Source organism: Streptomyces sp. NPDC056600, from assembly GCF_042792855.1.
In the GTDB taxonomy this organism is placed as follows: Bacteria; Actinomycetota; Actinomycetes; order Streptomycetales; family Streptomycetaceae; genus Streptomyces.
The window spans coordinates 56,383-104,997 of sequence record NZ_JBHTVQ010000017.1 but is presented as its reverse complement, the minus strand read 5'-3'; the positions used below and the strand labels follow the sequence as shown (position 1 = coordinate 104,997).

At 70.7% G+C, this 48,615-nt stretch carries 38 protein-coding genes and 4 tRNA genes (1 of these 42 only partly in view); 10 read left to right on the top strand and 32 right to left on the bottom strand.

Annotated elements, in window-relative coordinates; genetic code table 11:
- Nucleotides 1–97: 97 nt before the first annotated feature.
- Nucleotides 98–508, top strand: a complete 411-nt coding sequence (locus ACFRAV_RS11840) for a four-helix bundle copper-binding protein (RefSeq protein WP_382554037.1) — start codon at nt 98–100, stop codon at nt 506–508.
- A 151-nt stretch (nt 509–659) separates the two neighbouring features.
- Here the strand turns inward: ACFRAV_RS11840 and ACFRAV_RS11835 are convergent, their stop codons facing one another.
- From ACFRAV_RS11835 to rpsL, 8 genes are all read right to left on the bottom strand, one after another.
- The gene (locus tag ACFRAV_RS11835; RefSeq protein ID WP_382554034.1) at nt 660–2,042 is read right to left on the bottom strand and encodes a carbohydrate-binding protein; all 1,383 of its coding nucleotides are present in this window, start codon (nt 2,040–2,042) and stop codon (nt 660–662) included.
- Between the two features lie 192 nt (nt 2,043–2,234).
- The gene (locus ACFRAV_RS11830; RefSeq protein WP_382554031.1) at nt 2,235–3,158 is read right to left on the bottom strand and encodes a LysR substrate-binding domain-containing protein; all 924 of its coding nucleotides are present in this window, start codon (nt 3,156–3,158) and stop codon (nt 2,235–2,237) included.
- Nucleotides 3,159–3,356: 198 nt separating this feature from the next.
- Nucleotides 3,357–4,445, bottom strand: coding sequence for an endo-1,4-beta-xylanase (locus ACFRAV_RS11825; RefSeq protein WP_382554029.1), 1,089 nt, complete (start codon nt 4,443–4,445; stop codon nt 3,357–3,359).
- A gap of 222 nt (nt 4,446–4,667) precedes the next feature.
- A complete protein-coding gene (locus tag ACFRAV_RS11820; RefSeq protein WP_382554027.1) occupies nt 4,668–7,814 on the bottom strand; it encodes a glycosyl hydrolase 115 family protein in 3,147 nt (1,048 codons plus the stop codon).
- 688 nt (nt 7,815–8,502) lie between these two features.
- On the bottom strand, nt 8,503–9,696 hold the full coding sequence (gene tuf / locus ACFRAV_RS11815) for an elongation factor Tu (RefSeq protein WP_351110722.1): 1,194 nt from the start codon (nt 9,694–9,696) through the stop codon (nt 8,503–8,505).
- 164 nt (nt 9,697–9,860) lie between these two features.
- Nucleotides 9,861–11,987: an elongation factor G gene (gene fusA / locus ACFRAV_RS11810; RefSeq protein WP_382554023.1), complete on the bottom strand. Its 2,127-nt coding sequence runs from the start codon at nt 11,985–11,987 to the stop codon at nt 9,861–9,863.
- Nucleotides 11,988–12,026: 39 nt separating this feature from the next.
- Nucleotides 12,027–12,497 carry a 30S ribosomal protein S7 gene (gene rpsG, locus ACFRAV_RS11805; protein ID WP_003974303.1) on the bottom strand — a complete coding sequence of 157 codons (471 nt, stop codon included), beginning with the start codon at nt 12,495–12,497 and terminating at the stop codon, nt 12,027–12,029.
- Between the two features lie 2 nt (nt 12,498–12,499).
- On the bottom strand, nt 12,500–12,871 hold the full coding sequence (gene rpsL, locus ACFRAV_RS11800; RefSeq protein ID WP_003948652.1) for a 30S ribosomal protein S12: 372 nt from the start codon (nt 12,869–12,871) through the stop codon (nt 12,500–12,502).
- Between the two features lie 464 nt (nt 12,872–13,335).
- Here rpsL and ACFRAV_RS11795 point away from each other — a divergent pair, with 464 nt between their 5' ends.
- Entirely contained in the window at nt 13,336–14,238 is a 903-nt protein-coding gene (locus tag ACFRAV_RS11795) for an N-acetylmuramoyl-L-alanine amidase (RefSeq protein ID WP_382554019.1), read from the top strand.
- A gap of 174 nt (nt 14,239–14,412) precedes the next feature.
- Here ACFRAV_RS11795 and ACFRAV_RS11790 read toward each other — a convergent pair whose 3' ends face one another.
- The 11 genes from ACFRAV_RS11790 to ACFRAV_RS11740 all read right to left on the bottom strand — a co-directional run bounded on the left by ACFRAV_RS11790 (nt 14,413) and on the right by ACFRAV_RS11740 (nt 28,976).
- Nucleotides 14,413–14,964, bottom strand: coding sequence for a DUF1707 and DUF4190 domain-containing protein (locus ACFRAV_RS11790; protein WP_382554016.1), 552 nt, complete (start codon nt 14,962–14,964; stop codon nt 14,413–14,415).
- Nucleotides 14,965–15,135: 171 nt separating this feature from the next.
- Nucleotides 15,136–19,035: a DNA-directed RNA polymerase subunit beta' gene (locus ACFRAV_RS11785; protein WP_351110730.1), complete on the bottom strand. Its 3,900-nt coding sequence runs from the start codon at nt 19,033–19,035 to the stop codon at nt 15,136–15,138.
- 102 nt (nt 19,036–19,137) lie between these two features.
- Entirely contained in the window at nt 19,138–22,623 is a 3,486-nt protein-coding gene (gene rpoB / locus ACFRAV_RS11780; RefSeq protein WP_382554014.1) for a DNA-directed RNA polymerase subunit beta, read from the bottom strand.
- 665 nt (nt 22,624–23,288) lie between these two features.
- A complete protein-coding gene (rplL, locus tag ACFRAV_RS11775; RefSeq protein ID WP_351110734.1) occupies nt 23,289–23,669 on the bottom strand; it encodes a 50S ribosomal protein L7/L12 in 381 nt (126 codons plus the stop codon).
- A gap of 149 nt (nt 23,670–23,818) precedes the next feature.
- A complete protein-coding gene (rplJ, locus tag ACFRAV_RS11770; RefSeq protein ID WP_351110736.1) occupies nt 23,819–24,349 on the bottom strand; it encodes a 50S ribosomal protein L10 in 531 nt (176 codons plus the stop codon).
- A gap of 469 nt (nt 24,350–24,818) precedes the next feature.
- Complete coding sequence (locus ACFRAV_RS11765) at nt 24,819–25,739, bottom strand: hypothetical protein (RefSeq protein WP_382554009.1); 921 nt, start codon at nt 25,737–25,739, stop codon at nt 24,819–24,821.
- Between the two features lie 287 nt (nt 25,740–26,026).
- Nucleotides 26,027–26,752, bottom strand: a complete 726-nt coding sequence (rplA, locus tag ACFRAV_RS11760) for a 50S ribosomal protein L1 (RefSeq protein ID WP_351110740.1) — start codon at nt 26,750–26,752, stop codon at nt 26,027–26,029.
- A 72-nt stretch (nt 26,753–26,824) separates the two neighbouring features.
- Nucleotides 26,825–27,259 carry a 50S ribosomal protein L11 gene (rplK, locus tag ACFRAV_RS11755; protein ID WP_108954835.1) on the bottom strand — a complete coding sequence of 145 codons (435 nt, stop codon included), beginning with the start codon at nt 27,257–27,259 and terminating at the stop codon, nt 26,825–26,827.
- A 163-nt stretch (nt 27,260–27,422) separates the two neighbouring features.
- Complete coding sequence (nusG, locus tag ACFRAV_RS11750; RefSeq protein WP_351110742.1) at nt 27,423–28,277, bottom strand: transcription termination/antitermination protein NusG; 855 nt, start codon at nt 28,275–28,277, stop codon at nt 27,423–27,425.
- A 242-nt stretch (nt 28,278–28,519) separates the two neighbouring features.
- Entirely contained in the window at nt 28,520–28,795 is a 276-nt protein-coding gene (secE, locus tag ACFRAV_RS11745; RefSeq protein ID WP_351110744.1) for a preprotein translocase subunit SecE, read from the bottom strand.
- Nucleotides 28,796–28,903: 108 nt separating this feature from the next.
- Nucleotides 28,904–28,976, bottom strand: a tRNA-Trp gene (locus ACFRAV_RS11740).
- 284 nt (nt 28,977–29,260) lie between these two features.
- On the opposite strand from ACFRAV_RS11740, the gene ACFRAV_RS11735 reads away from it, so the two are divergent.
- Together ACFRAV_RS11735 and ACFRAV_RS11730 are read left to right on the top strand one after the other, a co-directional pair.
- Nucleotides 29,261–30,487, top strand: a complete 1,227-nt coding sequence (locus ACFRAV_RS11735; RefSeq protein ID WP_382554003.1) for a pyridoxal phosphate-dependent aminotransferase — start codon at nt 29,261–29,263, stop codon at nt 30,485–30,487.
- Between the two features lie 192 nt (nt 30,488–30,679).
- Complete coding sequence (locus ACFRAV_RS11730) at nt 30,680–31,705, top strand: adenosine deaminase (RefSeq protein ID WP_382554000.1); 1,026 nt, start codon at nt 30,680–30,682, stop codon at nt 31,703–31,705.
- A 100-nt stretch (nt 31,706–31,805) separates the two neighbouring features.
- On the opposite strand, the gene ACFRAV_RS11725 is transcribed toward ACFRAV_RS11730, so the two are convergent.
- The 6 genes from ACFRAV_RS11725 to ACFRAV_RS11700 all read right to left on the bottom strand — a co-directional run bounded on the left by ACFRAV_RS11725 (nt 31,806) and on the right by ACFRAV_RS11700 (nt 34,592).
- Nucleotides 31,806–32,861 (bottom strand): UDP-N-acetylmuramate dehydrogenase, encoded by a 1,056-nt coding sequence (locus ACFRAV_RS11725; RefSeq protein ID WP_382553997.1) that lies wholly within the window; start codon nt 32,859–32,861, stop codon nt 31,806–31,808.
- Nucleotides 32,862–33,116: 255 nt separating this feature from the next.
- Nucleotides 33,117–33,545: a MaoC family dehydratase gene (locus ACFRAV_RS11720; protein ID WP_382554053.1), complete on the bottom strand. Its 429-nt coding sequence runs from the start codon at nt 33,543–33,545 to the stop codon at nt 33,117–33,119.
- A gap of 5 nt (nt 33,546–33,550) precedes the next feature.
- Nucleotides 33,551–34,003, bottom strand: a complete 453-nt coding sequence (locus ACFRAV_RS11715) for a MaoC family dehydratase N-terminal domain-containing protein (RefSeq protein ID WP_351110752.1) — start codon at nt 34,001–34,003, stop codon at nt 33,551–33,553.
- 141 nt (nt 34,004–34,144) lie between these two features.
- Nucleotides 34,145–34,309 (bottom strand): 50S ribosomal protein L33, encoded by a 165-nt coding sequence (rpmG, locus tag ACFRAV_RS11710; protein WP_046706212.1) that lies wholly within the window; start codon nt 34,307–34,309, stop codon nt 34,145–34,147.
- A gap of 91 nt (nt 34,310–34,400) precedes the next feature.
- Nucleotides 34,401–34,473 (bottom strand) — tRNA-Met (locus tag ACFRAV_RS11705).
- Nucleotides 34,474–34,519: 46 nt separating this feature from the next.
- Nucleotides 34,520–34,592, bottom strand: a tRNA-Thr gene (locus ACFRAV_RS11700).
- A gap of 284 nt (nt 34,593–34,876) precedes the next feature.
- Here ACFRAV_RS11700 and ACFRAV_RS11695 point away from each other — a divergent pair.
- On the top strand, nt 34,877–36,253 hold the full coding sequence (locus ACFRAV_RS11695) for an amidohydrolase family protein (protein ID WP_382553992.1): 1,377 nt from the start codon (nt 34,877–34,879) through the stop codon (nt 36,251–36,253).
- Nucleotides 36,254–36,725: 472 nt separating this feature from the next.
- The gene (locus tag ACFRAV_RS11690; RefSeq protein ID WP_382553990.1) at nt 36,726–37,385 is read left to right on the top strand and encodes an NAD(P)H-binding protein; all 660 of its coding nucleotides are present in this window, start codon (nt 36,726–36,728) and stop codon (nt 37,383–37,385) included.
- A gap of 9 nt (nt 37,386–37,394) precedes the next feature.
- On the opposite strand, the gene ACFRAV_RS11685 is transcribed toward ACFRAV_RS11690, so the two are convergent.
- On the bottom strand, nt 37,395–38,177 hold the full coding sequence (locus ACFRAV_RS11685; RefSeq protein WP_382553988.1) for a Clp protease N-terminal domain-containing protein: 783 nt from the start codon (nt 38,175–38,177) through the stop codon (nt 37,395–37,397).
- Nucleotides 38,178–38,280: 103 nt separating this feature from the next.
- A complete protein-coding gene (locus ACFRAV_RS11680) occupies nt 38,281–38,754 on the bottom strand; it encodes an NUDIX hydrolase (protein WP_382553986.1) in 474 nt (157 codons plus the stop codon).
- 231 nt (nt 38,755–38,985) lie between these two features.
- Between ACFRAV_RS11680 and ACFRAV_RS11675 the strand changes: the two genes are divergently transcribed.
- A complete protein-coding gene (locus ACFRAV_RS11675) occupies nt 38,986–39,672 on the top strand; it encodes a hypothetical protein (protein WP_382553984.1) in 687 nt (228 codons plus the stop codon).
- A 161-nt stretch (nt 39,673–39,833) separates the two neighbouring features.
- Here the strand turns inward: ACFRAV_RS11675 and ACFRAV_RS11670 are convergent.
- Nucleotides 39,834–39,918 (bottom strand) — tRNA-Tyr (locus tag ACFRAV_RS11670).
- Between the two features lie 216 nt (nt 39,919–40,134).
- Here ACFRAV_RS11670 and ACFRAV_RS11665 point away from each other — a divergent pair.
- From ACFRAV_RS11665 to ACFRAV_RS11655, 3 genes are all read left to right on the top strand, one after another.
- The gene (locus tag ACFRAV_RS11665; protein WP_351110766.1) at nt 40,135–40,623 is read left to right on the top strand and encodes a YajQ family cyclic di-GMP-binding protein; all 489 of its coding nucleotides are present in this window, start codon (nt 40,135–40,137) and stop codon (nt 40,621–40,623) included.
- Nucleotides 40,624–40,818: 195 nt separating this feature from the next.
- Nucleotides 40,819–42,060 (top strand): APC family permease, encoded by a 1,242-nt coding sequence (locus ACFRAV_RS11660; RefSeq protein WP_382553981.1) that lies wholly within the window; start codon nt 40,819–40,821, stop codon nt 42,058–42,060.
- A 63-nt stretch (nt 42,061–42,123) separates the two neighbouring features.
- Nucleotides 42,124–42,543 (top strand): YccF domain-containing protein, encoded by a 420-nt coding sequence (locus tag ACFRAV_RS11655; RefSeq protein ID WP_351110770.1) that lies wholly within the window; start codon nt 42,124–42,126, stop codon nt 42,541–42,543.
- Between the two features lie 161 nt (nt 42,544–42,704).
- Here ACFRAV_RS11655 and htpX read toward each other — a convergent pair whose 3' ends face one another.
- The 4 genes from htpX to ACFRAV_RS11635 all read right to left on the bottom strand — a co-directional run.
- Nucleotides 42,705–43,568 (bottom strand): zinc metalloprotease HtpX, encoded by an 864-nt coding sequence (gene htpX / locus ACFRAV_RS11650; protein ID WP_351110772.1) that lies wholly within the window; start codon nt 43,566–43,568, stop codon nt 42,705–42,707.
- Between the two features lie 421 nt (nt 43,569–43,989).
- A complete protein-coding gene (locus ACFRAV_RS11645) occupies nt 43,990–45,738 on the bottom strand; it encodes an NADH-quinone oxidoreductase subunit N (protein ID WP_382553978.1) in 1,749 nt (582 codons plus the stop codon).
- Nucleotides 45,735–47,330, bottom strand: coding sequence for a NuoM family protein (locus tag ACFRAV_RS11640; RefSeq protein WP_382553975.1), 1,596 nt, complete (start codon nt 47,328–47,330; stop codon nt 45,735–45,737). Before ACFRAV_RS11640 ends, ACFRAV_RS11645 begins: the two co-directional genes overlap by 4 nt.
- 6 nt (nt 47,331–47,336) lie before the next feature.
- Nucleotides 47,337–48,615, bottom strand: partial view of an NADH-quinone oxidoreductase subunit L gene (locus tag ACFRAV_RS11635; protein WP_382553972.1) — the 3' portion only. It continues 743 nt past the right edge of the window; 1,279 of the gene's 2,022 nt are visible here — the last part of the coding sequence; its start codon lies off the right edge, out of view; the stop codon is at nt 47,337–47,339.

The following is a 48,615-nucleotide window of genomic DNA, read 5'->3' as shown; positions in this document are numbered from 1 at the left end:
GCGGCGGGCGGAATGCCCGCCGCCCTCCCGCGTTCAGGTTTGCCCCGCCTCTATCCGCCCACCCGGCCAGGGTGACCAGCGGAAGGAGAGTGACCGCATGACCACGCTCAAGGTCAAGGAGATGCTCGACGCCTACCCCTCCGCCCTCGGCGGCGTCGACCGGGAGAAACTCACCGCCTGCATCGAGGAGTGCGTGTCCTGCGGCCAGGTGTGCACGGCGTGCGCGGACGCGTGCCTCTCCGAGGAGATGGTCGACGAGCTCGCCACCTGTATCCGCTCCGACCTGGACTGCGCCGACGTCTGCGGCGCCACGGCCCGCGTCCTGTCCCGGCACACCGGCTCGGACGTCGGCGTCACCCGGGCCATGCTCACCGCGTGCGCCGCGGCATGCCGGGCCTGCGGCGAGGAGTGCGCCCATCACACCCAGCACGACCACTGCCGGGTCTGCGCCGCGGCCTGCCGCTCCTGCGAGGACGCCTGCGAGGCGCTGCTCGCGGCCCTCGGCTGACCGGCCCGTCCGAGCCGGACCCGGAACGCGGAGACCCCCGCCGGAGGTGGAGGGCTCCGGCGGGGGTCGACGAGGGCAGGGCGGGGGCCGACAGGGGCAGGCGGGGAGGCGCCGGCGACGTCCGCGCCGCGGTGGGAAGGCCTCGGACGGCTCAGCCGGCCCGCTGCCACAGGGCGGGCACGTTCGGCGGCTCCCAGCCGCCCTGCGCCTGGTGCTGCTGCAGGCACCGGTAGGTCACGCCGTTGTAGGTGACGCTCGCGCCCGGCTGGTAGACGACGCCGGGCGCCCAGGTGGTGGAACCCGGGTCGGGCGGCGTGGTCGGCGGGGTGGTGGGCGGCGTGGTCGAGCCCGCGGTCTTCAGCGTGAGCCCGTACGAGGAGAGGATCGGGTTGACCGGGTAGTAGTAGGTGGTCCCGCCGGAGGAGCAGTTGCCGCTTCCGCCGGAGGTGACGCCCTGGGCCTGGCTGCCGGAGATGAACGAGCCGCCCGAGTCGCCCGGTTCGGCGCACACCGAGGTGCGCGTCACGCCGGAGACGGTGCCCTCCTGGTAGGTGACGCTGGTGTTGTGCTGCTGCACGGTGCCGCAGCGCCAGCCCGTGGTGGAGCCGGAGCGGCAGATCGACGCACCCACGGCCGCCTGCGTGGAGCCCGCCACCTGGGAGCTGGAACCCACCACGGTCGCGGTCGCCGTCCAGTTCGCGTTGACCGCCACCCACGCCATGTCCCGGCCGGGGAAGGTGGAGCCCTGGAACGTCCCCTGGACGACCTGGTTGTAGCCCGAGGTGGACTGGCCGGCCGTGCCGCAGTGCCCGGCGGTGACGAAGCCCTGGGTTCCGCCCCGGGTCACCGGGAAGCCGATCGAACAGCGGCCCCCGCCGCCCATGTAGTACGCGTCGCCGCCGCGCAGGTCGTAGTAGGTGCGGGGACGTTCCGCGGTACGGACCACCTCGACGGCCGCCGGTTCCACGCCGGCCGCCTCGACCAGCTCGGTGGCCGCGGCCGGGTCGACGGCCTCGACGACGACCTTGTTGCGCTTCGGGTCGACGTAGCGGACCGGGGCGTCCAGGGCCGCCGCGGACGTCCGGGCGGTGCGGTCGAGACGCGCCGCGGCCGCCTCCAGCTCTGCCAGCGAGCGATCCACGACGACGGCCCTGGCGCCCGCCCGCTCGATGACCCGGACGTCGGAGCGGTCGGTGGTGGCCACCGTGAGCGTGCCGGAGTCCGCGCCGCCCACCCAGGAGCCGGCGTGGTCCGCGCCGAGCGCGAGGCGCAGCCGGCCGAGTGTCGCACCGGCCTCGGCCTCGTTGACCAGGCGCTGCTCGGCCTGCTCGGCGGTCAGGCCGAGGTCGCGTCGGAGCGCCTGGAGGAGTCCGGCCGGGGCCCGGTCGGCCCGGAGGGTCTCGGCGGCCGAGGACACGTGCGGTACGGACGGCACGGTCGGCCGGGCGGTCGCGGTGCCGACCAGGCCGGACAGCACCAGCGTGCCGGCGGCGAGCAGCGCCGCCGCGCCGGCGGCCGGGGACATCTTGGGCATGGGGGTCTCCTACAGGTGGGAGGTGGGGCAGGAGCCGTGCGGGGAGTGCGGGAACTGCCGAGACCGTACGGCCGCGTTACATGTCCGCGTCAGCCTCCGGCCGACCCCCTCCCGCGAGGCTATGGATCCGCTCCCCCCTCCCCCACGCGGCACCGAACCCCAGGCTCCGCGCCCGCGCTGCGGGCGCTACAGCTAGGCCGCGCCCCCCGCGGCGCGGGCCTTCGCGTCGGCGTGGGCGTCGCGCGCCTGTGTGACGACCAGGTCGACGGCCGCGGCCGGCTGCGCGGCGCCCTGCCACGCCAGCAGGTGCCGCCAGGTCAGCGGGGTCCCCGCGAGCGGCCGGGTCACGATCCCCGGGGTCGGCGGGAAGGTCGCCCGCGCCAGCCCCAGCGCCCGTCCGACCTGCACCAGGTGCACGACCGACGAGGTGTCCGTCTCGAAGAGGCTCCGCGGGGTGAACCCGGCGCGGGTACAGGCCGCGGAGAAGCAGTCCGCGAAGCAGCCGTCCCCCGGCACCGCTCCCCAGTCCTCTCCGGCGAGCTCGGCCAGGTCGATCTCCGGACGGGCCACCAGCGCATGGCCGGCCGGCAGCATCACGTGCACGGCGTCCACGGCGATCTCCCGCCAGGACACCTGCGGCGCCGCGGGCGGATGCGCGGACCCGCAGACCCCGACGAGCGCGAAGTCGATCCTCCCTTCGGCGACCAGCGTTGCCAGCTCCCGCTCCGACCAGGTGGTGGTGGTCGTCACCGGTACGCCGGGCGCCGCGTCGGACAGCCGGGCGAGCAGACCGCCCAGCAGCGGGCCGTGCGTCCCGCCCAGCCGGAACCGCCGAGCCCCGGATCCCGTACGGGCGAACAACGCGGCCTCCTGCTGGAGTTCGGTCACCGCCGGCAGAACCACCCGGGTCCTCGCCAGCACCAGCTCGCCCAGCGGCGTGGCCCGCACCCCGAACCGCCCGCGTTCGAACAAGGTCCCGCCCAGCGTGCGCTCGATCCGCTTCAGCTGCGCGCTCAGCGTCGGCTGGGACAGTCCCAGCGCCGTCGCCGCACGGGTCAGACTGCCCGCGTCGGCGATCTCCCTGATCACTCTCAGATGCCGCAACTCCAGCTCCATGCACGGAGCTTGGTTCCTGTACGGGACGGACGCAAGGACCTCGGACGGCGCAGCAAGGCGCCCCCGCCGGAGGGATGGAGGAACTCCGGCGGGGGCGTGTCACCGGCGGGCGGCGCGGGGTGAAGAGTTGCCCGCCGGAGCCGGTTCCCCTGTCACGGGGACAGGAGGGACGTGGGCCGGTGAAGGCCCGTGGGTGGGTCAGTCGTTGCGGCCGCCGGCGAGCTCCTCGCGCACCGCCCAGTAGGACGGCTTCGGGGCGTAGTTCTCGTCGTAGATGTTGGCCGAGCCCTCACCGTCGAACACGCCGGGCACCCAGGAGTACTGGTCGGCGAAGCCCCAGATGGTGAACGAGGTGCACTTCTTCTGGTCGAGGCAGGCGTCCAGCATGCGAGCGAAGTACTCGGCCTGCCGGTTGAGCTTGGTCTCGTCCATCGGCATCACGCCGCGCACGTCGACCTCGGTGAAGGAGGACTCCACACCGATGTCGGCGAAGCGCTTCAGGTTGGCCGGGATGTCGCCCGGGAACCCGTAGAAGGTGCTCAGGTGACCCTGGATGCCGAAGCCGTCCACCTTGACGCCCTGGGCGCGCAGGTCCTTCACCAGGTTGTAGTAGGCGGTCGACTTCGCGTTGACGCCCTCGACGTTGTAGTCGTTGACGTACAGCTTCGCGTGCGGGTCGGCCTGATGGGCCCAGCGGAAGGCGTCGGCGATGTAGGACGGGCCGAGCTGCTGGTACCAGAGCGACTGGCGGTAGCTGCCGTCCTCCTCGAAGACCTCGTTGACGACGTCCCACTGGTAGAGCTTGCCCTTGTAGTGCTTGGCCACCGTGGTGATGTGCTCACGCAGGATCTGGCGCAGCTCGTCCTTGGAGATCGAGCCGTCGGCCACGCCCGAGGTCAGCCAGCCCGGGAGCTGGTTGTGCCACAGGAGGGTGTGACCGCGGACCGCCTGGCCGTTGGAGCGGGCGAAGTCCACCAGGGCGTCGCCCTGGGTGAAGTCGTAGACCCCGCGCTGCGGCTGGAGGGTCTCCCACTTCATCACGTTCTCGGCGGTGACCGAGCTGAACTCGCGGGCCGTGATCTTGCGGTAGGTCGTGTCCTCGGCGAGGGCGTCCATGTTGACCGCGGTGCCGAAGAGCAGGTGGTCGCGGTTGGCCAGGGCCTTCAGCGGAGCACCCTTGGGGTGGTGGTACGCGCCCGCAGGAGCGGCCTGCGCGGAGGTGACGGCGCCGGTGAACAGCAGCGCCCCGCTCGCCATGACGGCTGCGGCAGCACGGAGGTGCTTCATTGCGGTCCTCTCGATGGTGCTTGATGTCGGTGGAACGTGCGGCACCCGCGCCGGACGGCGGTGGTGCCGAGGACGGCGGCCCCCGGCGGGGGCGGTGCTGCCCGCCGGCAGCACTGCCCCCGCCGACGGTGACGCCGGGATCGCCGGGCCGCTGGACGCGGCCGGGCTGTGGTGGTGTGGGGGGAAGAGGCGCCGGACCTCCCCAGGTCGGCGCCTCTGGTCTCAGCGGACCCGGCGGCTCTCCACCGGTCCGAGGTAGGTCGTCGGCAGCGAACCGGTGTCGACGATCAGGCGCTGCAGGACGACGGTCGGGTCGACCATCCAGAACCGCAGCTTGTGGGTGCCCGCCGAAAGCGTGTGCTTCGTGGGCGTCCGGTTCACGTTGTCGGAGGTGTTGCGCTCCCACCGCTTGTTCATGCCGCCGTCGTCCGCACCGGTCGCGGCGGTGATGTCGACGGTCTTCGGGGCGTCGCCGTCGAACGAGACCGCGTACCGCAGGCCCGTGCCGGGGAGGGTCGGGTTGCGCGGCGACAGGTAGGCCCAGACGGTGACCTCGCCCGGCGTCAGGACCGTCACGTCGTACTCGAGGTACGGACCGCTGCCCGGGGTCTGGGTGGGAGCCGTCACCGGGGCCGGGGTCATGCCCGCGGAGCTGCGGCCGATGCGGTCGATCCGCAGCCACCCGGCGTCCTTGGTGCTCACGGCACGGCTGTGGTGCTCGGCGTCGATCGCGATGTAACCGCCCGCCTCCACGAAGCCCTTGAGACCCCGCGCCGAGGTGTGGTCGGCGACCGCCTTCACGGTGACGGTGCCGCCGGCGCCCTCCACGGTGAGCTCGGCCTCGCTGCGCCCGGCCGGCGCGCGGTTCCAGTCCACCGACACCGTCAGCCGGACCTGCGTGCCGACCGTGCCACGGGTGCGCTCCACGCGCAGCCACGGCGCGGAGGAGGTGACGGTGTAGGCGAAGGACCGGGTGCCCCGGTTGAAGATCTCGACGAAGGCGTCGTCACCGGTGCGGTACGGGCTGAACTCGGGGAGGACGGCCTCCGTCTCCGCCGCCGGCCACCACTTCTCCGAGCCGGAGACGGCGACACCCATCTCGGCGGTGTCGGGGACCTCGATGCGCTTGACCGCGGGGAAGAGCACGTCCTTGATCGCGACGTTGTTCACCTCGGGCTGCTGCCACGGCGCGTTGCTGCCGTACCGCTCGATGTCGCCGTAGTCGATGTGCGGCTGGAGCTGGAAGCCCTTCCACTTGCCGTCCGCGATCTGCGTGTTGAAGACGTCCTGCAGGCGGAAGTCCTCCTGCAGGCCCGCCTCGGCACGGTCGGCGAGGGCGTTGGTGGCCGCGCGGCCCTGGCCGGCGTAGTGGATGTTGGTGAACTCCGCCTCGCGCAGGTCGTAGACGTTGGCGGTGGCGAGGACGTTGTAGCCGACCAGCTCGAACCAGGCGTCCTGGGCGGAGGCGGGCAGCTTGCGCCCGATCCGCGCCGTCTCCTTGGCGAGCTCCCGCCAGTCCTGCGTGACGCGCTCCAGCTCGCCCCAGTAGAACGGGGTCTGCTTGTCGTCGTAGACGACCGCGGAGTTGTCGGTGGCCAGGTCCTTGGTGGGGTCGAGCGTGATGCGCCGGTTGAGCAGTTCCGGCTTGCGGAGCTGCTGCAGGTGGGCGTAGCGCGACAGCACCGCGGCGATGGCCTCGGCGTGCTCCTTGCCGAAGTGCAGCTCGGCGTAGTCCCGCTCCCACTCCCCGATCTCGTCGAGCTCCCAGCGGCTGGGGCTCCAGGCGTAGTCGAGGAAGAACTGCGTGGGCAGCTCGTTGCCCTTCAGGTCGCCGACGTTGACGACCCACAGACCGTGGTTGCCGTAGGAGACGGCCTGGTGGAGCTGGTCCCACATGTTCGGCAGGGACGTGGTGTCGACCCACTTGTAGTTGCGGCCGCCGCCCACGTAGTCGAAGTGGTAGTACACGCCGTAGTTGCCCGAGCGGTACGGCTCGGCCGGGTCCGGGTGCTTGCGGATGTTGCCCCAGTTGTCGTCGCAGAACACCACCGTGACGTCGTCGGGGGCGCGCAGGCCCTTGGCCCAGTACCGCTGGACCTCCTTGTAGAGCGTCCACACCTGCGGCACCGCGGTCTCGGAGCCCAGGATCTCCTTGATGATCCCGCGCTGGGTGCTGATGATCTCGTGCATCAGCTCGATGCCGTCGCCGTCGGGCAGGCTGACGTCGCCGTTGCCGCGCATGCCGAGGGTGACCACACCCTCGTAGCCCTGCTCCTTCATGCGCTTGATGCCGTCGCGCCAGTACGCCTCGATGGCGGCGCGGTTGCGGCGGAAGGACCACTCGCCGGTGCCGCCGTACGGGTCGGAGCCGGGGGTGGTGATGTTGCCCGCGGAGTCGCGGACGGCCGCCTTGGCGTGGCGGTTCCACTCCTCGATGCCGCGCATCATCGGGGCCTCGTGCGAGGTGCCCATGACCACGCCGTAGGCGGTGGCGCGGGCGTGGTTCTCCGGGTCGTCCTCGGCGAACGCCCGGCCCCACACGGCCGGCCACAGGTAGTTGCCCTTCAGGCGGAGCAGGACCTCGAAGACCTTCTCCCAGAACGCGGCGTTGAAGCCGCCGTCGAAGCCCGGGGCCTTGCCCGGACCGAAGAACTGGGGCGCCCAGGTGCCGAGGTTCGGGTTCTCGTCGTTGATGAAGACACCACGGAACTTGACCTTCGGGGTGCCCTGCGTCCAGGAACCGGCCTTGACGTAGATCTCGCGGCGCTGCACCGGCACGACGTCGTCCCACCAGTACCAGGGGGAGACGCCGATGCCGCGGCTGACGTCGTAGGCGCCGAAGATGGCACCGCGCTGGTCGCTGCCCACGATCACCAGGGCGCGGTCGACGCCGGGCATCGGGCGCTCGACCACCGTCTGCTGGGAGGTCTCCCACTTCCCCCGGATGCGGGAGACGTCCAGCTTCCCGGACGCGACGAGCTTGTCCACCAGCTCGCTGCGGCCGAGCGTGCCGACGATGACGACCTCACGGGCCGACCCCGCGTGGGAAGCCGGCTTCACACCGCTGACCCGCTCGACGTCGGCGCGCAGGTCCGCGGCGACACGGACCACGCCCGCGAAGTCGTCGGCGTCCACGATCACCGGGGCGGCGTGTCCCTTGCGCACCAGCGGGAAGGCGCCGGCCTCCGGCTGGAACGTGATGTACGCGCCCGAGTCGGTGCGGCGCGGCCCCCCTCCGGCCGCGCCGCGGTCCGCCTCACCCTGGGCCGCGTACCCGGTACCGGCCCCACCGCCGACAAGGGGGAGGGCCACCAGGCCCGCGGCCGCTCCTGTTCCCAGAACCGACCTACGGCTGACGTTCCCGCGCATGGCTCACCCACTTCTCGGCTGAATTTGGTAACCGGCCTGACAAATGTTGGGGCAGGGACGGGAGCACGACAACGGGTCGGGAGCAACGAAAACTTTCGATACGCGAACACGACCGGGAAGATCCGGAAATCGCAGGCGGAAACGACCGCACGGGCGCCTTCCCGTCAGGGCACGGCGAGCTCGGGTTTTCGAAATCGGCCACGAGGCGGCGCGAAAGTCGCGGGATTTCTTCCGCAACGTGACGCAACGCCTGCGGGCGTGCCGCAAACCGGCCGTGACCTGGGACGATCGCGGTATCCGGAGCCACTGCGGCACCCCTGGTCCTCAGCGGAAGCGCGTGAAACGGGGAGCCGGGAACTTGGCGAAAACGATGCACCCGCGCGCGCCGGCCGCGGGAGGGAGGACGGCAGCGAGGGCGGCGGGGAGCGGGCTGAAAGGCTCCTCGGCAGCGACGCGCAACGCTCCCCGGGCGCGGCTGAGAACCGCCGACGGCCGGGACGGGGCCCTCGGGGACCCCAGGAGGGCCGGAGAGCCTGTGAGGGCCCACGAGAGGGGCCGGGGCAACGGAGCGGGAACAGGTACGGGAACGGGAACGGGAACGCCGAAGGGCCCGCACGACGTGATGTCGTGCGGGCCCTCCTTGAGCCACAAGAGCTCAGGTCATCGAGTGACCGTCAGGCAAGGGAACTTACTTGACGATCTTGGTGACCTGGCCGGCGCCCACGGTACGACCACCCTCACGGATGGCGAACTTCAGGCCCTCCTCCATGGCGATGGGCTGGATGAGGTCCACCTTCATCTCGGTGTTGTCACCCGGCATGACCATCTCGGTGCCCTCGGGGAGGGTCACGACGCCGGTCACGTCCGTCGTACGGAAGTAGAACTGCGGGCGGTAGTTGTTGAAGAACGGGGTGTGGCGACCACCCTCGTCCTTGCCGAGGATGTAGGCCTGGGCCTCGAACTCGGTGTGCGGGGTGACCGAACCCGGCTTGATGATGACCTGGCCGCGCTCGACGTCCTCGCGCTTGATGCCACGGAGGAGCAGACCGACGTTCTCACCGGCCTGGCCCTCGTCGAGCAGCTTGCGGAACATCTCGATACCGGTGACCGTGGTGGTGGTCTTCTCGGTCTTGATGCCGATGATGTCGACGGTCTCGTTGACCTTCAGGACACCACGCTCGATACGGCCGGTGACGACCGTACCGCGACCGGTGATCGTGAAGACGTCCTCGATCGGCATGAGGAACGGCTTGTCGACGTCGCGCTCCGGCTGCGGGATCGCGGTGTCGACGGCCTTCATGAGCTCGAGAACCGAGTCGGCCCACTTCTGGTCGCCCTCGAGCGCCTTCAGAGCGGAGACCTTGACGACCGGAACGTCGTCGCCCGGGAACTCGTACTCGGTGAGGAGCTCACGGACCTCGAGCTCGACGAGCTCCAGGATCTCCTCGTCGTCCACCATGTCGGCCTTGTTCAGGGCGACGACGATGTACGGAACGCCGACCTGGCGGGCCAGGAGCACGTGCTCCTTGGTCTGCGGCATCGGGCCGTCGGTCGCGGCGACCACCAGGATCGCGCCGTCCATCTGGGCGGCACCGGTGATCATGTTCTTGATGTAGTCCGCGTGACCGGGGCAGTCGACGTGGGCGTAGTGACGGTCTTCCGTCTGGTACTCGACGTGCGCGATGGAGATGGTGATACCGCGCTGGCGCTCCTCAGGAGCCTTGTCGATGTTGTCGAACGCGGTGGCCTCGTTCAGGTCCGGGTACGCGTCGTGCAGCACCTTGGTAATGGCGGCCGTGAGGGTCGTCTTACCGTGGTCGATGTGACCGATGGTGCCGATGTTGACGTGCGGCTTAGTCCGCTCGAACTTCGCCTTCGCCACTGGGGTCCTCCTGGGAGTGGTTCTGAACGCCTTGCTTCATCGGCGCCAGGTGATCTTTGCTGGAATGCCCGGCCCCTCGGGGCACCCCGGCACGTTCCTCTCGGTTCGCGCCGGAATGCCCCTGGAGGCACGGAGTCAAGCCTAAAGCGTGGAACTCGGTGGAGTTACTCGCCCTTGGCCTTCGCGATGATCTCCTCGGCGACGTTCCGCGGAACCTCGGCGTAGGAGTCGAACTGCATCGAGTAGCTCGCGCGACCCGACGTCTTGCTGCGGAGGTCGCCGACGTAGCCGAACATCTCCGACAGCGGGACCAGGCCCTTCACGACGCGGGCGCCGGCGCGCTCCTCCATGGCCTGAATCTGACCACGGCGGGAGTTGATGTCGCCGATGACCTCGCCCATGTAGTCCTCGGGCGTGGTGACCTCGACGGCCATCATCGGCTCGAGCAGCACGGGGCTGGCCTTGCGTGCGGCCTCCTTGAAGGCCTGCGAACCCGCGATCTTGAACGCGAGCTCGGAGGAGTCGACCTCGTGGTAGCCACCGTCGAGGAGGATGACACGCACGCCGGTCATCTCGTAACCGGCGAGGATGCCGAACTGCATGGCCTCCTGCGCACCGGCGTCCACCGAAGGGATGTACTCCTTCGGGATGCGGCCACCGGTGACCTTGTTCACGAACTCGTACGACGCCTCGCCGCCCTCGATGGGCTCGATCGCGATCTGCACCTTGGCGAACTGACCGGTACCACCGGTCTGCTTCTTGTGGGTGTAGTCCACGCGCTCGACGGCCTTGCGGATCGTCTCACGGTACGCGACCTGCGGCTTGCCGACGTTGGCCTCGACCTTGAACTCACGGCGCATACGGTCGACCAGCACCTCGAGGTGCAGCTCGCCCATACCACCGATGATGGTCTGGCCGGTCTCCTCGTCCGAGTGAACCTGGAAGGAGGGGTCCTCCTCCGCGAGACGCTGGATGGCGACACCCAGCTTCTCCTGGTCACCCTTGGACTTGGGCTCGATGGCGACCTGGATCACCGGCGCCGGGAAGTCCATGGACTCCAGGATGACCGGGGCCTTGTCGTCCGACAGCGTCTCACCGGTCGTGGTCTGCTTGAGACCCATGACGGCGATGATGTCGCCGGCGCCCACCGAGTCGATCTCCTCACGCTTGTTCGCGTGCATGCGGTAGATCTTGCCGATGCGCTCCTTCTTGCCCTTCACGGAGTTCAGCACCGAAGAGCCGGACTCCAGGCGGCCCGAGTACACCCGGACGAAGGTGAGCTTGCCGAGGTGCGGGTCGCTCATGATCTTGAAGGCGAGGGCCGCCAGCGGCTCGTCGTCGGACGGCTTCCGCTTGACGACGGTCTCGGCGTCCTTCGGGTCCGTGCCCTCGATCGCCTCGATGTCGACCGGCGACGGCAGGTAGCGCACGACGGCGTCGAGCAGGGGCTGAACACCCTTGTTCTTGAACGCGGTGCCGCAGAACACGGGGGTGACGGTGGTGCCGCCGCCCTTGCCGGACGCGATGGTGATACGACGGATCGCCGCGTAGAGCTGCTCCTCGGTGGGCTCGGTGCCCTCGAGGTACATCTCCATCAGCTCTTCGTCGTTCTCCGCGACGTCCTCGACCAGCTTGGCGCGGTACTCCTCGGCCTGCTCCTGCAGGTCGGCCGGGATGTCGACGACGTCGTACATCTCGCCCTTGGTGGCCTCGGGCGAGTAGACGAGGGCCTTCATGCGGACCAGGTCGACGACGCCGACGAAGTCGGCCTCGGCGCCGATCGGCAGCTGCATCACGATCGGCTGGGCGCCCAGGCGGTTGACGATCATGTCAACGCAGCGGAAGAAGTCCGCGCCGGTACGGTCCAGCTTGTTCACGAAGCAGATACGCGGAACGCCGTAACGGTCGGCCTGACGCCACACCGTCTCGGACTGGGGCTCCACGCCGGCGACGCCGTCGAACACCGTCACGGCACCGTCGAGCACGCGCAGGGAGCGCTCCACCTCGACGGTGAAGTCGACGTGACCCGGGGTGTCGATGATGTTGATGGTGTGGTCGACGTCTTCCAGCGGCCAGTGACAGGTGGTGGCAGCAGAGGTGATCGTGATGCCACGCTCCTGCTCCTGCTCCATCCAGTCCATGGTCGCGGCGCCGTCGTGGACCTCACCGATCTTGTAGCTGACGCCGGTGTAGAACAGGATCCGCTCGGTGGTGGTCGTCTTGCCCGCGTCGATGTGGGCCATGATCCCGATGTTGCGGACCTTGGCCAGGTCAAGCGAAGTGGTAGCCATAAGGCTTCAGTCTTCTCTCGGTCTCGATGGGGTCTGCGACTACCAGCGGTAGTGCGCGAAGGCCTTGTTGGACTCGGCCATCTTGTGCGTGTCCTCGCGCTTCTTGACGGCCGCACCGAGGCCGTTCGAGGCGTCGAGAAGCTCGTTGAGCAGACGCTCGGTCATCGTCTTCTCGCGACGGGCGCGGGAGTAACCGACCAGCCAGCGCAGGGCCAGCGTGTTGGCGCGACCGGGCTTGACCTCGATCGGCACCTGGTAGGTCGCGCCACCGACACGGCGGGACTTGACCTCGAGGGTCGGCTTGATGTTCTCGAGAGCGCGCTTCAGCGTGATGACCGGGTCGTTGCCGGTCTTCTCGCGAAGGCCCTCCATGGCGCCGTAGACGATGCGCTCGGCGGTGGAGCGCTTGCCGTTCAGCAGCACCTTGTTGATCAGGGAGGTCACCAGAGGAGAACCGTAGACCGGGTCGATGATGACCGGGCGCTTCGGGGCGGGGCCCTTACGAGGCATTCTTACTTCTCCTTCTTGGCGCCGTAGCGGCTGCGGGCCTGCTTGCGGTTCTTGACACCCTGGGTGTCGAGGGAACCGCGGATGATCTTGTAACGAACACCGGGCAGGTCCTTCACACGGCCGCCGCGCACGAGCACGATCGAGTGCTCCTGCAGGTTGTGTCCCTCACCCGGAATGTAAGCAGTGACCTCGATACCGCTGGTCAGACGCACACGCGCGACCTTACGCAGGGCCGAGTTCGGCTTCTTCGGGGTGGTCGTGAACACACGCGTGCAGACGCCACGGCGCTGAGGGGAACCCTCGAGTGCGGGCGTCTTGTTCTTCTCGACCTTGTCCTGCCGGCCCTTCCGGACCAGCTGCTGGATCGTAGGCACTACTTCTCCGGTTTCTGTGTGCCGAATGGTGAAGCTAACCTGGAACATCGCCGACCCACGCGGTCGGGTGTGTCGAATCCCGCGGACCTACGCCGTCAGGCGGAGAACTGCACGGATCACGGTGGCCGATGCGGACTCCCCTTGCGGTGGAAAGGCACGCAAGGAGGCCAGGGCACACCCCAGGCACAAGGTCTGAGCGTACCTACCGCATACGCCGTGGTCAAAACAAATGCCCTGGGGCTGGCCAGGGCCCCGCCGCGGTGTCGCCCCCCGCCGGTCCGGCGCGGTCCGGCGGCGCCCTCGCCGCCGCCCCGCGCGCGCCCGGCGGACGGAGCGGAGGCCACCCCTGCGGGCGACGGCGAGAACGCACGATCGAACACCGGCGCATCTGTTGATACGCACGGCAGAGGGAATGAGAGGCGCAGGGACACCCCCGCAAGGACACGAGCGAAGGGAACTGCACCATGGCCTCACCTCTGACCGCCGACGCCCTCGTCAGAGCACTACGGAACGAAGGCGTGAAGGTGGTCGAGCACTCCGGCTGGCGTACCAACAACCGGAACGCGAAGGGAGCATGGGGCCCGGTCAACGGCGTGATGATCCACCACACGGTGACCTCCGGCACCGACGCGACCGTCCGGCTGTGCTTCGAGGGCCGCTCGGACCTCCCCGGCCCCCTCTGCCACGGCGTGATCGCCAAGGACGGCACCGTCCACCTGGTCGGCAACGGGCGCGCCAACCACGCCGGACTGGGCGACGACGACGTGCTGCGCGCCGTGGTCGCCGAATCGGCGGCGCTGCCGGCGCCCAACGAGAACAACACCGACGGCAACGCCCGCTTCTACGGGTTCGAATGCGTCAATCTCGGCGACGGCAAGGATCCCTGGCCCGCCGCCCAGTTGGAGGCGATAGAGGCGGCCGCGGCGGCGATCTGCCGCGCCCACCGGTGGAGCGCGCGTTCGGTGATCGGCCACAAGGAGTGGACCAACACCAAGATCGATCCCCGCGGCTTCTCCATGGCCGGCATGCGGGAGCGCATCGCCTCCCGGCTCGGCCAGGCGGCCCCGACCCCGCCCGCGCAGCCCGTGGTGGACCTCTCGCGGCTCGTGACGGCCGCACGGACCGACCCGGACGCCTCGGGCACGCCCGTCACCTACGAGGGCGTGAAGACCGTGGAGCGGGCCCTGGTGGCCGAGGGGCTGCTCACCGCGGCGTACGCCGACGGCCACTACGGCACGCAGACCGTGACCGCCTACGCCGCCTGGCAGCGGCGCTGCGGCTACTCGGGCGCCGACGCGGACGGCATCCCGGGCATGTCCACGCTGAGCCGGCTGGGCGCGGAGCACGGGTTCACCGTCCAGGCGTGACGCGCGGCCCCGCCGCACCGGAGTAGCGCACGGGTCCGCCCGTGACGCGGCCACCCCCCACCGCCGCCCCGCACCACTCCCCCGCCGCGGCACCGCACGCGCCGCCACCCCGCGACGCCCGGCTCACCGCGCCGACCAGGCCACGGCGACGCCCGGCTCACCATGCCGGTCGGTTCACCGCGCCGACCAGGCCACCGCGCCGATCAGCGCCACCAGCCAGTACACGCTCCACCCGGCGATCCATATCCACCCCAGCACCAGCCCAGCCACCGCGCAGCCGTCGCCCTGCTGGCCCGAGGCGCGGATCTCCGCCCGCGCCTGGTGCCCCAGCACCACCGCCGGGATGCTGGTCAGCCCCGCCGACATCACCGCCAGGATGCCGAGGACCATCGCGGCTGTCGCCCTGCCGTTGGTCGTGCCCGGGTAGGGGGCCGCTCCGAGGACCGGCGGAGGCGCGCCGAAGGAGCCCCGCACGGGCGGCGGCCCGTAGGAGGGCGCCGCGGGCGGGGCGGAGACGGGCCCCTGCGGCAGATCGGCGACCAGGCCGGACAGCTCCGCCTGGGTGCGGGCCGCGTAGGCCCGCGCCACCCGCTGCTCGAACTCGGTCTTGCCGAGCCGCCCCTCGGCGTACCCGGCGCGGAGCACGTCGACCGCGCGCTCGCGGTCGGCCGTCGACGCCAGCATCGGACTGCCACCCGCGTACGGGGACCAGGGCTGCATGGACATATCGGCACCACCCCTCTCCTTGCACGGTAAAACGCCCGCCACCGGGCCCGCGGTTCCCTCCCCGCCCGGATTCCCCCGTCCGGCCCACCCCCGGGACATGCCGAAGGGCGGCCACCCCCACGCAGGTGACCGCCCTCAGGTCACGCGGACCTACCGCTCAGCGCGGCTCGCTCACTGGTTGTACGGACCGTAGTCGTAGTCCTCCAGCGGCACCGCCTGGCCGGAGCCGGCGCCGAACGGCGAGTAGTCCATGTCGTCGTAGCCCACCGCCGAGTACATGGCGGCCTTGGCCTCCTCGGTCGGCTCGACCCGGATGTTGCGGTAGCGGGACAGACCCGTACCGGCCGGGATGAGCTTACCGATGATGACGTTCTCCTTGAGGCCGATCAGGGAGTCGGACTTGGCGTTGATCGCCGCGTCCGTCAGGACCCTGGTCGTCTCCTGGAAGGACGCCGCCGACAGCCACGACTCGGTCGCCAGCGAGGCCTTGGTGATACCCATCAGCTGCGGACGGCCGGAGGCCGGGTGGCCGCCTTCCTGGACCACACGACGGTTCTCGGTCTCGAACTTCGAGCGCTCCACCAGCTCGCCCGGCAGCAGCTCCGCGTCGCCGGACTCGATGATCGTCACGCGGCGCAGCATCTGCCGGATGATGATCTCGATGTGCTTGTCGTGGATCGACACGCCCTGCGAGTTGTAGACCTTCTGGACCTCGCCGACCAGGTGCACCTGGACCGCACGCTGGCCGAGGATGCGCAGCACGTCGTGCGGGTTGGTGGCACCCATGGTCAGCTGCTGGCCGACCTGGACCGGGTCGCCCTCGGACACCAGGACCTTGGCGCGCTTGGAGATGGGGTAGGGCATCTCGTCGCTGCCGTCGTCCGGGGTGACGACGATCTTCTTGGTCTTCTCGGTCTCCTCGATCCGCACGCGGCCGGCGGCCTCGGAGATCGGGGCGACGCCCTTCGGGGTACGGGCCTCGAAGAGCTCGACGACACGCGGCAGACCCTGGGTGATGTCGTCACCGGCCACACCACCGGTGTGGAAGGTACGCATCGTCAGCTGGGTGCCGGGCTCACCGATGGACTGGGCGGCGATGATGCCGACCGCCTCACCGATGTCGACCAGCTTGCCGGTGGCCAGCGAGCGGCCGTAGCACATGGCGCAGGTGCCGACGGCGGACTCACAGGTCAGGACCGAGCGGGTCTTGACCTCCTCCACGCCGGCGCGGACCAGCTGCTCGATGAGGACGTCACCGAGGTCGACGCCCGCCGGGGCGAGCACCTTGCCGTCGACGACGATGTCCTCGGCGAGGCAGCGTGCGTAGACCGAGGTCTCCACGTTGCCGACCTTGGCGAAGACGCCCGCCTCGTCGCGCTCGGCGATCTTCAGCTTGAGGCCGCGCTCGGTGCCGCAGTCCTCCTCGCGGATGATCACGTCCTGCGAGACGTCCACCAGACGACGGGTGAGGTAACCCGAGTCGGCGGTACGCAGAGCGGTGTCCGCCAGACCCTTACGGGCGCCGTGGGTGGAGATGAAGTACTCCAGCACGGACAGGCCCTCACGGAACGAGGCCTTGATGGGACGCGGGATCGTCTCGTTCTTGGCGTTGGACACCAGGCCACGCATACCGGCGATCTGACGCATCTGCATCATGTTGCCTCGTGCGCCCGAGTTCACCATCATCGAGACCGGGTTGACCTTCGGGAAGTTCTCGTTCATGGCCTCGGCGACCTTGTTGGTCGCCTCGGTCCAGATCCCGATGAGCTCGTTGGTGCGCTCTTCCTTGGTGATCAGACCGCGCTCGTACTGCTTCTGGACCTTCTCGTCCTTGGCCTCGTACGAAGCGACGATCTCCTTCTTCGCGTCCGGGACGACGATGTCGGAGATGGCCACGGTGACACCGGAACGGGTCGCCCAGTAGAAACCGGCCGACTTCAGGTTGTCGAGCGTCGCCGCCACGATCACCTTGGGGTAGCGCTCGGCGAGGTCGTTGACGATCTCGGAGAGCTGCTTCTTGCCCACCTCTTCGTCGACGAAGGGGTAGTCCTCGGGCAGCAGCTCGTTGAAGAGCGCGCGGCCCAGCGTGGTGTGCAGACGGAACGAGTCCCCCTGCTGCCACTCCGGCTCGCCCTCCTCGCGGGCCGGCGGGGTCCAGCCGCGGGGCGGCATGGTGCCCACCGGGAAGCGGATGTCCACCTCGGCCTGGAGCGAGAGCTCACCGGCGTCGAAGGCCATGATCGCCTCGGCGACGGACGCGAACGAGCGGCCCTCGCCCTTGGGCCCGCGGCCCTCGGCGTCCGTGGTGAGGAAGAACAGACCGAGGACCATGTCCTGGGTCGGCATCGTCACCGGACGGCCGTCGGCGGGCTTGAGGATGTTGTTCGAGGAGAGCATCAGGATGCGCGCCTCGGCCTGCGCCTCCGCGGAGAGCGGCAGGTGGACGGCCATCTGGTCACCGTCGAAGTCCGCGTTGAACGCGGTGCAGACGAGCGGGTGGATCTGGATGGCCTTGCCCTCGACCAACTGCGGCTCGAAGGCCTGGATGCCGAGGCGGTGCAGCGTGGGCGCACGGTTCAGCAGGACCGGGTGCTCCGCGATGACCTCTTCGAGCACGTCGTACACGACCGTGCGGCCGCGCTCGACCATGCGCTTGGCGCTCTTGATGTTCTGCGCGTGGTTCAGGTCGACCAGGCGCTTCATCACGAACGGCTTGAAGAGCTCCAGCGCCATCGCCTTCGGCAGACCGCACTGGTGCAGCTTCAGCTGCGGACCGACGACGATCACGGAACGCGCGGAGTAGTCCACACGCTTGCCGAGCAGGTTCTGACGGAAACGGCCCTGCTTGCCCTTGAGCATGTCGCTCAGGGACTTCAGCGGACGGTTGCCCGGACCGGTGACCGGCCGGCCACGACGGCCGTTGTCGAACAGCGCGTCCACGGCCTCCTGGAGCATGCGCTTCTCGTTGTTCACGATGATCTCGGGCGCGCCGAGGTCGAGAAGCCGCTTCAGGCGGTTGTTGCGGTTGATGACGCGGCGGTACAGGTCGTTCAGGTCGGAGGTCGCGAAGCGGCCACCGTCCAGCTGCACCATCGGACGCAGGTCCGGCGGGATGACCGGCACGCAGTCGAGCACCATGCCCTTGGGGCTGTTGCTGGTCTGCAGGAACGCGGAGACGACCTTGAGGCGCTTGAGCGCACGGGTCTTCTTCTGGCCCTTGCCGGTGCGGATGATCTCGCGGAGCTTCTCGGCCTCCTCCTCGAGGTCGAAGGACTCCAGCCGCTTCTGCAGCGCGGCGGCGCCCATCGAGCCGTCGAAGTACGTGCCGAAGCGGTCACGCAGCTCGCGGTAGAGCATCTCGTCGCCCTCGAGGTCCTGGACCTTGAGGTTCTTGAAGCGGCTCCACACCTCGTCGAGGCGGTCGATCTCGCGCTGGGCGCGGTCACGGAGCTGCTTCATCTCGCGCTCGGCGCCGTCGCGCACCTTGCGGCGCACGTCGGCCTTGGCGCCCTCGGCCTCGAGCTCGCCGAGGTCGTTCTCGAGCTTCTTGGCACGGGCCTCGAGGTCCGCGTCACGGCGGTTCTCGATCTGCTGGCGCTCGACGGAGACGTGGGCCTCCAGCGAGGGCAGGTCGCGCTGACGACGCTCCTCGTCCACGTACGTGATCATGTACGCGGCGAAGTAGATGACCTTCTCGAGGTCCTTCGGGGCGAGGTCGAGCAGGTAGCCCAGCCGCGACGGAACGCCCTTGAAGTACCAGATGTGGGTGACGGGGGCGGCGAGCTCGATGTGGCCCATCCGCTCACGGCGCACCTTGGCGCGGGTCACCTCGACGCCGCAGCGCTCACAGATGATGCCCTTGAAGCGGACGCGCTTGTACTTGCCGCAGTAGCACTCCCAGTCCCGGGTGGGACCGAAGATCTTCTCGCAGAAGAGCCCGTCCTTTTCCGGCTTGAGCGTGCGGTAGTTGATCGTCTCGGGCTTCTTGACCTCGCCGTGGCTCCACTGACGGATGTCGTCAGCGGTCGCCAGGCCGATCCGGAGCTCGTCGAAGAAGTTGACGTCGAGCACTATGCGTCAATCCCTCTCAGGGTTGTAAGTCTGTGGTCTGAAACGGGGGTCGCGGGATCGGCGGGGGCCGGCCTCAAGGGCAGGCCCCACGCCGGACTCCCGTCAGACCTCTTCGACGCTGCTCGGCTCGCGCCGCGACAGGTCGATGCCGAGCTCCTCCGCAGCGCGGAAGACGTCCTCGTCGGTGTCACGCATCTCGATGGACATACCGTCGCTGGACAGCACCTCCACGTTGAGGCAAAGGGACTGCATCTCCTTGATGAGCACCTTGAAGGACTCGGGGATGCCGGGCTCAGGGATGTTCTCGCCCTTGACGATGGCCTCGTAGACCTTCACGCGGCCGGTCACGTCGTCGGACTTGATGGTCAGCAGCTCCTGGAGCGCGTAGGCGGCGCCGTAGGCCTCGAGGGCCCACACCTCCATCTCGCCGAAGCGCTGGCCACCGAACTGGGCCTTACCACCCAGCGGCTGCTGGGTGATCATCGAGTACGGGCCGGTCGAGCGGGCGTGCAGCTTGTCGTCGACCAGGTGGTGCAGCTTGAGGATGTACATGTACCCGACCGAGATCGGGTCCGGGAACGGCTCGCCGGAGCGGCCGTCGAACAGCCTCGCCTTACCGGTGGGCAGGACCATGCGGTTGCCGTCGCGGTTCGGGATGGTGTGCTGCAGCAGGCCGGCCAGCTCGTCCTCGCGGGCGCCGTCGAACACCGGGGTGGCGACGTTGGTGCCGGGCTCGACGGCGTCGGCGCCGATCGCCTGGAGGCGACGGGCCCACTCGTCGGCCAGGCCGGAGACGTCCCAGCCGCGGCTGGCGAGCCAGCCGAGGTGGATCTCCAGCACCTGTCCCGGGTTCATTCGGGACGGCACACCCAGCGGGTTGAGGATGATGTCGACCGGGGTGCCGTCCTCCAGGAACGGCATGTCCTCGATCGGCAGGATCTTCGAGATGACGCCCTTGTTGCCGTGACGGCCGGCGAGCTTGTCACCGTCGGTGATCTTGCGCTTCTGCGCGACGTAGACGCGGACCAGCTGGTTCACGCCCGGGGGCAGCTCGTCGCCCTCCTCGCGGTCGAAGACGCGCACACCGATGACCTTGCCGGTCTCGCCGTGCGGCACCTTCAGCGAGGTGTCACGGACCTCACGGGCCTTCTCACCGAAGATGGCGCGCAGCAGGCGCTCCTCCGGCGTCAGCTCGGTCTCGCCCTTGGGCGTGACCTTGCCGACCAGGATGTCGCCGGCGATGACCTCGGCGCCGATGCGGATGATGCCGCGCTCGTCGAGGTCGGCCAGGACCTCCTCGGAGACGTTCGGGATGTCCCGGGTGATCTCCTCGGGGCCGAGCTTGGTGTCACGGGCGTCGACCTCGTGCTCCTCGATGTGGATCGAGGAGAGGACGTCGTCCTGCACGAGGCGCTGCGACAGGATGATCGCGTCCTCGTAGTTGTGACCCTCCCACGGCATGAACGCCACGAGCAGGTTCTTGCCGAGGGCCATCTCGCCGTTCTCGGTGGCCGGGCCGTCGGCGAGGACCTGACCGGTGATGATCCGGTCGCCCTCGTTGACGATGACCTTCTGGTTCACCGAGGTGCCCTGGTTGGAGCGCGAGAACTTGGCCAGGCGGTACGTGATGTACGTGCCGTCGTCGTTGGCCGTGGTGATGTAGTCCGCGGAGACCTCCTGGACCACACCGTCCTTCTCGGCCTTGACCACGTCGCCGGCGTCCACCGCGGAGCGGTACTCCATGCCGGTGCCGACGAGCGGGGCCTCGCTCTTGATGAGCGGCACGGCCTGACGCATCATGTTCGCGCCCATGAGGGCACGGTTGGCGTCGTCGTGCTCGAGGAACGGGATCATGGCGGTCGCGACCGACACCATCTGGCGCGGCGAGACGTCCATGTAGTCCACGTCCTCGCCACCGACGTAGTCGACCTCGCCGCCCTTACGGCGGACCAGGACGCGCGCCTCGGCGAACCGCATCTCGTCGGTCAGCGGGGCGTTGGCCTGCGCGATGACGAAGCGGTCCTCCTCGTCGGCGGTCAGGTAGTCGACGTCGTCGGTGACCTGGCCGTCGACCACCTTGCGGTAGGGGGTCTCGACGAAGCCGAACGCGTTGACGCGGCCGTAGGAGGCGAGCGAGCCGATCAGACCGATGTTCGGGCCTTCAGGGGTCTCGATCGGGCACATGCGGCCGTAGTGCGACGGGTGGACGTCACGGACCTCGAAGCCCGCCCGCTCACGGGACAGACCGCCGGGGCCCAGCGCCGACAGGCGGCGCTTGTGGGTCAGACCCGACAGCGGGTTGTTCTGGTCCATGAACTGGGACAGCTGGCTGGTGCCGAAGAACTCCTTGATGGAGGCGACGACCGGCCGGATGTTGATCAGGGTCTGCGGCGTGATCGCCTCGACGTCCTGGGTGGTCATGCGCTCACGCACGACGCGCTCCATGCGGGCGAGACCCGTACGGACCTGGTTCTGGATCAGCTCGCCGACGTTGCGCAGGCGGCGGTTGCCGAAGTGGTCGATGTCGTCGGTCTCGACGACCACGGTCGAACCGTTGTCACCGACCGTCTCGGTCTCGCCGGCGTGCAGCTTCACCAGGTACTTGATCGTCGAGAGGATGTCCTCGACGGTCAGGATGCCGGCGTCGAGCGGGGCGTCGGCGCCCAGCTTCTTGTTGACCTTGTAGCGGCCGACCTTGGCGAGGTCGTAGCGCTTGGGGTTGAAGTAGAGGTTCTCGAGCAGCGTCTGCGCGGCCTCACGGGTCGGCGGCTCGCCCGGACGCAGCTTGCGGTAGATGTCCAGCAGCGCGTCGTCCTGGCCCTGGGTGTGGTCCTTCTCCAGGGTGGCGCGGATCGACTCGTACTCGCCGAACTCCTCGAGGATCTGCTCGGTGGTGTAACCGAGAGCCTTGAGCAGCACGGTGACCGACTGCTTGCGCTTGCGGTCGATGCGGACACCGACCATGTCGCGCTTGTCGATCTCCATCTCCAGCCAGGCGCCCCGGGAGGGGATGATCTTGGCGGAGAAGATGTCCTTGTCGGACGTCTTGTCGATCGACGAGTCGAAGTAGACACCGGGGGAACGGACCAGCTGCGAGACCACGACACGCTCGGTGCCGTTGATCACGAAGGTGCCCTTGTTGGTCATGAGCGGGAAGTCGCCCATGAAGACCGTCTGGGACTTGATCTCGCCGGTCTCGTTGTTGGTGAACTCGGCGGTGACGAAGAGCGGGGCCGCGAACGTGAAGTCGCGCTCCTTGCACTCGTCGATGGAGTTCTTCGGAGGCTCGAAACGGTGGTCGCGGAAGGTCAGCGACATCGACCCGGAGAAGTCCTCGATCGGGGAGATCTCCTCGAAGATCTCCTCCAGACCGGACTTGGTGGGGACGTCCTGACCTGACTCCAGAGCCGCCTCGACGCGAGCCTTCCACGCGTCGTTGCCGAGCAGCCAGTCGAAGCTCTCGGTTTGCAGCGCCAGAAGGTTCGGAACCTCGAGGGGCTCCTTGATCTTTGCAAAGGAGATGCGCAGCGGGGCGGTGCTGGCACCGTTGTTCGTATTCGCGGTCGAGGCAGTGCGCGAGGCGGCCAAGAGGGGGTCCTTCCGAGGGCTCGGACTCACTACGCGCGTACCGGCCCCCCGCAGAGGGGAGGAAGAGTGGACAACGTCCCAGGTCGGGACGGTCCGGCCTTCCTGGCTCGAGCGAGGGCAGACCCCTGGTGACGGGCAGGGGGCAGCTAACAGGCAGCGCAAAGGGTCAGTGTAGCCACATGGCTCACTGATGTCCAGTGCGGGTATGCGCGAACCCCACGAATGCCGCTGACCCTCGCTGTTCTCACCTTGTCTCGACACCGTCTTCGACGACGCTTCGGGCGGGAGCGATATCCCCCTGCCGTCAGCGCACGGTGATACTGCCCTCTTCGCCGCCGATCCATGCCTCGGATTACGGATCGTGTCGCGGCGCGAACTGAGAATCGCGCGCCGCGTGCGGTTCGTCAAGGGCTCCCCGCCGTCCGGCTGTTCTCCGGCGGCGCGCTGCCACGGCCACCGGAAAGCACTGCGTGCGGGACTCCCCCGGGCAGGGCGAAGATCACCTTACCCCGAGCCACGGACACCGCAAGGAGCCCGCCGGGCGGCCCGTGGAACGCCGAAGAGCGACCACCCACTTGGGTGATCGCTCTTCAGTGCTTCAGCGTTACAGCCCGCTCACGCGGAGGCTGTCACGACCGAGCCGGGATCCCTGCGGATCCGTGAGGTCACTTGACCTCGACGGAGGCGCCGGCGCCCTTGAGGGACTCGGCGGCCTTCTCCGCGGCCTCCTTGTTGACCTTCTCGAGGACGGGCTTCGGGGTGCCGTCGACGAGGTCCTTGGCCTCCTTCAGGCCGAGGGAGGTCAGCTCACGCACGACCTTGATGACCTGGATCTTCTTGTCGCCGGCGCCGGTGAGGATGACGTCGAACTCGTCCTTCTCCTCCGGGGCCTCGGCGGCGGCGGCCGGGCCGGCCGGGGCGGCGGCGACGGCCGCGGCGGCGGTGACGTCGAACTTCTCCTCGAAGGCCTTCACGAACTCGGAGAGCTCGATGAGGGTCATCTCCTCGAACTGGGCGAGCAGGTCTTCCTGGCTGAGCTTCGCCATGATGGCGGTCCTTCCACTCAATCGGCAGGTGGTGCCGGATGTACTGGGTGAGGCGGGCGTACGTTTGGCCCGCATTTGATCCCTGCCGCGCCGTCCTTGCGACCGGTTGGTCTCAGGAGTGGGCGGCGAGGATCAGAAAGCGAGCCGAATTACTCGGCACCGCCCTGCTCGTCCTGCTTGGCACGAAGCGCGTCCACGGTGCGGACGAGCTTCGACGGGAGCGCCTGGAAGAGCGAGGCAGTCTGGGACTGCTTGCCCTTGAACGCACCGGCCAGCTTGGACAGCAGAACCTCGCGGGACTCGAGGTCCGCAAGCTTCTTGATCTCGTCGGCGGACAGCGCCTTGCCGTCAAGGACACCGCCCTTGATGACGAGATTCGGGTTCTCCTTGGCGAAGTCACGGAGACCCTTCGCCGACTCCACCGGGTCACCGGTGACGAAGGCGACCGCCGTCGGACCGTTGAACAGGTCGTCGAGCGAGGAGATCCCGGCCTCGTTGGCCGCAATCTTGGTCAGCGTGTTCTTCACCACGGCGTACTGGGCGTTCTCACCGAGCGAACGGCGCAGCTGCTTGAGCTGTGCCACGGTGAGACCGCGGTACTCGGTCAGCACGGCGGCGTTGGAGCTGCGGAACGCGTCCACAAGCTCGGCAACCGCGGCAGCCTTGTCGGGCCTCGCCATAGAGCCTCGGCCTCCTTCCGGGTGATTCGGACCGCGCGGACCCGAAGGAGGACTGGGAAAAACGAAACGCCCCATGCGCAGGCGCACGGGGCTCAGCTCAACCGTCTCGGCTCACGCCGCTCCGGGAACTACTCCACGGTCACCTACGCGGGTCGTCCGCACTTCAGCGGATCCTTCGGCCACCACACCCTCATGCGAGGGCACGGCAACGACCAGCGGTCTTTGGCTTCCTCGGAAGAGTACGCGAGTGCACCACCGCGGAGCAAATCCGCCCCTGCCGGCCCGGCCGAGGGGTCTCCGGGCCCACGCCACGGGGCCCGCGTTCCGGTGGAAGCGGGCGGGCGTCCCGCGTCGATGGACGCGGGCGGGGGTCTCCGCCCCACGGGGCGAGCGCGCCGGCCGTGGCGGCCGGCGCGCGGCCCGTGCGCGGCGCCGTCGGCACTCCCCCGTGGAGCGGTCGTCCGACCGGTCAGGCGCCGGCGCCGGACATCATCTCGGCGAGGTCGAAGGTCTCGGAGGCCGGCGGGGCGGTCACCTTCGCCTTGGTCCCGAAGTCCGACAGGTCCATCTTGATCTTCATCTTGCCGACGGCGGAGTCCATGACGACGTTCATCCGGGTCGGCAGGTCGTCCTCCGTCACCCAGACCTCGATCTCGTAGGACTTCACACCGGCCTGCTCGACGGTGGCCGCGAGCCGGTCGCGCTGCTCCTTGTCGAGCTCGGCGAAGGCCTTGCTGGAGTCGATCATCTCCTTGACCGGCACCGTGCCCTTGTAGTGCTCGGCCTGGAGGCCGTTGACCTTCTCCGAGCCGAGGCTCTGGATGTTCGGCGACTCCAGCAGGATGCCCAGCGACTCGGTCGGGTCCTGGTTCATGTTCTCGTTCATGGCGCCGGACAGCCCGCCCGCCTCGGCCCCGCCCGCCTCCTCGGCGGCCTTGCCGATCTCGGTGTAGTCGAGCTTCATCCAGCGCTTGCCGTCCATCTCCGCGGCGGCGGCCTTACCCATGTCCATGTACATGACGTTGTCGACCATCACCGCGCGGATCTCCTCGGGAGCCCCCGCCTGTCCGCCGCCGAGCGCACCGCCCGACATCGTCACGTCGAGCAGCGCCGGGTCCCACCCCTGTACACCGCTCATGGTGATCTCGCCGCCCTGCGCGCCGGGGACGGTCATCGTCATCTCGAGGTGGGCGGTCCTGACCTCGGAGGTCTTCTTGAACGCCGCGGTCAGCGCGGAGAGCGCGTTGCCGCCGCCCTTCTCCTCGGCGGCGGCGGGCTTGCTGCCCTTGGTTCCCTTGGCCGCGTCCTGCTCCTCGCAGGCGGTGGCGCCGGCGACCAGGGCGGTGACCACGGCGAGGGCGGCCAGCGAGCGGCGGGTGCGAAGGTTCATCGTGATCCCCCCGGGATCTTGGTGCGGATGTGCGAGCGTGCGGCTGTGCGGCTGTGCGGCTGTGCGAACGCGACGCGGGGCGCGGCGGGTTCGACCGGCGCCCGCGACGTCCCCTCCACACTAGAGACCCCCGCCGACACCGCATCAGCCTTTTCCCGGCACTCTTGACAACACCCACACTGCCGCCCGCCGGAAACGATGCACCGCCCCGGAAACGCCGGTGGCCCCGCCCCCCGGGAAAGGGGGACGGGGCCACCGGAAAAGGACCGTCGCGGTGAGCGTCAGGCTCAGACCGCGGCCGGGTCCTCCTCGACGAGGAGGTTCCGCGTACGGTTCGAGTCCAGCGGGATGCCGGGACCCATCGTCGTGGAGATCGCGGCCTTCTTGATGTAGCGGCCCTTGGCGGCGGACGGCTTCAGACGGAGGATCTCCTCCAGCGCCGCGCCGTAGTTCTCCACCAGCTTGGTGTCGTCGAAGGACGTCTTGCCGATGATGAAGTGCAGGTTCGAGTGCTTGTCGACCCGGAACTCGATCTTGCCGCCCTTGATCTCGGTGACGGCCTTGGCGGTGTCCATGGTGACGGTGCCGGTCTTCGGGTTCGGCATCAGACCACGCGGACCGAGCACGCGGCCGAGGCGGCCGACCTTGCCCATGAGGTCCGGGGTGGCGACGACGGCGTCGAAGTCCAGGCGGCCCTTGGAGACCTCGTCGATGAGCTCGTCGGAGCCGACGATGTCGGCGCCCGCGGCACGCGCGGCCTCGGCACGGTCGCCGGTCGCGAAGACCAGGACCCGGGCGGTCTTACCGGTGCCGTGCGGAAGGTTCACGGTGCCACGGACCATCTGGTCGGCCTTGCGCGGGTCGACACCCAGACGGAAGGCGACCTCGACGGTGCCGTCGAACTTGGTCGTGGAGGTCTCCTTGGCGAGACGGACGGCCTCGAGCGGGGCGTAGAGCTTCTCCCGGTCGATCTTGGCGTCCGCAGCGCGGAGAGACTTGCTGCGCTTGCTCACTTCTGCTCCTGAGTACTGAGAGGAGTCGTGGTGTGGGCCGAGCAGGCCCTCCCACGTCAACTACGGGGGTGGTCAGCCTTCGACGGTGATGCCCATGGAACGGGCGGTGCCGGCGATGATCTTCGCGGCGGCGTCGATGTCGTTGGCGTTGAGGTCGGGCATCTTGGTCGTGGCGATCTCACGGACCTGCGCGTCGGTGATCTTCGCGACCTTGGTCTTGTGAGGCTCGCCGGAGCCCTTCTCCACACCCGCGGCCTTGAGAATCATCTTGGCGGCCGGCGGAGTCTTGGTCACGAAGGTGAAGGAACGGTCCTCGTAGACCGTGATCTCCACCGGGATGACCCAGCCACGCTGCGACTCGGTCGCGGCGTTGTAGGCCTTGCAGAACTCCATGATGTTCACGCCGTGCTGGCCCAGCGCGGGGCCGACCGGCGGGGCCGGGTTGGCCGCGCCGGCATTGATCTGGAGCTTGATGAGCCCCGTGACCTTCTTCTTCTTGGGAGGCATGTGCTCTCTCTCCGGGTCTTAGTGAGAGGTTGAGCCAACCATCCGATTCAGCCGGATGGAGGCATACCGCACCACGATAACGGGTATCCATGTGCGGCTGAAAACCGAGCAGGTCAGACGGCCACCGAAGTGTGCCGTCCGACCTGTTTCGGAAGACTATGGATCAGTTCTTCTGGATCTGGTCGAAGGACAGCTCGACCGGGGTCTCGCGACCGAAGATCTCGACGAGGCCCTTGACCTTCTTCGAGTCGGCGTTGATCTCGTTGATCGTCGCCTGGAGGGTGGCGAAGGGGCCGTCGGTGACGGTGACCGAGTCGCCGACCTCGAAGTCCAGGACCTGGACCTCGACCTTGCGCTGCGGCGCCGGCTTGCCCTCGGCCTCGGCGGCCTCGCGGGCGGCCTTGGCCTCGGCCTCCGGGGCGAGCATCTTCACGATCTCGTCCAGCGACAGCGGGTACGGGTCGTAGGCGTTGCCCACGAAGCCGGTGACGCCGGGGGTGTTGCGGACGACGCCCCAGGACTCGTTCGTCAGATCCATGCGGACGAGCACGTAGCCGGGCAGCTTGTTCTGCTTGACCGTCTTGCGCTCGCCGTTCTTGATCTGGACGATCTCTTCCTCGGGCACCTCGGCCTGGTAGATGAACTCCTCGACGTTCAGCGAGACGGCACGCTGCTCGAGGTTGGCCTTCACGCGCTTCTCGTAACCGGCGTACGTGTGGATGACGTACCAGTCGCCGGGCAGGGTGCGCAGTTCCTCGCGGAGGGCGGCGACCGGGTCCACGACCTCGTCGGTCGTCTCCTCGTCGGTCCCGTCCTCGTCCGCGGCGGCCTCAACGGCGTCGGCGGGGGTCTCCGACTCGTCGGCGGCGTCCTCGGACGCCTCCTCGACGTCGGCGTCGGCAGCCTCGACCTCGGCGGAGGTCTCGGTGTCCTCGGTGTCCGCGCCCTCGACGATCTCGAGCTCGTCCTCGACGGCCTCGACCGACTCGCTGGCGTCGTTCAGGTTCGGGTCAGACACGGTGGCTGCTTCTTCCTGGGTACATGGGGGTTGATGCCGTTCCGCCGGCGCCGCCTCCCGCGAGGGGCGCTCCCCGCCGCTCCCCCTCGCGGGGGAGGAATCGACGGTCCAACGGAACACTGGCCTTCAGCCTAGCGGACGATTCGTCCCTGTCAGGCGTTCATGAACACCAGGCCGGGACGCGAACAAGGGCGCCGTTTTCACGACGCCCTGTCTGCTGTGCGGTGTCAGTTTCGGGCGGGTCAGCCGAAGACCCAGCCGGCGGCCTCGTCGAGGCCGAAGTCGATCACTGTGACCAGTCCGATCATGACCACCACGAATATGATCACGACTGTCGTGTACGTGGTGAGCTGACTGCGGGAGGGCCAGACGACCTTGCGGAGTTCCGCGACGATCTGGCGGTAGAAGAGCGCGAGGCGCTTCAGCGGGCCCTTCTTGGCGCGCTTGCCGCCCTTGCGCGGCTTCTTCTCTTCGTCCTGGGCATCAGGCATGTCGATGGAGCCCACGGCGTCCGTCACTCGTCCTCACCTGAATCCCGGATCGTGCCGTGCACGAGCCCGGTATGAGCCGCACGGCGGTGCCTGGCAATACTGTCATGCGCACACAACCTGGCTAGGTGTGTGTAGCAGGGCCGGAGGGACTTGAACCCCCAACCGCTGGTTTTGGAGACCAGTGCTCTACCAATTGAGCTACGACCCTTTGTGGTGTCCACCAACCTACCGCATGCTCTCGGGTCTCTCGCAAGATCCTGATCGACGCGGTCCGTCGGCTTCCAACGAGGTGAGAGTGTACGTGTTCTCGGCCTCCGCGTCGAACAGAAAATTCCGCGTCCCGCGAGGACGTCGGCGCGAGCGTCCCCACACCTCCCCCGCACCCGCTCCGGTGCTCACGGCCCGGGACCCGGATGGGCACGCGTGTGCACCCCTTGTTCACTCCGCGAACCTGGATGCCGCCGGTGTTTCCTTTCTGAAACCATGGCGGTCATGAGCGCAGCTACCTCTCCGACCGAGCGCCGGGTGTCCGCCCGCATCGGCGCGATCTCCGAGTCCGCGACCCTCGCCGTCGACGCCAAGGCCAAGGCCCTGAAGGCCGCCGGGCGCCCGGTGATCGGCTTCGGCGCCGGCGAGCCCGACTTCCCGACGCCGGACTACATCGTCGAGGCCGCGATCGAAGCCTGCAAGAACCCGAAGTTCCACCGCTACACCCCCGCCGGCGGTCTCCCCGAGCTCAAGGCCGCGATCGCCGCCAAGACGCTGCGCGACTCCGGCTACGAGGTCGACCCCTCGCAGGTCCTGGTGACCAACGGCGGCAAGCAGGCCATCTACGAGGCCTTCGCCGCGATCCTGGACCCGGGCGACGAGGTCATCGTCCCGGCCCCGTACTGGACCACCTACCCGGAGTCGATCCGGCTGGCCGGCGGCGTGCCGGTGGAGGTGGTGGCCGACGAGACCACCGGTTACCGGGTCTCGGTCGAGCAGCTGGAGGCGGCGCGCACCGACCGCACCAAGGTCGTGCTGTTCGTCTCCCCCTCCAACCCGACCGGCGCGGTCTACAGCCGCGAGGACGCCGAGGCGATCGGCCGCTGGGCCGTGGAGCACGGCCTGTGGGTGCTGACCGACGAGATCTACGAGCACCTGGTCTACGGCGACGCCGTCTTCACCTCGCTGCCGGCCGTGCTGCCCGAGCTGCGCGACAAGTGCATCGTGGTCAACGGCGTCGCCAAGACGTACGCGATGACCGGCTGGCGGGTGGGCTGGATCATCGGCCCGAAGGACGTCGTGAAGGCCGCGACCAACCTGCAGTCGCACGCCACCTCCAACGTCTCCAACGTGGCCCAGGCCGCCGCGCTGGCCGCCGTCTCCGGCGACCTGACCGCCGTGGAGAAGATGCGCGAGGCGTTCGACCGCCGTCGCCGGACGATCGTGCGGATGCTCAACGAGATCGACGGCGTGGTCTGCCCGGAGCCGGAGGGCGCGTTCTACGCCTACCCGTCGGTGAAGGCGCTGATCGGCAAGGAGATCCGCGGCCGCCGTCCGCAGAACTCGGTGGAGCTCGCCGCCCTGATCCTGGAGGAGGTGGAGGTCGCGGTCGTCCCGGGCGAGGCCTTCGGCACCCCGGGCTACCTGCGGCTCTCCTACGCGCTGGGCGACGAGGACCTCGTCGAGGGCGTCAGCCGCATCCAGAAGCTGCTGGCGGAGGCCCAGGACTGAGCCGGTCCTACACGAGCGGGGCGGGGCGGTACGTGACCGCCCCACCCGGGGGGGGGGGGGGCTATCGTCCCCCCCACCACCCCCCCCGCCCCGTCTGCGCCCGGCTCCTGCCGGACCGATTTTCCGTTCGAGCAAGGTCTCGAAAGGGGAACTGGGTAGGAGTGACGCATGGGAGTACGGCAGGATTCGGCAATGGAGCGCGTACGTGATCTCACCAAGCTGCCGAAGGCTCATCTGCACCTGCACTTCACCGGTTCGATGCGCCCCCAGACCCTTCTCGAACTCGCCGACAAGCACGGCGTCCGGCTGCCGGACGCGCTGACCGGGGCGGAGCCCCCGCAGCTGCGGGCGACCGACGAGCGCGGCTGGTTCCGCTTCCAGCGGCTCTACGACGCCGCCCGGAGCTGTCTGCGGGACGAGGACGACATCCGCCGGCTGGTCCGCGAGGCCGCCGAGGAGGACGTCCGGGACGGGTCCGGGTGGCTGGAGATCCAGGTGGACCCCACCTCCTACGCCCCGAGGCTGGGCGGGCTGATCCCCACCATGGAGGTCATCCTGGACGCCGTGGACGCGGCCTCCCGGGAGACCGGTCTGGGCATCCGGGTTCTGGTCGCGGCGAACCGCATGAAGCACCCCCTGGACGCGCGGACCCTGGCCCGGCTGGCGGTGCGGTACGCGGACCGCGGCGTGGTCGGCTTCGGGCTGTCCAACGACGAGCGGCGCGGCCTGGCCCGCGACTTCGACCGGGCGTTCGCGATCGCGAGGGAGGGCGGTCTGCTGGCCGCCCCGCACGGCGGTGAGCTGACCGGCCCGGCGTCGGTGCGCGACTGCCTGGACGACCTGGAGGCCACCCGCATCGGCCACGGCGTGCGGGCCGCGGAGGACGCGCGGCTGATGCGACGGCTGGCGGACCGGCAGATCACCTGCGAGGTCTGCCCCGCCTCCAACGTGGCGCTGGGCGTCTTCGACAAGCCGGAGGAGGTCCCGTTGCGCACCATGTTCGAGGCCGGGGTGCCGCTGGCGCTGGGGGCCGACGACCCGCTGCTCTTCGGCTCGCGCCTGGCCGCCCAGTACGAGATCGCCCGGGAGCACCACGAGTTCACCGACGCGGAGCTGGCCGAGCTGGCCCGTCAGTCCGTCCGCGGCTCGGCCGCGCCCGAGGAGGTCCGCTCCCGGCTGCTGGCCGGCATCGACACCTGGCTCACCACGCCGGCGTGACCTGCCGGCGGCCCGGGACGCGAGGGCGGTGGCTGCGGTGAGGACGGTGGCTGTGGTGAGGACGGTGGCTGTGGGGGCGGTGACGGTGGGGGCGGTGGCCTCAGAGGCCGACGCCCACCATCACCGGCTCGTTGACCAGGGTGACGCCGAACGCCTCCCGCACCCCGGCCACGACCTCGCGGGCGAGGGCGAGGAGGTCCTCGGTGGTGGCGGAGCCGCGGTTGGTGAGGGCCAGCGTGTGCTTGGTGGAGATGCGCGCGGGCCCGCCGCCGTAGCCCTTGGTGAAGCCCGCCTTGTCGATCAGCCAGGCGGCCGAGGTCTTGGTGCGCCCCTCCCCCGCCGGGTACGCGGGCGGCGTCACCTCGTCGCCGAGGCGCTCGCGCACCCGCTCGCGGAAGGCCGCGAAGGCGGCGTCGTCGAGGATCGGGTTGGTGAAGAACGACCCGGCGGACCAGGTGTCGTGGTCCTCGGCGTCGAGGACCATGCCCTTGCCCGCCCGCAGCTTCAGCACCGTCTCGCGGGCCTGCTCCAGCGGCACCCGCTCGCCGGCCTCGACCCCCAGGGCGCGCGCCGTCTCGGGGTACTTCAGCGGGGCGGACATGCCCCCGGCGTCCTCCAGCTCGAAGCGGACGCGCAGCACGACGTAACGGTCCGGGTCCGCCTTGAAGCGGCTGTGCCGGTACGAGAAGCCGCACTCCTCGCCGCTCAGGGCGACCGTCGCGCCGGCGGCGCGGTCGTAGGCGATCACCTCGGTGATCGTGGAGGAGACCTCCTGGCCGTAGGCGCCGACGTTCTGGATGGGTGTGGCGCCCGCGGAGCCGGGGATGCCGGCCAGGCACTCGATGCCCGCCAGGCCGGCCCGCACGGTGCGCGCCACGGCCTCCGACCAGACCTCGCCGGCGGCCAGCTCCAGGCTGGTGCCGTCCAGGGAGAAGCCGCTGGTGGCGATGCGCAGGGCGGTGCCTTCGAAGCCCTTGTCGCCGACGACCAGGTTGGAGCCGCCGCCGATCACGAGCAGCGGCGTGCCGGAGGCGTCGGCCTCGCGGACGGCCTCCACGACCTCGGCGTCGGTGGTCGCGGTGACCAGCCGGCGGGCCGGGCCGCCGAGACGAAAGGTGGTCAGCGGGGCGAGCGGGGCGTCATGTCGTTCCTGCACGCCGCCTAGCCTACGCGGCGGGCCGGACGGGACGCGGAGGCGTCACCGCCCGGCCCGGGTGCCGCGACGGCGTGCGGCGCGGGTCACGGGGCGAGGAACCGGCGCGGGCGGCGCCGGGGCACGGGGCCGGGGACCTGGCCGGGGCCCCGCCGGAGCACAGACCTCGGCCTCCCGGCCGACGGCGACGAACCGAGAACCCGGCCGGGGCCCGCGCCGGGGCACGAACCGAGATCCCGGCCGGGATCCGCGCCGGGGTCAGGCGAGGCGGACGACCGCGCGGGACATGCCGAGGACCTTCTGCCCGGCGAACATCGCGGTCAGGTCCACCCGGACCTGGTTGTCGTCGAGCTTGGCCGCGACCTTGCCGCTGACCTCGATCGTCGCGCCCTCGTCGTCGTTGGGGACCACGACGGGCTTGGTGAAGCGGACCCCGTACTCGACGATCGCGCCCGGGTCGCCGATCCAGTCGGTGACCACACGGGCCGCCTCGGCCATCGTGAGCATGCCGTGCGCGATGACGTCCGGCAGCCCGACCTCCTTGGCGAACTTCTCGTTCCAGTGGATCGGGTTGAAGTCGCCGGACGCGCCGGCGTACTCGACCAGCGTGGCGCGGGTCAGCCGGAAGACCTGCGCGGGAAGTTCGGTGCCGACCTCCACGTCGGCGTACGCGACCTTGGCCGTCATCCTCGTCATCCCTCCTCGGCGGCGCGGGCCACCAGCTTGATCCAGGCGGTCACCACGAGTTCACCGGACTCGTCGTGCACGTCGCCGCGCACGTCGAGGATGTCGTTGCCGGCCAGCGACTTGATGGCGTCGATGGTGGTGGTCACGGTGAGCCGGTCACCGGCGCGCACCGGACGGCGGTAGGCGAACTTCTGGTCGCCGTGGACCACGCGGCTGTAGTCGAGACCCAGCTCCGGGTCGTGGATCACGCGCCCGGCGGCCTTGAAGGCGACGAGGAAGACGAAGGTCGGCGGCGCGATCACATCGGGGTGACCGAGGGCCTTGGCGGCCTCCGGGTCCGTGTACGCGGGGTTGGGGTCGCCGATGGCGGCGGCGAACTCGCGGATCTTCTCCCGCCCGACCTCGTACGGGTCGGTGGGCGGGTAGCTCCGCCCGACGAACGACTGGTCCAGCGCCATGGGCGCCACCTCCTGCTGCCTGTGCTTGCTGCGGTAACCCTATGCACGGCGGGGCACGCCCCGGGGCGGGACGGACCGGACGCCGTGGGGAACGACGAAAGGCCGCCCCCTGACGGGGACGGCCTCACGTACGAGCCTGATTTATCGCGTCTCGCGGTGCGCGGTGTGCGCCTTGCAACGCGGGCAGTGCTTCTTCATCTCCATGCGATCCGGGTTGTTACGCCGGTTCTTCTTGGTGATGTAGTTCCGCTCCTTGCACTCCACGCAGGCCAGCGTGATCTTCGGGCGGACGTCGGTGGCAGCCACGTGAAGTGCTCCTTGACGAACGGATAGTACGAACTAAGACAGAAAAATAGTAGCCGACTGAAGGACCGACCCCGCAATCGGCTACTAAGAGTAGCGGTGACCGGACTTGAACCGGTGACACAGCGATTATGAGCCGCTTGCTCTACCGACTGAGCTACACCGCTGCGGATCGATCGGACCCCGCCTCGCGGCGGGGACCTCTCTCACCAGAGCCCCAATACGGAATCGAACCGTAGACCTTCTCCTTACCATGGAGACGCTCTACCGACTGAGCTATTGGGGCGAGCGAGGAAGACATTACACGGTCGTCCGCCGATCCCCCAAATCCGTTTCCCGGCGTCCTGCGCCGGGATGTCCCGAAGGGGCCCCCGGTCGCCTCGCAACCCTCCCGCCGCACCGGAAGAGGGCTCCCGCACCGGTGGCACCACACCGGTACGACTATTGCGCTCCTCCCTGGGCTCGGCGGGTCGCCGCCCTAGGCTCGGTCACTCCACGTGATCGTTTCTCCAGGCCGCCCCTCGGCGTCCTCCCCGCAGCAGCACCCGGATCCGGACCCCCAGGAACGCGATGTCCGACAGCCAGCCGCCTCCCCAGCAGCCCAACCCGTCGCCCTCCTCCACGCCGGGCCCCGCCGAGCCCGCCGCACTCCTGCTCTGCGGCGCCCGCCTGACCGACGGCCGCACGGTGGACGTCCGGCTGGGCGGCGGGCGGATCGAAGCCGTCGGCACGGCGGGCAGCCTGGCCGGCGACCCGGTGGTCCCCGGTCCGGCGCACCCGGCCAACGCCTTCCTCCCCTCGCCCGCCTGCGCCGCCACGACGGACGCGGGCGGGGGCGGGGGCGGGGGCGCCGGACCGGGTACGGGAACGGGCGCGGCGCCCGCGCGCGTCAACCTGGAGGGCTACCTGCTCCTCCCCGCCCCCGTCGAACCGCACGCCCACGCCGACACGGCGCTCACCGCCGAGGCGGACGGGCCCGCGCCGGGCGATCCGCAGGACGTCCAGCGCCGGGCCACCGAGGCGGTCCTCGCCCAGCTCGGCCACGGCTCCACCGCGATCCGCTCCCACGTCCGTGTCGGCGACGTCCAGGGGCTCGGCGCCCTGGAGGCGGTACTGCGGGTGCGCGGCGTGGTGCGCGACCTGGTCGACCTGGCGGTCGTCGCCATGCCCCGGCTGCTCACGGGGGCAGCCGGGGCCGACGGGCTGGCCCTGCTGCGGGACGCGGTCGGCATGGGCGCGACGGTCGTCGGCGGCTGCCCGGACCGCGATCCGGACCCCACCGGCTACGTGGAGGCGGTGCTGGACCTCGCCTCGGCCCACGGCTGCGCGGTCGACCTGCACACCGACGGCACCGACCCGGCCCGTCTGTGCCGCCTTGCCGCCATGGCGGGCGGGCTGCGCGGCGGGGTGACGCTCGGCCCGCTGGGCGGACTGGGGCTGCTGCCCAGCGACGTGGCCTCACGCTGCGCCGACCAGCTGGCGGCGGCCGGGGTGGGCGTCGTCTGTCTCCCCCAGGGCGGTTGCGCGGGCGCCGACCGCCGCGGCGCCGCCCCCGTGCGGCTGCTGCGGGCCGCGGGTGTGCGGGTCGCCGCGGGAAGCGGGTCGCTGCGTGACCTGTCGAACCCGGTGGGCCGCGGCGACCCGCTGGAGGCGGCCTACCTGCTGGCCTCGCAGGACGCGCTGCCGGTGGAGGACGCCTTCGGGACGGTGAGCGCGGCCGCCCGCGCGGTGCTGGGGCTGCCGCCGGTGCGGGTCGAGGCGGGGTTCCCCGCCGACCTGCTCGCCGTCCGCGGGGACCGGCTGGCCGGGGCCCTCTCGCTGGCCTACAGCCGCCTGGTGATCCACGCCGGGCGAGTGGTCTCCCGGACCAGCGCGGTCCGCGAGTACTGCGACCTCGGCGGCGCGGGCGCGGGACCCGAACTCCCGCGCCAGGCACGGCATCCCTGACGGGGCGGGGCACCGTCACGCGACAGCGGGCCGGGGTCGCCGTCGCCATGAGGCGCGGGCGTGGGCCCGACGGGGCGCGGGTGTCCTCCTCTCGCGGCGCGGGGCGCTCGCGCCGCGCCGTGACGCTGCCGCGCGACGACGCGGCGCGAGGGCGATGTCGCCCCGTGGGAACGGCTGTGACGCGGCCTCACGCCGCTGCGTGACGCCTCGCCCCGCCTGGCGCGAGGGCGTGGCCCCGCACACCGAGCGCGTCGGTGCGTCGCGGGGCATGCCTCCGGGCCCTTCACCTTGTCGAGGCGGCATCGACGCGCTCCGTCGTGACGCTCACGGCCCGGCCCTGACGCCTCAGCTGCGTCGGGCCGCTCCGCGGGGCGTGGGCCGAACCCGCGCCCCCGGGCGGTGGACGAGCCTCGCGGCGGTGGCCGTGACGCGTCGTGGCGCATCGTCCGGCCCACCGAGTTACGGTCGAAGCATGCGTACCGTCATCGCCGGAGGCCACGGCCGAATCGCCCTGCGACTGTCCCGACTGCTCGCCGCGCGAGGTGAGGAGGTCGCGGGCATCATCCGCAATCCCGATCACGGCGACGATCTCCGCGAGGCCGGGGCAGAACCCCTCGTCCTCGACCTGGAGTCGGCCGGCGTCGAGGAGCTCACCGAACTCCTGCGCGGCGCCGACGCCGCCGTCTTCGCGGCGGGCGCGGGCCCGGGCAGCGGTGCGGCCCGCAAGGAGACCGTCGACAAGGGCGCCGCCGTGCTGCTCGCGGACGCCGCCGTCCGGGCGGGCGTCCGCCGCTATCTGGTCGTCTCCTCCATGGCCGCCGATCCGGACCACCAGGGCGACGAGGTCTTCGACGCCTACCTGCGCGCCAAGGGCGAGGCCGACGCCTACGTGCGCTCCCTCGGCGACTCGCTGGACTGGACGATCCTGCGTCCCGGCATGCTCACCGACGACGCCGGCACCGGGCAGGTGCTGCTGCGGGCCTCCACCGGCCGGGGCCCCGTCCCGCGCGACGACGTGGCCGCCGTCATCGCCGAACTCCTGGACTATCCCGGCACGGTGGGCCTGACGCTGGAACTGATCGGCGGGTCCACGCCGGTCACCGACGCGGTGAAGATGGTGGCGGGCGAGTAACCGGCCGCCTCAGCCTTCCTGCGGGGACCGCCCCTCCGCGGACGGCGCCTCGTCGGTCTCCTGGGCTGCGTCCGTCGCCGGTGTCACCAGCTCCAGCGCCCGGGCGACGAACTCCTCCACCCCGGTCTTCCCGACACCGAGCCGGCTGAGCACGCCCTCGCCGTTCTCCTGCTCCAGCAGCGCCAGCAGGATGTGCTCCGTGCCGACGTAGTTGTGGCCCAGCCGCAGCGCCTCACGGAACGTCAGCTCCAGGGCCTTCTTGGCCGCCGAGCCGTACGGCACGAGCTCCGGCGGGTTCTCGGCCGCCTCGGGGAGCACCGCCGTGACGGCCTCCCGGACGGCCTCCGGGGTGACCCCCTGCGCCTCGATCGCACGGGCGCCGATCGCCTCGGGCTCCGCCAGCAGCCCCAGCACCAGATGCTCGGGCAGCCCCTCCGCGGCGCGGGCCGCCCGGGCCTCGCCGTGCGCCGCGACGACCACGGCGCGGGCGCGCGGCGTGAAGCGCTGGAAGCCCTGGGCGAGGTCGAGGTCGGCGGACTCCTTGGGCACGAAACGCTTTTGGGCGGCCTGCCGGGTGACGCCCATGCTCTTGCCGATGTCCGTCCAGGAGGCGCCGGCCCTCCTGGCCTGGTCCACGAAGTGGCCGATGAGGTGGTCAGCGACCTCGCCGAGGTGTTCGGCGGCGAGGACCGCGTCCTGCAACTGGTGCAGGGCGTCGGGGTTGACCTTCTTGATCGCGTCGATGAGGTCGTCGAGACGGGGGGATGCGGAGCCGAGCGGATTGATCGTCATGCGTCAACCTTAGGTTGACACCCCCGGAACGTCAACCTTCGGTTGACAGTCTGCGGCATTCCGTCCGGCACGGAGCCGGCACCGAGCCGTCACCGAGCCGTCTTCAGTGCTGGACGAGACCGCCGACCGGTACGGGGCCGACGTGCCCGGTCGCCGGACGGATGAGGGCCAGGGCGAGCCCGACATCGACGAGCGAGGACCTGGGCAGCGCCGTGACCTGGGCCGTCGGCGTCCAGACCGACTCCACGACTCCCCCGCCCGGCTCCGGCCGCAACCGCCCACCCGTGATGCGCACCAGGTAGAAGACGCCGACGTTCTGGTGGTCCGGTCCGCCGGGGACGGTGCGTTCGGCCGGCGGAATCACCCGGGAGTCCACGCCCAGCAGCCGTTCGACCTCCGCGTCGCAGCCCGTCTCCTCGGCGACCTCACGCACCACGGCGTCGAACGGATCTTCCCCGTGCTCCACCCCACCGCCCGGCAGACTCCACGTGCTCGCCCCCTGCGGTGACACATGACGGGCCAACAACACCCGCTCGCCCACGAGGCACACGGCATACGCCGCCAGCCGAAGACTCATCCCCCGCACCCCCTTCCCCCGTGCCCTACCCGAGGCCGGGGGCCGGTACCCGGGGACGGGCGCGGAAGGCCGCCGACGAGACCGGCGTCCTGACCGAGTCGGCCACCGGCCACTATCCTTGCCGTCGCCTCGGGGACGGACGGAGCACGGCCCCGCCGAGGCCGCCGCCCCGCGTCCGCGGGACGGACCGCGAGCCCAGGACGATCGCCGAACCCGGGAGTGAGATCACCGATGGCCGAGCACGAGCCCTCCGTCACCGTGCGCCTGCCCGATACGTGGCTGTGGGCCGTCATCCTGTGCGGGGCCGCGCTCGGCCTGGGCGCCGCCTTCGCGGTGGGCCCGCTCGCCGACTGGATGATCGGGCGCTTCGACGGCGCTCCGGGCCCGCTCCGGCTGGCGGCGGCCCTGCCCCTCCTGTGGGCCGTCCCCGTGCTGACCCTCTGCGGCAGCGTCGCCGGGGCCTGGGTGGCGGACAGCTGGCGCAAGGAGAACCCCGTGGTCGAGGTCGGCGCCGCCGGCGTCGTCGTCCGCGACGCCTCCGGCGGCGGCCACCACGTCGAACGAGCCCTGCTGGCCGACGCGTTCACCGACGGCCGCGATCTGGTGCTGCGCGACCCCGACGGCCGGGAGCACGTCCGCACCCGGGTCGAGAGCGCGCTCGCGGGACGCCTGCAGGTCGCCTTCGAGCAGCACGGCTACTCCTGGCGAGGCACCGCCGACCCGCACGAGGCGGACTGGACCGACTGGGTCGACAACGGCCCTGGTCTCGACGAGAGCGCCCACACGCTGCTGCGGACCCGGCAACGGGCCCTCGCCGACCACCGCACCGGCACCGCCGACGAGGCCCGCGACGAACTCCGCACCCTCGGCATCACCGTGCGCGACCGGGGCAAGGCCCAGCAGTACCGCAAGGTCTGAGACATTCGTGGGCGGTCCACCAGGTCAGGCGACGGAGGAATTGCGGTGTCGTGCCGCATCGCTGCCCCGAACGCTCCTGCCCGTCGGGCCTCACTGAATGAAAGCAAAGCGAAACCCCCTCCGACCTGCCGTGAGGCTGATCGGAGGGGGCTCCGTTTGTCTGGTGGCGGCGCCAGGATTCGAACCTGGGAAGGCTGAGCCGGCAGATTTACAGTCTGCTCCCTTTGGCCGCTCGGGCACACCGCCTAGACGGTGCCACGAAGTCGAACCGGCTTGCGGCCGGGTCTCCCTCGCGACGTCGTAAACAATACCTGATGCCGAGGGGTGGTCCGCCACTCGATTGAGCGCGGTTCGCGGGACGGGGGATGGCTAGGCTTGGGCGGGCTCGGTCCGGGGCGTGATCCTCGGACCGGCGGCCCCGCAAGCACCCGACACAGACCCCGATGCAAGGAGCCACAGGACATGGCCGACTCCAGTTTCGACATCGTCTCGAAGGTCGAGCGGCAGGAGGTCGACAACGCCCTCAACCAGGCCGGCAAGGAGATCTCGCAGCGCTACGACTTCAAGGGCGTCGGCGCCTCGATCGCGTGGTCCGGTGACAAGATCCTGATGCAGGCGAACTCCGAGGACCGGGTCAACGCGGTCCTCGACGTCTTCCAGTCCAAGCTGATCAAGCGCGGCATCTCGCTGAAGGCGCTGGACGCCGGCGAGCCGCAGCTGTCCGGCAAGGAGTACAAGATCTTCGCGGACATCAAGGAAGGCATCTCCCAGGAGAACGCCAAGAAGGTCGCCAAGATCATCCGCGACGAGGGCCCCAAGGGCGTCAAGGCGCAGGTCCAGGGTGAGGAGCTGCGCGTCAGCTCCAAGAGCCGCGACGATCTGCAGGCCGTGATCACCCTCCTGAAGAACCAGGACTTCGACTTCGCGCTGCAGTTCGTCAACTACCGGTAGGCATCAGGTAGTTAGGCATGAGGTAGTTCGCGCAGCTCTGTCGCAGGGGCGCACCGTGGGTCAGGCCCGTGGTGCGCCCCTGCGGCGTTCGCGGCCGGCGTACCGCGGAGCGGGGCGGACCGTGCGGTGTCGGCCTGAGGACCGAGCCCGAGGACCGAGAGGACCCGGGGCGCCGTCGCCGGTAGCGTGCCCGGCATGACGGAGCAGGGTGGGCTGCGGCGGACGCTCGGGGTCGGGGACGCGGTCGTGATCGGGCTGGGGTCGATGGTGGGGGCGGGGATCTTCACGGCCCTCTCCCCCGCGGCGCGGGCGGCCGGTTCGGGGCTGTTGGCGGCGCTGGCCGTGGCGGGAGTGGTCGCGTACTGCAACGCGACGTCCTCGGCGCGGCTGGCGGCCGTGTACCCGGCGTCCGGCGGCACGTACGTGTACGGGCGGGAGCGGCTCGGGGAGTTCTGGGGCCACCTCGCCGGGTGGGCGTTCGTGGTGGGCAAGACGGCGTCCTGCGCGGCGATGGCGCTGACCGTCGGGGCGTATCTGTGGCCCGGGCGGGAGCGGGCGGTCGCCGTGGCGGCGGTGGTGGCGCTGACGGCGCTGGGGTACCGGGGGATCAGCAGGTCCGTCCGGGTGACGCGGGTGATCGTCGCGGTGGTGCTGGCGGTGCTGGCCGCCGTGGTGGTGGCGTGCCTGAGCGGGGACGGCGACGGTGGGACGGCCGGGCGGGAGCCGGGCGCGAGGGTGACCGCGGGCGGCGTTCTCGAGGCGGCGGGGCTGCTGTTCTTCGCGTTCGCCGGGTACGCGCGGATCGCCACGCTGGGCGAGGAGGTGCGGGACCCGGCGCGGACCATCCCGCGCGCGATCCCGCTGGCCCTGGGCGTCACGCTGGTCGTGTACGCGGCGGTGGCGGTCGCCGTGCTGTCGGCGCTCGGGGCGGGCGGACTCGCGGAGGCGGGTGCGCCGCTCGTGGAGGCGGTGCGCGCCTCCGAGGCGGGGTGGCTGGCACCGGTGGTGAGGGTGGGCGCGGCGGTGGCCGCGCTGGGGTCGTTGCTGGCTCTGCTGCTGGGCGTGTCGCGGACCACCTTGGCGATGGCCCGGGACGGGCACCTGCCGAGGCCGCTGGCGGCCGTGCACCCGCGCTTCCAGGTGCCGCATCGGGCCGAGCTCGCGGTGGCCGCGGTGGTCGCGGTGGCGGCGGCCACGGTGGATCTACGGGGCGCGATCGGGTTCTCGTCGTTCGGGGTGCTGCTGTACTACGCGATCGCCAACGCCTCCGCCTGGACGCTCAACCGGTCGGCCGCCGCCCGCGTCCTTCCCGGTGCGGGGCTGGTCGGCTGCCTGGTCCTGGCCTTCACGCTGCCGGCCGCCTCGGTGGTCGCGGGCGCCGGTGTCGTCGCGGTCGGGGCGCTCATTCACGCGGTCCGGCGGACACTGGTGAAGTAGGCCTCTGCCGGATCCGTCGTCCGCGCGACGTGCGGCGACGTACATGAGCGAAGGGGTACGACCGTGAAGCCGGTCAATCTGGTGCTCAACATCCTGTGGGTCGTGTTCTGCGGGTTCTGGATGGCGCTCGGCTATCTGGTCGCCGCGCTGATCAGCTTCGTGCTGATCGTCACCATCCCGTTCGGCATCGCCGCGCTGCGGCTGGCGGGGTACGCCCTGTGGCCGTTCGGGCGGACGACCGTGCCGAAACCCACGGCGGGCGTGGGGTCGGCGATCGGGAACGTGGTGTGGGTGATCGTGGCCGGCTGGTGGCTGGCCCTCGAGCACTTGGTGCTCAGCATCCCGCTGTTCGTCTCGATCATCGGCATCCCGTTCGGCTGGGCGAACATCAAGATGATCCCGATCTCGCTGATGCCGCTCGGCACGGAGATCGTGCCCGTGGAGCAGGCCGAACGGGCGCGGGTGGACGACCGCCGCTGGTGACCGCGTACGGGCGCGGCGCGGGCGTGCACCGCGGGCGTGCACGGCGGGCGTGCGCAGCGGCTGAGAGTCCGCCGAGGGCCGCACCGTGCCGAGGCGCTGCCGAACTGCCGAAGCGCTGCGGAGACCGCCGCACCGCGGCCGAGGAACCGGCCGCGGTGCGGTCAGCCCCGGCCGCCGCCCATGGTTTCCAGGCGGGCGATGCGCTCGGCCATGGGCGGATGGGTGGAGAAGAGCTTGGAGAGGCCCTCGCCCGGGCGGAACGGGTTGGCGATCATCATGTGGCTGGCCGTCTCGATCTTCGGCTCCGGCGGCAGCGGCAGCGCCTTCGTGCCGGCCTCCAGTTTGCGCAGCGCACTGGCCAGGGCCAGCGGATCGCCGGTGAGGCGGGCCCCGTCGGCGTCGGCCGCGTACTCCCGGGAGCGGCTGATGGCGAGCTGGATGACGGACGCGGCGAGCGGGCCGAGCAGCATGATCAGCAGCATGCCGAGCAGGCCGGGGCCGTCGTCGTCGTCCGAACGGCCGATCGGGATCAGCCACGCGAAGTTCACCAGGAACATGATCACCGAGGCGAGCGCGCCGGCGACCGAGGAGGTGAGGATGTCCCGGTTGTAGACGTGGCTGAGCTCGTGCCCGATCACGCCGCGCAGCTCACGCTCGTCGAGGATGCGCAGGATGCCGTCGGTGCAGCAGACCGCGGCGTTGCGCGGGCTGCGGCCGGTGGCGAAGGCGTTGGGCGCGTCGGTCGGCGAGATGTAGAGCCGCGGCATGGGCCGGCGGGCCTGTATGGAGAGCTCGCGGACGATCCGGTAGAGGCCGGGGGCCTCGAATTCGCTGACCGGGCGGGCCCGCATGGCGCGCAGGGCCAGCTTGTCGCTGTTCCAGAAGGCGTAGGCGTTGGTGCCCAGCGCCACGAGGACGGCGACGATCAGGCCGTTGCGGCCGAAGAAGCTGCCGATGACGATGATGAGCGCCGACAGCCCCCCGAGGAGGACCGCGGTCCTGAGTCCGTTGTGCCGACGGTGCACGGTACGCCCTCCAAGTGGTGCGGCGGGGGGAGCCCCTGGTGCGGCGCGTCCAGTGGACCCTTACGTACAGGTCAACGCGGTGCGGGCGGTCGCAGTTCCCCACGCCGGTCCTCGGTGGAGTACCCCGGCGTGACGCGGTCGCACGTGGTTCGGCGGGACCGGCGTGGCGCGGGCGCGGACGGTTCGGACGGGCAGGTGGGGACCGGCGGTCCCCGGGCGCGCGCATCCCGCAGGGGCCGGCGGGGACCACAGGGCGCCCGTCCCGCGAGGACCGGCGCACCACGGACGCACGCGTCCCGGCCGGTCCCCGGAGGGCCGGGCGCTCATGGTTCGGAAGGGGCGGGCGGGACCGGCGTCGGGCGGCGGTCCGGAGGGGGAGCGGGGGCGGGCGGAGAACGAGGCCGCCGGCCGGGCCGCGCGGTCAGAAGAGGGCGACGCCGGTGAACCGGAGGATCAGCTGGGGGGCGGCGGACAGGGCGAGGGCGAGCAGGCCGGTGATCACGAGGGCGACGGTCAGCGGGGCCGATCCGGGGAACGCCATCGGCTCGGCCACGGCGCCGGCGGGGCTCGTCCCGGCGGGGGCCGCCGCGTCCGGGGAGGTCCTCCCGTCCGGGGCTGGAGTGCCCGCTGTGCCGGAAGCCGCGTCCGACCCCGGGGCCGCGCCACCGGAGGCCACACCGCCGGAGGCCGCCCCACCGCCGCCCACCGACGCCGCCGCGGGCACCGGAGCGGACGCCCCCGCGTCGGCGGCCGGGACCGCCCCCGTGCGCGGCGTCGCTCCCTCTCCCGTCGGGCGGAAGAGGAGCGCCGTCCAGCGCAGGTAGTAGACCAGCGCGATCACCACGTTGACCGCCATCACGACGGCCAGCCAGCCCATGCCCGCCTCCACCGCCGCGCCGAAGACGGTCACCTTGGCGAAGAGCCCGACGATGCCCGGCGGCAGTCCGGCCAGGCAGAGCAGGAAGAAGGCCATCAGCAGCGCGGTGACCGGGCGGGCGGCGTACAGGCCGCGGTGGTCGTCGACCCGTCCCGCCGGGCGGACCCGGCCGACCAGGGCGACGACGGTGAACGCGCCGAGGTTCACCGCGGCGTACATCAGGGCGTAGGCGAGGGTCGAGCCGACCGCCCGTGCGGGCTCGTCGGTGTAGGCGGCGGCCGCGACCGGGACCAGCAGGTAGCCGGCCTGGCCGACGGAGGACCAGGCGAGCAGCCGGACCGCGCTGCGCTCCCGGTCGGGACGCTGGCGCATCGCGCCGACGTTGCCGGCCGTCATGGTGAGGGCGGCCAGCAGGGCGAGGACCGGTCCCCACACCGGCGCGTACGACGGGAAGGCGAGGAGGGTGACCAGGATCAGGCCGGTGAAGCCGACCGCCTTGCCGGTGACCGACAGGTAGGCGGCGACCGGCAGCGGGGCGCCCGCGTAGGTGTCCGGGACCCAGAAGTGGAAGGGCACGGCGGCGGTCTTGAAGGCGAAGCCGACCAGGGTGAGGACCACCCCGGCGCGGGCCAGGGCCGCGAACTGCCCGTCGACGTGCTGGATCTCCTCCGCGACGACCGTCAGGTGCATCGATCCGGTGACCGCGTAGACGAAGCTGACGCCGAGCAGGCTGACCGCGGTGGCGGTCACCGAGGAGAGGAAGAACTTGAGCGCGGCCTCGGAGGAGCGGCGGTCGCCGTGCCGCAGGCCCACCAGGGCGAAGGCGGGGAGGGAGGCCACCTCCAGAGCCACGATCAGGGTGGCCAGGTCGCGTGAGGCCGGCAGCAGGGCTGCGCCGGCGGCCGAGCTGAGCAGCAGGAACCAGTACTCGCCGGCCGGAAGCCGCCGGGCCTCGTCCCTGAGCGCCGTCATCGACAGCAGGGCGGCGAGCAGTGCCCCGCCGAGCACGATCAGCTGCACGACCACGGTGAAGCGGTCGGCGACGTAGCTGCAGACGCCGGGGTCGGCGGTCAGGCAGAACGTGGCGCGGTCGCCGTCGAGGAGCGGCAGCAGCAGGAGCAGGCCGGCGGCGAGGGCGGCGACGGAGATCCACCCCATGAGCGCCTTGCGCCGCTCGGGGAGGAACAGGTCGGCGACCAGGACCACCAGGGCGGCCACGGCGGTGAGGGTGGGGGGCGCGACGGCGGTCCAGTCGACGGACTGGACCACGCTCGCGGCGGCCAGGGCGCTCATCGGGGGCCTCCTGCGAGGAGCTGCTGGACGGCCGGGTCGGTGAGGCCGAGGAGCACCTTCGGCCAGAGCCCGGCGAGGACGGTGAGGACCACCAGCGGGGTCCAGGCGGCGAACTCGTGGCCGCGGACGTCGGCGAGGAGCGGCACGGCGTCCGCCTCGCGCGGCGGCTCGCCCATGCAGACCCGGCGGACCACGATCAGCAGGTAGGCGGCGGTCAGCAGGGTGCCGAAGGCGCCGACGGCCATGAAGACCAGGTACGCGGGCCGGCTGAGGCCCGCGGCCGGGTCGAAGGCGCCGAACAGCGCGAGCATCTCGCCCCAGAAGCCGGCCAGGCCGGGCAGGCCCAGGGAGGCGACGGCGGCGAAGGCGAGCAGTCCGCCCAGGCGGGGCGCCCGGCCGTACAGCGCGGCGCCGGTGGCCCGCACGCCCTGGGCGGCGAGGGTGTCGAGGTCGGTGGTGCCGGTGCGGTCCTTCAGGGCGCCGACCAGGAAGAAGAGCAGGCCGGTGATCAGTCCGTGGGCGACGTTGGCGAACAGCGCGCCGTTGACGCCGGTGGGCGTCATGGTGGCGATGCCGAGCAGCACGAAGCCCATGTGACCGACGGAGGAGTACGCGATCAGGCGCTTGAGGTCGCCCTTGGCGCCCTTGCGGGCCAGCGCCAGGCAGGCCAGAGAGCCGTAGACGATGCCGACGACGGCGAACGCGGCCAGGTAGGGCGCGAAGACCTCGAAGCCCTCGGGGGCGGCGGGGAGCAGGATGCGGACGAAGCCGTAGGTGCCCATCTTCAGCAGCACGCCGGCCAGCAGCACGGAGCCGACCGTGGGGGCGGCGGTGTGGGCGTCGGGCAGCCAGCTGTGCAGGGGCCACATCGGGGTCTTCACGGCGAGGCCGAGACCGATCGCGAGGACCGCGACGACCTGCGTGGTCACGGTGAGTGACCGGTGACTGTCAGTGGCGAGTGCCACCATGTCGAATGTGCCCGCCTTGATCCCGATCAGGAGCAGGCCGAGCAGCATGACCACGGATCCGAGCAGCGTGAACAGGACGAACTTCCAGGCCGCCGCCGAGCGGCCCGCGCCGCCCCAGCGGGCGATCAGGAAGTACATCGGGATCAGCACGGTCTCGAAGGCGAGGAAGAACAGCAGCAGGTCGAGGACGGCGAAGGAGGCGAGGGTGCCGGTTTCCAGCACGAGCAGCAGGGCGACGAAGCCCTTCGGGGAGCCGCCCGGGGGCCGGTTGAAGTACGAGTGGAGGGCACAGAGGAAGGTCAGCAGGGCGGTGAGCACCAGCAGGGGGAGCGAGATGCCGTCGACGCCCAGGTGGATCCGCACGTCGAGGGCGGGGATCCAGCTGATGTCGGTGGTGGCCTGCATGGTCTGTGGCCGGCTGTGGTCGAACCCGGCGGCCAGGGCCAGCGCGGCCAGCAGGACGACGCCGGTGACGGTCACGCCGTGCCGCAGCACGGCCTGCTCGGGGGACTTCCCCTTCAGCCCGGGCGGAGCCGGGAGGAGGGCGGCGGCGGCCCCGAGCAGCGGGATCACCACGATCAACGCGAGAAGGGCCTGCATCACGGACTCGTTGATATCGATCACGCCTGCTCACGCTCCCGAGACGGCGAGGACGACGGCCACCGTGAGGACCACGGTTCCGGCGAGCAGCGCGCTCACATAGGTCTGGAGGTTGCCGGTCTGTGCGCGCCGCACGGCCGCGCCCAGCAGCCTGGGCAGGGCGGCGGCGCCGCGCACGTAGGTCTCGACGACCTCGCGGTCCAGGAAGCGCACCAGTGAGGCCGCGGCGTTCACCGGGCGGACGAAGGCGGCGCGGTAGAGGGCGTCCAGGTGGAAGCCGACGGCCGCGTGGCGGTGCAGCGGACCCAGCAGGAGCCGTCCGGGGTCGGCGGGGTCCGGCGCGTCCGCGACGTCGCCGTAGGCGGGGGCGTGGCTCGCGATGGCCTCCGCCTCGACCTGGCCGGGGTCGGCGTCCGGGTGGGCGGCGACCGCGCCGAGCGGGGTGCCGCCGGCGAAGGCGGTGGTGTGCCGCCAGGTCGCGTAGGTCACCACGCCGCCGACCAGGGCGATGCCGGTGGCGAGGACGGAGGTGGCCCAGCCGGGGGCGAGCGAGCCGCCGCCGAACCAGTCGGGCAGCACGCCGTAGGCGGCGCCGAGCCCGAGGGAGGGTACGGCCAGGACCCACAGGACGGCGGTCATGGTGAAGGGCTGCCTGCCGTGTGCGGGGACCTCGGCGCCGCGGCCGCGGAAGGCCCGCAGCCACAGGCGCGTCGCGTAGGCGGCGGTCAGCAGGGCGGTGAGCAGGCCGGCCACCAGCACGATCCACCCGGCGGCGACCGGTCCGTGGCCGGTGGCCGCGTGCTCGGCGGCGACCAGCACGGCCTCCTTGGAGAAGAAGCCGCTGAACGGCGGGATGGCGGCCAGCGCGAGCAGGCCGATCGTCATCGTCCAGTAGGCGTCCGGCACGCGGGCGCGCAGGCCGCTCATGCGGGACATGGCGGCCAGGGAGTTGGTGCCGGCGGCGTGGATCAGCACGCCCGCCGTGAGGAACAGCAGCGCCTTGAAGGCGCCGTGGGTGAGGAGGTGGAACGCGGCGGCGGCGCGGTCGCCGGCGGCCAGCGCGCCGGTCATGTAGCCGAGCTGGCCGATGGTCGACCAGGCCAGGACGCGTTTGACGTCGTCCTGCGCCAGGGCGGCGAGGGCCGAGCCGACCATGGTGACGGCGGCCATCACGGCCAGCACCAGCATGGCGGCCTGGGACGCCTGGAAGAGAGGGAGGAGCCGGGCCACGAAGTAGATGCCGGCCGCGACCATGGTGGCGGCGTGGATCAGCGCGGAGACGGGCGTGGGGCCCGCCATGGCGTCGGGC

Excerpts from the sequence above, each read along its gene's own strand:
- ACFRAV_RS11840 (WP_382554037.1), top strand. The coding sequence starts at position 98 with ATGACCACGCTCAAGGTCAAGGAGATGCTCGACGCCTACCCCTCCGCC.
- ACFRAV_RS11835 (WP_382554034.1), bottom strand. The coding sequence starts at position 2,042 with ATGCCCAAGATGTCCCCGGCCGCCGGCGCGGCGGCGCTGCTCGCCGCC.
- ACFRAV_RS11830 (WP_382554031.1), bottom strand. The coding sequence starts at position 3,158 with ATGGAGCTGGAGTTGCGGCATCTGAGAGTGATCAGGGAGATCGCCGAC.
- ACFRAV_RS11825 (WP_382554029.1), bottom strand. The coding sequence starts at position 4,445 with ATGAAGCACCTCCGTGCTGCCGCAGCCGTCATGGCGAGCGGGGCGCTG.
- ACFRAV_RS11820 (WP_382554027.1), bottom strand. The coding sequence starts at position 7,814 with ATGCGCGGGAACGTCAGCCGTAGGTCGGTTCTGGGAACAGGAGCGGCC.
- fusA (WP_382554023.1), bottom strand. The coding sequence starts at position 11,987 with ATGGCTACCACTTCGCTTGACCTGGCCAAGGTCCGCAACATCGGGATC.
- rpsG (WP_003974303.1), bottom strand. The coding sequence starts at position 12,497 with ATGCCTCGTAAGGGCCCCGCCCCGAAGCGCCCGGTCATCATCGACCCG.
- ACFRAV_RS11795 (WP_382554019.1), top strand. The coding sequence starts at position 13,336 with ATGGCCTCACCTCTGACCGCCGACGCCCTCGTCAGAGCACTACGGAAC.
- ACFRAV_RS11790 (WP_382554016.1), bottom strand. The coding sequence starts at position 14,964 with ATGTCCATGCAGCCCTGGTCCCCGTACGCGGGTGGCAGTCCGATGCTG.
- rplL (WP_351110734.1), bottom strand. The coding sequence starts at position 23,669 with ATGGCGAAGCTCAGCCAGGAAGACCTGCTCGCCCAGTTCGAGGAGATG.
- rplJ (WP_351110736.1), bottom strand. The coding sequence starts at position 24,349 with ATGGCGAGGCCCGACAAGGCTGCCGCGGTTGCCGAGCTTGTGGACGCG.
- ACFRAV_RS11765 (WP_382554009.1), bottom strand. The coding sequence starts at position 25,739 with ATGAACCTTCGCACCCGCCGCTCGCTGGCCGCCCTCGCCGTGGTCACC.
- rplK (WP_108954835.1), bottom strand. The coding sequence starts at position 27,259 with ATGCCTCCCAAGAAGAAGAAGGTCACGGGGCTCATCAAGCTCCAGATC.
- ACFRAV_RS11735 (WP_382554003.1), top strand. The coding sequence starts at position 29,261 with ATGAGCGCAGCTACCTCTCCGACCGAGCGCCGGGTGTCCGCCCGCATC.
- ACFRAV_RS11730 (WP_382554000.1), top strand. The coding sequence starts at position 30,680 with ATGGAGCGCGTACGTGATCTCACCAAGCTGCCGAAGGCTCATCTGCAC.
- ACFRAV_RS11720 (WP_382554053.1), bottom strand. The coding sequence starts at position 33,545 with ATGACGGCCAAGGTCGCGTACGCCGACGTGGAGGTCGGCACCGAACTT.
- ACFRAV_RS11715 (WP_351110752.1), bottom strand. The coding sequence starts at position 34,003 with ATGGCGCTGGACCAGTCGTTCGTCGGGCGGAGCTACCCGCCCACCGAC.
- ACFRAV_RS11695 (WP_382553992.1), top strand. The coding sequence starts at position 34,877 with ATGTCCGACAGCCAGCCGCCTCCCCAGCAGCCCAACCCGTCGCCCTCC.
- ACFRAV_RS11690 (WP_382553990.1), top strand. The coding sequence starts at position 36,726 with ATGCGTACCGTCATCGCCGGAGGCCACGGCCGAATCGCCCTGCGACTG.
- ACFRAV_RS11685 (WP_382553988.1), bottom strand. The coding sequence starts at position 38,177 with ATGACGATCAATCCGCTCGGCTCCGCATCCCCCCGTCTCGACGACCTC.
- ACFRAV_RS11680 (WP_382553986.1), bottom strand. The coding sequence starts at position 38,754 with ATGAGTCTTCGGCTGGCGGCGTATGCCGTGTGCCTCGTGGGCGAGCGG.
- ACFRAV_RS11675 (WP_382553984.1), top strand. The coding sequence starts at position 38,986 with ATGGCCGAGCACGAGCCCTCCGTCACCGTGCGCCTGCCCGATACGTGG.
- ACFRAV_RS11665 (WP_351110766.1), top strand. The coding sequence starts at position 40,135 with ATGGCCGACTCCAGTTTCGACATCGTCTCGAAGGTCGAGCGGCAGGAG.
- ACFRAV_RS11660 (WP_382553981.1), top strand. The coding sequence starts at position 40,819 with ATGACGGAGCAGGGTGGGCTGCGGCGGACGCTCGGGGTCGGGGACGCG.
- ACFRAV_RS11645 (WP_382553978.1), bottom strand. The coding sequence starts at position 45,738 with ATGAGCGCCCTGGCCGCCGCGAGCGTGGTCCAGTCCGTCGACTGGACC.